This is a genomic window from Ruegeria sp. AL3, assembly GCF_056536065.1.
Genome location: NZ_JBQFJG010000002.1, coordinates 745,500 through 803,170, shown reverse-complemented (window position 1 = coordinate 803,170; position 57,671 = coordinate 745,500). Strand labels below are relative to the sequence as shown.

Sequence of the window (57,671 nt, the reverse complement as noted above, 5' to 3'; positions counted from 1 at the left end):
GCTGGACATGCTGGTCAACCATGTGATCGGCATGGCGCAGGAAACCCCGACCCTGTTGCTGTTTGAAGATGCACATTGGATCGATCCAACGACAAAGACTCTGCTTGATCAGCTTGTAACCCGGATAGAGGACGCGCGCCTGCTGATGGTCATGAGCTATCGGACAGGCTTTGATCCGGGTTGGCCACAATCACGCAACCTGATGCACGTCGCGCTTCAACAACTGGATTTCGCGCAGGTCAAAGAGATCGTGAACGATGTTGCCAAGGGCAAGACCGTCCCGGACGAAGTTCACCATCTGATTGCCGCCAGATCCAACGGTGTCCCGCTGTTCGTAGAAGAGGTGACGAAGGATCTGCTGGAATCCGATCTTCTGACCGAACGCGCCGACGCCTATACGATCGACCGGTCCACGCCATCAGCCACTGTGCCGAAGACACTGCATGATGCCTTGATGGCTCGTCTTGATCGACTGAGCTCGGCCAAGGAAGTGGCACAGATCGGCGCTGTCATTGGCCCGCAATTCTCTTATCCGATGATTGCAAGCGTGTCCCGTTTTGATGAACGGGCGTTGCGTTCCGGTCTGGATTTGCTGGTGGATGCCGGGATCGTGTTCGTTTCAGACTCAGAGCCCGAGGAAACGTTCAGTTATCGTCACGCTCTCATTCGCGACACCGCTTACAACAGCCTGCTGAAACGCGAGAGGCGAACGCTGCATGCGCGTGTGGTCCAAGCACTGAACTCTGCCTCGTTGCACGAAAATTCTGCCGGTCCGGAAATTCTGGCTCATCACTACACGATGGCAGATATGCCGGACGAAGCGATAGAACACTGGTATCTGGCCGGGCAACGTGCCGTTGAACGCTCGGCCGGGATTGAAGCAGCCACTCAGCTGGGGCGTGCGTTGGCGTTGCTTGAACAGCAGGAAGACTCAGTTGACCGCGACCGCATGGAAACCAAGATCCAGACCTTGCGGGCCGGCGTTCTGCGCTCGACCGCTGGCATCGCGGCCGATGAAACGGGGGCGGTGTATGCCCGGATCCGCGACCTGTGCAATCGGCTGGGCGAAACCGAACAATTATTCCCTGTGCTCAATGGTCTCTATGCGTATCATCTGGTCCGCGGCGAATACGACCTTGCCAAGGACGTCGCGGCGCAGTTGCTGGACCTGTCCAAGCTGACCGACGAAACGCATCACATAATGATTGCCCATCGGGCCATGGGTGCCGTCTTGTTGCATATCGGGCAGCAGGACGCCGCCTATGCACATCTGCGACAAGCGTTGCACTTGTATGATCCTCAGCAGCACAGCCGTCTTGCCTATGTCTACGGCACGGATCATGCTGCCATTACATCCTGCTTCCTGAGCATGACGGTCTGGTTGCGCGGAGAACCCGACCGCGCGCTCGAGATCCAGCATCAGGCGATCTCGGCGGCGCAGAAACTCAATCACGCTCATAGCCTGGCACAGACGCTGACATATCTGTGTATGTTGCACCTGTTGCGGCGTGAACCTGAACAGGTTTACGACGTTGCCGCGCGCCTTGAGGAACTGGCAACCAAACACACCTTCCCCTTCATGACACTGACGGCGAATGTCTGGCGGTGTTGGGCGGACGCGCAGATCAAGCCAGGCCCGGAAACGATCCGAGCAATGCGCGACGCGTCCGAAGCCTGGTGGGCCAGCGGGGCCGGAAACTACAAACCGGTGTTCCTGACGGCCCTTGCCGAAGCGTCATTGAAGGCGAACGACCCGAAGGCGGCTCAGCGCCTGCTGGATGAAGCCCGTGAACAGCAGGTTCTGACCAATGAAGCCTGGGCTCAGCCCGAGACGGATCGGATACAGGCGTTGGTGCGCTCCATGGGCACTGCCGCAGATGATCTGTTCACGGAGGCTCTGGAAACCGCACGCAAACAGCAGGCAAGAATGTTCGAACTGCGCACAGCGGTGGATTACGTGCAAACCTGCGACCGCTTTGGCTGCACGCCGGCCTCGCCGCCGGATCTTGGAAAGATTCTGGCTATGATCGTTGGCGGCGCGCAGACCCGCGATGTCGCGCGGGCCTTGTCTTTGCTCAATCAATCGAAAGTGTCGTAGAGTACTTACCCGGCCAGTTCTGCGGGCAACACCTTTCCGTTCATCCTGTCGCCCCGCAGGACCAAAGGCGAAATGCTGCGCTGTTTCAACTCGGTTGCAACTCGTCCTGGTATCCGAACAACGCAGGTTGACCACCCGTGTGCAGCAGAACAACTTTCTGACCTTTTTTGATGATGCCTTGTTCAAGCAGTCCAAGAAGCCCCGCAAAGGTTTTGGCAGAATAAACAGGGTCAAGAAAGATGCCTTCGGAGCGCGCCATCAGGGTCAACGCCTCGCGGGTTGCTCGACCGACCCGCCCATATCCGGGTGCCAAAGCGCCGTCCCAGGTACAGATGTCTTCCATGACCAAAGCAGGGTCGAAACCCATCATGGTCGCCAATCGCCTCAGGACCTTTTGCAGACGCGCGTGCTGCTGGTTCTGATCGCGACGCACGCATATGCCGTAGACCGGCGCAGACTGCCCGACTAAACGCAATCCGGCCAGGAACCCGCCATGGGTTGCCCCGCTTCCAGACGGCACCACTGCGGCGTCGAAATCGCTGATCTGAGTATGCAACTCGGCCGCCCCCGCCACATAGCCCAATGCCCCCAGCGGAGGGTGATCGATGCCCAGATGGATCACGTATGGTTTTCGACCCATAGCAACTAGATCCTCGGCACGTTCGTGAAGAGCGCCGTCAGCGCCCGCCTCGTCCTCACCCCTGGGATAGCCAATATGTTCCGCCCCCAGAAGCTGTGCCAGAAGAACATTTCCGGATCGATGGTAGTATTCGCCCATATTCGTCACGCGGTCCTCCAATTGAAGAACGGATGACATTCCCAGCTTTGCCGCCGCAACTGCCGCAGTGCGCACGAAATTGGATTGCACGGCACCTGTGATCAGGATGGTGTCCGCCCGCTGCCTCAGCGCCTCGCCCATATAAAATTCCAGCTGGCGGGTCTTGTTTCCGCCGAAGCTGAGCCCGGTCAGGTCGTCGCGCTTGATCCACAGGTCCAGCCCCAGTTGGTCAGAAAGACGCTCAAGCCGTTCGACCGGTGTGACCGATGTCATCAACCTTGCGCGGGGATAGTTTGAAAGCGCTGCGTCTATCATGGACCAGGTGCCCTTCATTTTCATGCAAAAGACTCGTGCCGATGGATGGCACTGCTGATCAGGATAGTGAGGTTTTGGAAAGCGTGGAAGACAGCCGGTCACGCGCAAAAGCGTCCGACTGGAGCCCCCGTTGAAGCGGGCCAGTTTCGGATCACGGGTTTTCCGTGAATTTGCAACGTCAAAGTGTCCGGTCGACGGTGATCAATCACCTCTCGCTGGTGTCGCTTTCGGCGTAGTTGCGCAAATCGTCCATGTCGGCGATATCCGCGTGGTTCCTGTTGATCTTGACGCCAACGGGTTTCAACCGCGAAAACGCGCGGCTCAGGCTTTCGGGCTTCATCCCCAGACGTCCGGCGATCAGCATCTTGTCGTAAGGCAGTTCCACCTCGCAGTGACCGGACTCGCGATCGCACAGGTTCAACAGAAACTCTGCAACGCGTTGCGCCCCGGTTTGCGCCTTCAATTGCTCCAGCTGCGCCACCAGAGCATGCAGATGCGTGAACGTCGCAGCCAGAATTGAAACGCCGATTTCCGGGTCTTCCTTCATCAGGGACAGCAGCACCGGGCTGGGAATGTGCATCACTTCACAGGCTGAGACGGCTTCGGCGGACACGGGATACGGCACGTTGCGCAGCGCAACGGCCTCACCAAAGCTTTCTCCGCGGGTGAAAACGCTCACCACCGCTTCCGCCCCGGTCGGAGAGATACGGAACAGCTTGACCCAACCCGCCAGCACGACGTGCACGGCCTTGGCTTCTTCCTCTTGCAGAAAGATCGTCTCGCCACGGTCATATTGCCGCCAAATCGCTTGCCGCAGCAATGTATCCACATGCTGATCCGGCAAGCTGCGCAGAAGCAGAGACTGCCGCGCAATCGCCTTTTGTGCCTCGTGTGACATGAAGGCACTCCCTTCTTCATCCAGTCCGGGCGATGGCCCGGGATATCATCCCCAATGCCCTGCTATGCCAAAGCCGGCGTGGCAGTGCCAGCCTTTTTCTTGAAGATCAACTTGACAATTGTCATGTCACAGAGCCCGTCGCTGTCCTAGGTTTGGTTCACAGCCAGTTATCCGGGGAGCATGTCAGATGGATTTCGAGCGATTTTTCAGCCAGAGCCTCGACGCTTTGAAAGATGAAGGGAACTATCGGGTTTTCATCGACTTGCAGCGACGTTGCGGAGCCTTCCCGAACGCTCGCCAGACCGATGGTTCGATCCAGCGGGATGTGCGTATCTGGTGCTCGAATGACTACCTTGGAATGGGGCAACACCCTGCGGTCATCAACGCCATGCACGATGCGCTGGAGCGTTGTGGCGCCGGTGCGGGCGGAACGCGCAACATTTCGGGCACGACGCATGACCACGTTCTGCTTGAGGCAGAATTGGCAGATCTCCATGGCAAAGAGGCCGCTTTGCTGTTCACCTCGGGCTATGTATCAAACTGGGCCGCTCTGGGAACGCTGGCTGCGAAGATCCCCGGTCTGATCGTTTTCTCTGATGCGCTGAACCATGCCTCGATGATCGAAGGCATCCGCCACTCACGGGCGCAGAAGGTGATATGGAAACATAACGACCTTGCGGATCTGGAGGCCAAACTGGCCGCCGCCGACCCCGACGCGCCCAAGATGATCGCCTTTGAATCCGTCTATTCCATGGATGGTGATATCGCGCCGATCAAGGAAATCTGCGACCTGGCCGAGAAATACGGCGCGATGACCTATCTGGACGAAGTTCACGCCGTCGGCCTCTATGGCCCGCGCGGTGGTGGCATTGCCGAGCGTGAGGGCCTGATGGATCGCCTGACCGTGATCGAAGGCACGCTGGGCAAGGCCTTCGGCGTGGTTGGCGGCTACATCGCAGCCTCCGCAGCGCTGTGCGATTTCGTTCGCAGTTTTGCTAGCGGCTTCATCTTTACCACGGCCCTGCCGCCTTCGATCGCGGCCGGTGCTGCCGCATCTATCCGGCATCTGAAGCAGTCAAGCGCCGAGCGTGATCTGCAAAAAGCCCGTGTGGATCAGGTGCGCGCCCGTCTGGATGCGGAAGGGATACCGCATCTGCCGAACCCCAGCCATATCATCCCGGTGATGGTGGGCGACCCGCTGAAGTGCAAGTTCATCTCGGATACGCTTCTTGAAGAATTCGGCATCTATATCCAGCCGATCAACTATCCCACTGTCCCCAAAGGCACCGAACGTTTGCGGATCACGCCGTCCCCGGTCCACACAGATGAGGATATCGATCATCTGGTCGGTGCTTTGTCGGCGCTCTGGCAGCGTTGTCAGATCGCGCGGATCCCACTGGCCGCTCAGTAATCAAGGCCCCCCTTTGCTTGACTTATGCCGCCTCTCGGGGCGGCATTTTTTTGCCTCAGATCAGGTAGAGCGCAAAGATCACTACTGAAAATCCCGTCAACACCATGGTGAACCCACGCAGCCAGCTTTGGCTGTTCTCCAAATCCAGATAGTGTTTCAGGATCACGCGGGCCTTGATCAGCGCCAACAACAGGATACCGCCAGCAATGATCGCGGTCGGTGCCCCAATCAAGGTCAGCAGCGCGGATCCCACGCTGAGTGCCAAGAGCCCAAGCCACGCCTGGGTCAGAGAGTTCGGCGACCTCTGACGTGAACTGTTCGTCAAAGATGAAGGTTGGGCCATCCGACTATCCCAGCAGATAGATCACTGGAAACAGCATGATCCAGACCAGGTCCACCATGTGCCAGAACTGCGCGCCCGCTTCGACGTTACTGGGGTCGTCGCGCCAGGACACCAGCAACAGAATTCCAACCCCGGCGAGGACATGCGCGGCATGAAAGCCGGTCAGCATATAGTAGAACAGAAAGAATGGATGCGTTTCGTATCCTATCCCCTGAGACGCCTTGTCGGCGTATTCCGTACCCTTGATGATCAGGAACACGACACCCAGAAGCGCGGCAAAGATCAACGCCAAACGGGCCCGCAAACGTTGCATGCTCCGCCGCCAATGCAACGCCTGTGCGGCCAGATAGCCGGATGTCACCAATACCGCCGTGTTCAAGGCCGCACCCGTGCGATGCAGATGCGACTGCGCCTCGGCAAAGCCCGCCGGATCGGTCAGACGTACCCCCATGAAGGCGATCATCCCCGCGCCAAAGACCAGCAGTTCCGAAATGATCAGAACCCACATCAGGAACTCGCCCGGCAGTTCGTTGATCAGAGGGGCATCACTCATCCGCCGACCAACTGGCGATAGATCTGCGGCAGGGCCATGGTCAGGCGATGCGGATCTGGAATGACGGCGAAACCGCCCTGCCCGAACATGCGCGGAAACCAGCTTTTGCCGGTTTTATCGATGGTAACGCCGAACACCGACTGTCCGGCCCGGCGCGCCTCGCGTATGGCCATGCAGGTATCTTCGATGCCGTGGCGCCCCTCGTAGTGATCCAGGTCGTTTGGCTTTCCGTCGGTAATGACCAGCAGCAATCGGCGCTTGCGGGACTGGCTGGCCAGATCTGCTGAACAGTGTCGGATTGCCGCGCCCAACCTTGTATAATGTCCGGGGCGCAGCGACGCGATGCGCTGTTCAACTTTGGTTCCCATCGGTTCGTCAAACCGTTTGCAACGCTGCACATAGACGCGCTGACGCTTGAGGGAGCTGAACGCATGAATGGCGAAATCGTCACCGCAAGCATTCAGGCCCCAGGCCAAGGCCGCCAGCGCCTCGCGTTCGATATCGATCACGGCGCGGCCTGTGACCGCGCTTTCGGTGGATCGGCTGACATCCAGAAGGATCGACACCGCCAGATCGCGGGCCTCGGGGCGGGATTGCATCCAGACGCGTTCCGTCCCTTCACCATTTGCGCAGCGGTCAACCTGCGCCCGAACTGCGGCTTCCATATCCAGCTGGTCCCCGTCCAGATGGCCCCGGGTCATCACGCGCCCCGGGCGCAGTGCCTCGAATTGGCGCTTGACGGCACGAATGCGCCGCGCAGTGGCCGGATCCTTGCCGAACTCGGCAGCATCGTCGCGGATATCGGCATCCGAAAGCAGAACGTTCACATGATCCGGCAGGTATTGACCCGTCCGCACGTCCCATTCGGGATATAGAATACGGCCTGACAGGCGTTCGCGGTTGACGTCTTCGGGCGCCAGATCAAGGTGAAGCTTCAACCTGGTAGGCGGCGCCTTTGAGATCTGACCAAGACCGATCTCTTCCTGATCGTCAGCCGCCTTCTTGGCGTTGTCGGGATCGTCGTCATCGATGCGACGGTTGATATTCAGAAACTCGGCCCAACTGAGGATGGCTTCGAACTTGTGCAGAATGAAACTGTCGCTGCGCTCGGCCTGATCCGATTTGCGGCGCCGGGCACGGTGTGTCTTTTCGCCGGATTCCTCTGGCGGGCCTTCGGTATCGGGGTTTTCAACCTCGTTGTGTTCCGAGAACCCAACTGCGCGCAACTCCGGCCACAGGGGAACCGGGCGCAACGGCTGATAGCCGCGCGGGGCGATCAGGTCGTCGTCAAGTGCCAGAAGGTGCTCGGCCTGATCCGACAGGGGCTTGGGATCGCCCAGCATATGACGGATCAGTTCTTCGACCGCGGCCTCGGCAGGCGGCAGGCTGGGGATGTCGCGCTGATACAGCACACCCTTGCACAGCTCGGTATACAGCGGACGCAAGCCTGGCGCATCGTCCAGAGTCGCCTCGACCATATGCCGGGCGGCGATCAAGGCACGCAGGTCGGCACGCAGAGGATCTTCTTCGTCAATTCGGGTTCCGGCATGGGCCGCGGCGGCGGCCAACCAGACATAGAGCGCGCCGTTTGCCTCGCGCGCGGGGAATACTGCCAGACGGTCGGGCAGACGCAAAATCTCTCCGTCGAACGAGGCGCGCGGCATCAATTCCACTTCGGTTGCAAGTTTGCGGCGCCAACTCAGGCGGTGGCGCGAAACCTCGGGTGAGACCGGGCGCAATTCAACGCCCGGACTACCCCCAAGCCCCCGAAAGAGGACTGCCAGCCGCCCCGCGACCTCGGAAAGGTCGACCGCGGCTCCAACATGCACCTGGGGTGCATCGAGGCGGCTGGCAAGGGTGTGCCACAGTTTCCCGATGGTTTCTTCGGGTTCCCATGGCTCAAAGTCGATCCTGACCATCGCCGGCCTCACCCAAAGACGGCGGTGACAAGATCGAGGAGCCCGCGTTTGATATCCTCGTCATCGGTCAGAGGTTCGATCATGGCGGCAAGGATGGCGCGGTCGGTGGACATGCCCTGCGCGATCAGCGTCGCAGCATAGACGACCAGCCGGGTGGACACGCCTTCCTCGAGGTCCTGACCCTTGAGCCCGCGCAGCTTGCCCGCCAACCGCACCAGCGGCTTACAGCGTTCCAGCGGCAGGCCGCTTTCCTGCGCGACCACTTCGGCTTCCATCTGAGGCGAGGGAAAGTCGAACTCCAACGAGATGAACCGTTGGCGGGTCGAAGGTTTCAGGGTTTTCAGGATGTTCTGATAGCCGGGGTTGTAGGACGCCACCAGCATGAAACCGGGCGCGGCCTCAAGCTCTTCCCCGGTGCGGTCGATCGGCAGGATGCGCCGATCGTCGGTCAGCGGGTGCAGCACCACGGTCACGTCCTTGCGGGCCTCGACCACCTCGTCGAGATAGCAGATCGCACCTTCGCGCACCGCGCGGGTCAGGGGGCCATCGACCCAGACGGTTTCGCCGCCCTTCAGCAGATAGCGCCCGATCAGGTCGGCGGCAGCGAGATCGTCGTGGCAGGCCACTGTGTAAAGCGGGCGGCCAAGCTTCGCGGCCATATGGGCGACAAACCGGGTCTTGCCGCAACCCGTCGGGCCTTTCAGCAGAACCGGCAGGTCGTTTTTGTAAGCGGCGTTGAAGACGTCGCACTCATCGCCCTGGGGCAGGTAGAAGGGGGCGTTTGCCGCCCCCTCTTTCAGGTTCATGGAGCCATCCATATCCATCACTCCGCAGGGGTTTCAGCCGCGCCGGGTTCGATGACCTCTTTGCGGGGAACCCAGATCGAATAGATGAACAGCAGCGCCCCGAGGACAACGACCAGACCAGAGCCAAGACGCATCCAGTAGAAGATCGCGATCTGGTCCTGTACGTCCATGAAGTAGTCTCCGACCACGCGCTGCATATGTGTCTGCACGGTGCCGCCGAAGGTCAACACGAAGGTCATGAAGACCATGCCGCTGGTCATCAGCCAGAACGAGCCCATGTTCAGAACCTGATTGTAGGGATCACGGTTCTTCAGGATCGGCATCGCATAGCTGAAGATCGCCAGGTTGAGGCAGACATAGGCGCCGTAGAAGGCCAGGTGACCGTGGGCTGCGGTGATCTGCGTGCCGTGGGTGTAGTAGTTAACCCCGTGCAGCGTGTGCAGGAAGCCCCAGACACCGGCACCGAAGAAGGCCAGCGTGGCACAGCCCAGCGACCACAGCAGCGCGGCCTTGTTGGGGTGGTCCCGGCGGCCCTTCCAGACCATGACGAAGGCAAAGGCCATCATCGCGAAGAAGGGGATCACCTCGAGGCTCGAGAAGATCGAACCGATCCACTGCCAGTATGCCGGCGTGCCGATCCAGTAATAGTGGTGGCCGGTGCCGAGGATGCCCGAGAACAGCGCGGCGGCGACGATGACGTATAGCCATTTTTCGACTACCTCACGGTCAACACCGGTCAGCTTGAGCATCAGATAGGCCAGGATCGAGGCCATGATCAGCTCCCACACGCCTTCGACCCACAGGTGGACGACATACCACCAGTATTGCTTGTCCAGCGACAGGTTGCCCGGGTTGTAGAAGGCGAACAGGAACAGCAGCGCCAGACCCCAAAGGCCCAGAAGCAGGATGTTGGTAATGGCTGTCTTCTTGCCTTTCAGAACGGTCATCGACACGTTGTAAAGGAAGATCAATGCAGCCACGACGATACCGGCCTTGACCCATTTGGGCTGTTCCAGGAACTCACGCCCTTCTTTGCCCAGCAGCCAGTTGCCTTCGAACAGGTTGAAGACATAGGTGACGACCACGCCCAACGTACCGACAACAAGGATGATCAGTTGCAGATAGGCCAGCTTGGGCGAGTGGATCTCGCGCTCGGCTTCTTCCGGGATCAGGAAGTAGGCCGCACCGAAAAAGCCTAGGATCAGCCAGACGATCAGAGAGTTGGTGTGCAGCATCCGCACGATGTTGAACGGCAGAAGCTCACTCAGGAAATTGGGGAATACATAGATGAAACCGGCCAGAAGGCCGCCAATCACCTGTATCGCGAACAACGCCATGGCTACCGCAAAGTAGGCATAGGCGATTTTTTGGGATTCGTATTTCATTGTTTCGTTCCCTTTCTCAGCCTGCCTCGTTGGGCGGCCAGCCCTGCGCGTCGATATTGTCCGTCCAGATCAGGAAGTTGGTCAGGTCACGGAGTTCTTCGTCGCTGAGGTTGAAATTGGGCATCTGCCGACGACCGGGAATGCCGGTCGGTTGTGCTTCCATCCAGCCCTTGAGGGATTCAAAGGCTGATTCCGGGTCGTCCAGCACGCCCCAGCGGGTCATCACGTTGCCGACTTCGGGGGCAAAGTAGGCCCCTTCACCCAGAATCGAATGACAGTTCACACAGGCGTGTTTTTCCCAGACATGTTTACCCCGAACCACACTGTCATCGAGTTTCGCGGCATTTTCAGAATTGACGATATACCAGTGGGAATGGGCCGAAAGGGCCAGAAAGATGAGAATGAAGAACAGTGACCCGCCATAAAAAATATTGCGGGCCATGCTCTTTGTCATGACGTCTCGCATTGCGCTCTCCTTTGCGCAGATTAGCTAGTGTCAGCAACATGACGGGCGGGACGCGGTAGTGCCTTAACGAAAGTCAAGACCTGTCACGAGATCAACCGGACGGTTCAGAATTGAACGATTTGGACCGGCTGATCGTCAGGGGAAGAAGAGCTGCCAGTCAATTTGCGAACAGCATTTCCGTATTGAGTGTTCTCTCCATTGAATGGCCATTGAATTGACGCAAGTATTTGCCAAGCAGTATGGAAGGAAGGAAAGTCAGCGCACTTTCCTTGCTGTGTCAAGATTTCCGGTGCCTCGGTAGCGCCAATGGTTAAAAGGTAAGAATATGGCAAACTATTCCTATATTGGTTACGCCCCCGGGGTCATTACGGTCGATTTCAACTTCGGCCCCGATTTCATTACGCTTGACCCCAATTACGACCCCGCAACAGACCGTCGTGTATTTGATGTAACCGATGCAGCTGGCGGAACGATCCTGAACGGGGCGAACCCTCTGCCCGATACCGGCACTGTGTTCAATGGTGACCGATTCAACAACGAAAACGGTGACGACGCCACGCAAACAGGTGTGGTGACCAACCTGGACGGATCGACCACTTTTGCCAACGGAGACATCTACCTTGAAGAATCCTATTCCCTGACCAATCCATCGGGCGGAACGATCGATGTGTTTCGGGTCGAAGTCGAGGGCACATTGGTTGGCTACATCACGTCCGAGCCCCTGGTTCCGGGCCTGACCTATACGTTCCAGGTTTCGAACGTTACCCCGACCAACGCCCCTGACACGACGGACCCAACCACGATTGTCGATGTACCTTGCTTTGTTGCCGGAACACGGATCATGACCCCAACCGGTCCAACTCCGATCGAGGATCTGAAAGTTGGCGATGTCGTTTTGACCGCGGACAATGGGCCGCAACACATACGCTGGATTGGCACGCGACATCTGGACCAAGCGGCGCTTCGCGCCCGTCCCAGGCTGAAGCCCATCCGGATCGAGGCCGGTTCACTGGGCGATCAGTTGCCCGAGCGTGATCTGTTCGTGTCACCGCAACACCGCATGCTGGTCCGGTCGCCGATTGCGGTCAGAATGTTCGACGCCGAAGAAGTTCTTGTTCCTGCTCACATTCTTGTCGGCGTGCCCGGCATTTCATTCGCTGATGACACCCGTGCGGTGACCTATGTCCATCTTTTGTTCGACCGTCACGAAATCATCTATGCGGAAGGCGCACCCTCCGAAAGCCTGCTTACCGGCGCGCAGGCCTTGTCCAGTGTTCACCCGGACGCACGGGCGGAAATTCTTGAATTGTTCCCTGAATTGGATCAGTGCAATTACGTTCCGCTGGCCGCACGACGGATACCGGAAAAAGGGAAACGCGCTCGTGCCTTGGTCCATCGTCATATCAAGAACGCGCGGCCGCTGATCGCTGAACGATAAGCGCCGCCCGAACAGACTTCAGGACTGTTGCACGGCGCGGGGGCCGGTCAGGGCAGGCCACATGGCAAACAGATACAGCCCCATTGCCGCGATCCAAAATCCATCCGCAGTCAGCATCGCCGCTATGTACCCTCCCGCCATGTCGGATCCCAGCCAACGCACAAGCGCTGCAACCGCCATCAAGCCATAGGCAATCGCCATGGGCTTTGGCGCGACAAGGGGGCGACCGCTGTGGCCTAAGGCGGCGCGGCTCATTACGGCAAGGGTCATGCCGCCAACGCAACCAATACCCAGAACGTGGAGCGCGCCGATCTCATTTCCCATTCCAATGGCAGCCATCCCCCAGAGAACCAGACCCAGGGCCAGCATCCCGAGGCCCAGATGCAGGGCGATCAGGATCGGTTGACGCAAAGCCCAGCCTGTTCTCCAACGCGCCATGCGTAGCAGTTGAACAAAGCCCATCACCAAAGCAACAGCTCCCGCAACAGGCCCGACATCAAGTGCAAGCACAAGCAGGGGCAGCAGCAGCGCCAGAATCATCGTCGCCCTGTCCAGCCAGGCCACGGTTACCGGCCACGATGCTTCGGGTTGACCCGCTCTTTTCATGGCATTGCGAGTAAAAGCGGGCGTAATCCGGCCGCCCAGGATCGCGATCATCGAACACAATGTCAAAAGCCCGGCCCGGATGCCGGTGTTCAACGTATCCACCGTGACCCCCATCCATTCCAAATGGACCATTACATTCGAGGCCAGCATCAGAACCAGAAGATACAGAAACACCATATTCTGGGGCTTGGGTCGACGAACCAGTTGACTGGCAATCTTCAGCGCCAGAATGGGGACAAAGCTCAGGTCCACAACAGCGACGAACAAGGGTGGCAACACTCCGGAAAACCAGACCGCCAGACGCCCGGCCATCCAGATCAATGCGACAAGCGTGATAAAACGGGCCCGCGCCTCGGGCGCACCGGTCCAGTTCGGCACGGCGGTCAGAAAAAATCCCCCCAAGGCGGCCGTTGCATATCCAAAAATCATCTCATGCGCATGCCACATCACCGGGGGCATCGCATAGCTTTGGTCCATATAGGGCATCAGTCCGTCGAGCGACGCCAACCATACGCCCCACGCGACCCCTGCAAACATACCGTAAAGACCCGCCGAAAGAAAAAAGACCCGGAACCCTTCACTGAAAACACGCGCGATTACAGCTGTCATGCCTGCTCTCCATAGCTTTTTCCGCCGTTGAACAATGTGTATTGCCCACAAGACCCGGCGCCCTTAACCAAAATCAAGACCGGGCTTAAACATGTGTGAAAAACACAAGTTTTATTGGGGGTTTTGATCCGTGTTTTCTGTCCAAAGTGCCTGGTCTGCGCCCTTCCCGTTGACTTTGGTCAAGGATGACATCCACGTGATGTTTCACTCTCGACACCGCCTCACCACGCATATGGAGAGTGATCATGTCACTTGGAATCAGCTACAACAAACCCGGCCGCGCCTTCGGGGTCGGATTGGCAATGTTGTTGGGCAGCGTCGCTGCTCCGACTTTCGCCGAAGAGCCAACTTTGAGCGAAGAAGCCTTTGAATCGTCTAAACAGCTCTATTTCGAACAATGCGCAGGCTGCCACGGCGTCTTGCGCAAAGGTGCCACGGGTAAAAACCTGGAACCGCATTGGAAAAAGACCGCCGCCGACGGCACAGTAACAGAAGGCGGCACCCTCCAACTGGGGCAGGAACGTCTTGAAAAGATTATCGCCTGGGGTACCGAAGGCGGCATGAACAACTTCTCGGACATCATGACCGAGCAGGAAATCAAGGATATGGCGACCTACATCATGATGGAGCCGCCAAAACCACCTGAAATGTCGCTGGAACAGATGATGGCGACGCGTAAGGTCTATGTCGAAGAAGAGGACTATCCGACCGAGCCGCTGCACGGCCGCAACTGGGAAAACTTCTTTGTCGTCATCGAACGTGACGTCGGCAAGGTGGCCGTGATCGACGGCGACACCAAAGAAGTGCTGACGCACATCCCCACCGGCTATGCAGTGCACGTTCTGAAAGCATCCGAGCACCACTCGCTGGAAGAGCCTGAACAGCCTGGCCGGTTCTGGTACACCATGGGTCGCGACGGCAAGATGACCAAGATCGACCTTTGGCAGACGCCGGACAAGATGTTGGTATCCGAAGTCAAGATTGCATATGACGCCCGTGACGTCGCCGTTTCCGGCGATGGTAAATACGTCATCGGTGGTGGCTACTGGCCGCCGCACTTTGCAATCGTTGATGCCCAGACCATGGAACCGGTCAAGGTCGTATCGACCCGCGGCGTGAACGTTGACGGCGAGTATGTGGAAGAAGCCCGGGTGGCTGCCATCTACACCACTCCGAACGAACCCACCTGGATCGTTGCAGTGAAAGAACTGGGACAGCTGTGGCAGGTCGATTATACCGATCTGGACAACCTGCGGATCGACAAGATCGACAGCGCCAAGTTCCTGCATGACGGGTTCTTTGACCCGACAGGCCGTTACTTCCAGATCGCTGCAAACGCGTCGAACAAGATGGTGGTTGTCGATACCGAAACCCACAAGCTTGAGGCGATGATCGACACAGCCGCGCTGCCGCACCCTGGTCCGGGCGCCAACTGGGTCGACCCGAACTGTGGCCCTGTCGCTGGTACAACCCACCTTGGCGTTGGCACCGTGACTGTCTGGGGGAACGATCCGGAAAACCGTCCGGATGATGCCTGGAAGATCTGCTACGAAGTGGAAACCGACGGCCCCGGCCTGTTTGTCCGCACCCACCCGAATTCGGACTACATCTGGGCTGACCAGACCAAGCACCCGGAGCCTGAGATTCAGCAATCTGTGCAGGTCATCTCGAAAGAGACCGGTGAGATCGTGAAAACCATCCAGATCACCGAAGACGAAGGCAGCGCCGCTGTTCACTTCGAATTCAACGCGGATGGCACCGAGGTCTGGGTCTCTAAGTGGAACCTGTCGGACTCGAAGGAACCCAACGGTCAGATCGTGATCTTCGACGCGAAGACGCTGGAAGAAATCGGTCGGATTGAGGGGCTTTACGCCCCGACCGGCAAGTTCAACGTCTACAACCGGTCGAACCACGTCACCTGACGAGGTCAGGACGACTACAGGAAAGGGCGGGCCCCTCGCCCGCCCTTTCCTTGTTTGAGTCATCAGCCAAACTCACCGGCCTGCCACCAAGGGCCAGACAATACAGCCAAAACGGAGCCCGGATATGACCTCCGAACCGGAAAAGAAAAAACCGATCTGGCGCCGGTATTTCCTATGGGGAATGCCTGTGGCCGGTATCGCCGGGGCCTTTGCCGCCGGCATCATCTTCTGGGGCGGGTTCAACACCGCAATGGAAGCCACAAACACCAAGGAATTCTGTATCTCATGTCACGAGATGCGAGATTTTGTTTACGAAGAATACACCGGCACGATCCATGACGTGAACCGGTCGGGCGTGGGGGCTGTCTGTTCCGACTGCCACGTGCCCAAAGACTGGACCCATAAGATGATCCGTAAGATCAAGGCGTCCAAAGAGCTGTATGGCAAGATGGTCGGTACCATCAACACCCGTGAAAAGTTCGAGGCCAAACGTGTACATCTGGCCATGAACGAATGGGAGCGGATGAAGGCCACAGACTCGCGCGAATGCCGCAACTGTCACGATTTCGAATCGATGATGCCCGAATTCCAGAAACCACGCGCCCGTCAGCAGCACCTCAATGCGATGACTGTCGGACAGACCTGTATCGACTGCCACAAGGGGATTGCACACTCGGATGCACGCGAACGGGCGGACGAAGAGTATCTGGAAAAGCTTGAAGCACCGAACCCGGACTTCATCCGGCCCATCCCTCCGGAATATCTGGCCAGTCTCGAAAAGATCGAAGCCAAAGAGGCCGCTGAAGCAGAAGCAGAAAAAGCCGCCAAAAAGGCTCAGCAAGAGGCCGTTCAAGCCCAGATCGCAGCGGCTGTTGACGCTGCTTTAGACGAAGAACGCGCAAAAACCTCCGGTGAAGACGCCGCGGCGCCCTCTGGCGGCGCAAGCGACGTTGGGTCCAACATCGACTGGAACGCAGTGGCCGCGGCGGATCTGAAACTCTTCTACCCTGGTCAGGCCTCGTTTGAATGGGTCCAGAATGGCAAGTTCCATGGTGGCGCGCGCCCCCTGACCAAAGGCGGGGATCAGTGCACCACCTGTCACGCCAAGGAACTGGACACCATCGGCAACAAGATCGTTGCGGGTGGAGATCTTGAGCCAACCCCGATTCCGGGCAAACGCGGTGTCATCGATGCAACCGTTCAGGCGGCGCATGACGACGAAAACCTGTACATTCGCCTGCAATGGCCGGACGCGGGTCACAACCCTGCCCCGTTCGTCGATGGCGGCAAGATGGACCCGGACAACCAGATAAAGGTTGCCATGATGATTACCGGCACTGGTATCGAGCTTGGCGATCAGGTGGGATGCTGGGCTTCGTGCCACGCCGACAACACCTATATGCCTTTTGCGCCCGAAGTGGATGCGATCGCCTCCAATGCGGATGTTGCCGGTCGCCTCAATGCCACGGACACCGTTACCAAGTACATCAGCGAAAGCCGCACGGATGTTGAGATCAAAGGTCGCCGCGGCAAGACCCTGGGGGGCTGGGACAAGCTGAAGGCCGAGGAACAGATCGAGCAGTATCTGGCCGACGGCACCTATCTTGACCTGATGCGTGTCTACGCCGACGGAAGCGCCACCAATGGCTATCTGTTGGAGCAGCGCGTGGTCAATGATGGTGAAATCGCCGCATCGGCCGAACTGTCCGGTGGCATGTGGACCGTGGTGTTTACACGCCCCCTGAATTCGGGCGCGCCCGGTGATGTGCCATTGGAGGCGGGCAAAACCTATACCGTTGGCTTTGCCATCCACGACGATTTTACCGCCGCACGGTTCCACCACGTGACGCTGAATACCAGCCTGGCGCTGGATGATGACAGCGCGTTCATCAACGTAGTCAAACAATGACGGATCGGGGCCGGGTAATCCGGCCCCGGCCACTTTTGGAAAGGAGACATGGACCATGAAACCCCTTCGCCTTCTTCCCGCGCTGCTGCTTCTGGCCGCGCCCGCCTGGGCGGACGAAACCGCCGAAATCTGTGCCGAGGCCGAAGAGCGCTATGTCGAGTTGTTCGGTCAGCCTTCGTCGGCCGTCGAAGACGCCGAAGTGGTGCTGATGTACAAATACAATTTTTGCCCATCCGAATTGACGGTGAAGGCAGGCACAACTGTCCGATGGGTGAATGTCGACAAACGCACCAGCCATTCCGTTCTGTTGAAGGATGGCAGCCAACCTGAAAGTGATCGGCTGTTCCCCGAGGAATCGGTTGAACTGACCTTTCTCACGCCCGGCCCACAGGACTATCTGTGCGGCCCGCATTGGGAGACACAGAACATGATCGGAATGATCACCGTCGAACCCTGAAACAAGGCACAATACAGGCAAGATGAAGGAGCGCGGGCGCAAATCCCGCGCTCCTTAACTTATGTCAAGGAGGTTGGTTTTCGATTGGGCCAATCTTCCCCCATGACACGCCCGGTCCACCCAGCAACGTCTTGCAAACGCAACGGATCTGCATGGGATCCCGGGTCTCGAAGACTTTCAGACCAAGCGAGTTTGCACATGAGCGGTAAGGTTTTTCTGATTGGCGCAGGCCCCGGCGACCCCGAGCTAATGACCCTGCGCGCACTGCGGATGCTGCAAGAAGCGGACGTCGTGGTTTATGACCGGCTGGTGTCCGCCGACATTCTGAACTTGCACGCGGAAGGCGCCCGGCTGATCCCTGTCGGCAAGGCCCCCAAATGCCACACCGTTCCGCAGGACCGCATCAACGAAATACTGCTTGAAGAAGCCAGCGCAGGTCACACGGTTGCCCGGCTGAAAGGCGGCGACCCCATGATCTTTGGTCGCGGCTCGGAAGAGGCTGCCTATCTGATGGCCCGCGGTGTCGCTGTCCAATACGCACCGGGCATCACGGCAGCCCAGGGGGCGTCTTGTTCGACGGGTGTGCCGCTGACCCATCGCGGGCTGGCGACCTCGGTTCAATATGTCACCGGACATCGGCAGGCCGACAAAGTACTGGATCTGGACTGGAAACGTCTTGCCGATCCGGACTCGACACTGGTGGTCTACATGGGCGTCGCCAATATCGGTCAGATCGCCATGGGGTTGATGACCGAAAACCTGCCGGGCTCGACGCCGGTTCTGGCGGTGGGCAAGGCCACGACACCTGATGAGCGTCGTCTTGTGTCACGGCTTGACCAGCTGGCCACGGATGTTCGCGCGGCCGACCTGAAGGCGCCGACGCTGTTTATCATTGGCAAGGTGGTTTCGCTTTATGCCGAACGGCCTGTGGCCGAGCTTCTGGAACAGGCCCATGGCTAAGCTGGGAAGACGAGATCAGGGGATTGTCCAAACATGCACCGACAGATCGCCGGGGCGCTCGGGGTGGGCGGCGCGAACCTGTCTGACCATTGCCGTTCTGGCCGCGACCTCTGCTTTCGCGGCGGATGTCATCGATCCCGATACCCTGAAAAGACTTGTGCATCAGGATTGCGGTTCCTGTCACGGCCTGTCCCTGAAAGGCGGTCTTGGTCCCGATCTGCGCAGTGAGACACTTGAACATTACGACGCGGATGTTTTGACCAGCGTCATCCTTGACGGCATCCCCGACACCGCGATGCCCCCATGGCGGCCCCTGATCAGTGAAGAAGAGGCCGAATGGATCGCCCGTTACCTGCTGGAACAGGAGGCACAATGAAACATTTCATTCTTGGCCTTGCAGCCACATTGATGATCACCACAGCGCAGGCTGAACCGACCGCGACAGGCGACCTTGGTCTGGTCATCGAACGCGCCAAGGGCTCGGTGCTTCTTGTGGATCAATCCGACCGTGCAGCTCTGGCCCGGATCGAGGGATTGGGTGATCTGTCGCATGCGTCTTTGGTCTATTCGCCTGATGAACGGTTTGCCTATGTGTTTGGCCGCGACGGCGGGCTGACCAAGATCGACATCGTGACCCGCCATATCGTGAACCGCGTCGTGCAGGCCGGCAACGCCATCGGCGGGGCGATTTCGGACGATGGCAAGCTTGTGGCCGTGTCGAATTACGAACCCGGCGGCGTGCGTGTGTTTAATGCGGACACGCTTGAGATGGTCGCTGACATCCCGACCGACAGCAAAACCATCGGCCTGGTCGATGCGCCGGGTCGGCGGTTCGTTTTCACGATGTGGGACACTGGGGAAACCTGGATTGCCGATTTCGCAAAAGGCACACCAGAGATCACCAAGATCCCAGACATGGGCAAGAACCCCTATGACGCGCTGATCACTGCCAATGGCCGCACCTATATCACCGGTCTGTTTGGCGAGGACGGCCTGACCGCGCTGGATCTGTGGGCCGAAACACCCGAACCGATCCGGGTTCTTCCCGATTACGGGCGTGGTCAGGAAGAAATGCCGGTCTACAAGATGCCTCATCTGGAAGGCTGGGCGCTGACGGGCCGAGAGTTCGTTTTGCCCGCTGTCGGCCATCACGAGGTTCTGTGGATCGACGCCGACACTCTGACCGAAACGGGACGGACCAAAACCCACGGGCAACCGGTCTTTGCCATGGCCCGCCCCGATGGACGGCAGGTCTGGGTGAATTTCGCCCACCCGCTGAATGACACTATTCAGGTGATCGACAGTGTCAGCAAACAGATCATCCACGAATTCAAGCCCGGCCCCGCAGTCTTGCACATGGAGTTCACGCCGCGCGGGCATGAAGTCTGGATCAGCGTGCGCGACGCCAACAAGGTCATGGTCTACGACACGCACAGTTTTGAAAAACTGCGCGAGATCGACGCCGACAGCCCGTCTGGCATCTTCTTCACCGCCCGTGCGCACAGAACGGGGCTGTAAACGATGCGACATATCACGGACCCGATCGACCGTCGCCTGCTGGACGAATTTCAGCGCGACTTCCCGATCACCGAGAGACCGTTCCAGATGCTGGGTAACGCACTCGGGCTGGACGAAGCAGAAGTCATTCATCGCTTGTCCCGGATGCGCGCCACGGGCCGTATTACACGGGTTGGCGCCACCATCACACCCGGCGCGGTGACGGCCAGCACGCTGGCTGCCGTGGCGGCTCCGGAAGATCGGTTGGAGGAGGTTGCCGCCCTGATCGATGCCGAACCCGGCGTGAATCACAATTATCAACGCGAAGACGCGTGGAACCTGTGGTTTGTTGCGACCGGACCGGACCGCACGCATGTCAACGATACTCTGGCGCGGATCAGTCGATCCACCGGATTGCAGGTGCTGGACCTGCGGCTGGTACGCCCTTTCAACGTGGATCTTGGTTTTCGCATGACTGGCGGAGTCAAAAACGTACCTACGGCGCGAAAGGTCGATGCATCCGTCATGCGCGAGGGCGATCGCTGCCTGCTACAGTCTCTGAGTTCCGGGCTGTCTTTGGTCTCAGAACCCTATGCCGCTCTGGCTCGTTCGCTGAAACGGGATGTGACCGACGTGATGGAGCGGGTCGAAGCCCTGCATGCCGCCGGAATAATCTCGCGACTCGGCGTCATTGTGCGTCACCGGGCGCTTGGCTGGTCGGCCAATGCGATGGTGGTCTGGGACCTGCCGGCAGAACAGATTGAAACCGCCGGTCCGGCTTTGGCCGCCTTCCCGGGGGTGACCCTGTGTTATGAGCGTAATCCGGTTCCCGATGTCTGGCCATATCGCCTGTATTCCATGATCCACGCCCGTACACGCAATGAGGCTTTGGATGTTCTGGCGGGTGCGATTGCATTGCCCGAATTGGCCGGCGCACGGAACAAGGTCCTGTTCTCAACCCGCTGTTTCAAACAGACCGGCGCGCTGATTCAGGCAAAGGAGGTCGCCGCATGACGCTGGACCAAACGGATCGAGCGATCCTGAATCGTATGCAAGAGGATCTGCCGCTTACTTCGCGCCCTTACGCAACCGTCGCCACAGAGCTTGGCCTGTCCGAGGCGGAATTGCTGTCGCGTCTGAGCCGCATGAAAAATGACCGCGTCATCACGCGGTTCGGTCCGTTTTTCGACGCCGCGGCCATGGGTGGGGCTTTCTGCCTTTGCGCAATGGCCGTTCCAGACGAAGAATTCGAAACCGTCCTGACCAAAGTCAATGCACATCCCGAGGTGGCACATAATTATGAACGCACGCATCGGCTGAACATGTGGTTCGTGCTGGCCACCGAAACGCCCGAGGGGATCGAGGCCACCGCCGATGCCATCGAACGGGAAACGGGGATCCGTGTTCTCCGTTTCCCCAAACTTCAGGAATTTTTCATCGGCTTCCGGGTGGCGGCATGATCGACGCAACAGACAGACAGATTATCGAGTCGCTCCAGGGTGGACTGCCCTTGGTGGTCGCGCCCTATGCGCAGGTCGCTGCCGATCTGGGCCTGAGCGAGGCCACCCTGCTGGACCGGCTGGCCGCGCTGAAGGCGCGCGGGGTGATCCGACGGATCGCGGCAGCCCCCAACCATTACAAGCTGGGCATGACGTCGAACGGCATGACCGTCTGGGACGTGCAGGATGACCTGATCACCGAACTGGGCGCTCATATCGGGGCACTGCCTTTCGTCACCCATTGCTATGAACGGCCCCGCGCCCTGCCCGACTGGCCCTACAACCTGTTCGCCATGGTCCACGGCAGCTCGCGCGATGAGGTCGAAGACAAACGCGGGCAGATTGCCGCGATTCTGGGATCGGCCTGCTGCGGCAGCGACATCCTCTATTCCACGCGCATCCTGAAAAAGACCGGGCTGCGCCTGAAACAGAAAGGCTGAAACATGTTCCGCCTGACCGAATACATGCATCAGCTGGTCAAGCCGACTCCGGTGCGCAAACGGCGCCCCGGTCCGGTAAAGCCGGTTGTGATCTGGAACCTGACGCGGCGCTGCAACCTGAGGTGCCGCCATTGCTACACCGTCTCGGCGGATGTCGCGTTCCCAGGTGAGCTCAGCCATGAGCAAGCCATGGTAACCCTTGAGGATCTGGGCCAGTTTCGCGTCCCGGCCCTGATCCTCTCGGGTGGGGAACCGCTGGACCGGTTCGATTTCTTCGACATCGCAAAACGCGCCCGTGATCTGGTGCCAATGCTGGCCTTGTCGACCAACGGGACCCGGATTTACGACGAAACCGCCGATATGATCGCGGATGTGGGCTTCAACTATGTCGGCATTTCGCTGGACGGGATCGGAGCGACGAATGACTGGTTTCGCGGCGTCGAGGGCGCTTTTGCGGACGCCCTGCGCGGCGTGCGAGAGTGTAAAAAGCGCGGCATCAAGGTTGGCCTGCGGTTCTGCCTGACCGAAGGCACGCAACATCACTTGCCTGACTTGCTGAGCCTTTGTGATGATGAAGGTGTCGACAAATTCTACCTGTCGCATCTTGTCTATGCGGGGCGCGGCGACAAGAACCGGGGCGAAGATGCCGCGCATCAGCGCACGCGCAAAGGCCTGGATCTGTTGCTGGAACGCGCCTGGGAAGCCGCATCGGGCGGCCGTCCGCTGGATATCGTGACCGGGAACAACGACGCTGATGCCGGATATTTCCTGAACTGGATTCGCACGCATTTCGACGCCGAAAAGGCTGCACATGTGCGCGCGCACCTGGCTGCGTGGGGTGGAAACTCAAGTGGCTTGGGCGTTGCCAATATCGACAATCTCGGCCGGGTCCATCCGGACACTTACTGGTCTGACTACACGGTGGGCAACGTAAAGACCAAATCGTTTTCCGAACTCTGGACCGGCGATGATCCGATGCTTGCCATGCTCCGCACCCGCCCACGCCCGCTGAAGGGGCGCTGCGGAGCCTGCGAACTCAAGGACGTGTGCGGCGGCAATACCCGCATCCGCGCCCTGCAATTGACCGGTGATCCGTGGGCCGAGGATCCGGCCTGTTACCTGTCCAACCAGGAAATCGGTGTGGATGACGCAGGGGAACGCCTTCAGGTCACACCGTTTCGGGGGAAAAGCCATGATCCGGCGCATCAGTTCTTTTAAGACACTCACATTCGGTACGTTGTGCTCGGTGTTGCTGGCGGGCACCGCCTGGGCGGATGCCCAATCGGATTACGCTGAACATTGCGCCTCATGCCACGGCGAGAACCGTCTGGGCGGGGTTGGCCCCGCGCTGATCCCTGAAACGCTCAAACGCATGCGGGGTCCCCGGGTCGCTGCGGTAATCGCGGAAGGGCGCGCGGCGACACAAATGCCGGCCTTCTCGCACGAGCTGGATGCTCTGCAAATCGAAGAGCTGGCCGGTTGGTTGAAATCGCCGTTGGAATCCGACCCCGAATGGGGCGAGGCCCAGATATTGGCCAGCCGGACGCTGGACGAGGAATATGTGCCGGTGGATGCGCCCGTCTGGGACAGCGACCCGATGAACATCACCTTGGTTGTGGAAACCGGCGATCACCATGTCAGCGTTCTGGACGGCGACACGTTCGAGGTTTTGGACCGGTTCGAAACCCCCTTCGCCGTGCATGGCGGCCCCAAGTTCAGCCCGGATGGGCGGTATGTCTTCATCATGTCGCGCGATGGCTGGGTCCAGAAGTACGACATTTGGGCGCTGAAACAGGTGGGCCGCGTGCGTGCCGGCCTGAACAGCCGCAACATCGCCATGTCGGGCGATGGCAAATGGGTGGCCGTGGCGAACTACCTGCCCAACAGCCTGACGGTGTTGTCCACCGAAGACCTTTCCGTCGCAAAGGTCATCGAGGTCAAAAGCAAGAAGGGCCTGCCCAGCCGCGTCTCTGCGGTCTACCAGGCCCCTCCGCGGGAAAGCTTTGTTCTGGCGCTGAAGGATGTGCCCGAGATTTGGGAAGTGTTCTACGGCGCCAATCCCCCGCAATCCGGGCTTGGTCATGATTTCCGCATCGAAGGCCAGTTCAAGAACCCTGATCCATTCCCTGTGCGCAAGATCACCACAGCTGATTATCTGGACGACTTCTTTTTCGACCAGAGTTATGAATATGTCATGGGGGCGTCCCGCGATGGCAAGGGCGGGCAAGTGATTGATCTGGTGATCGGGCACAAGGTGGCCGATCTGGATTTGCCCGGAATGCCGCATCTGGGCTCGGGGATCACATGGAAACACGGCGATACGACCGTGATGGCCACGCCGCACCTGACAGACGGCGCCGTGTCGGTGATCGACATGGAAAGCTGGGAAACCGTCAAACGGATCAAGACCGAAGGGCCCGGGTTCTTCATGCGCAGCCATGAGAATTCGCCTTATGTCTGGGCCGATGTTTTCTTTGGCCCCAACAAGGACGCGATGCACGTCATCGACAAGCAAAGCCTTGAAATCGTAAAGACCCTGCGCCCTGCACCGGGCAAGACCGTGGCCCATGTCGAGTTCACCAGAGATGGCAGCCACGCGCTGGTTTCAATCTGGGAAGATGACGGCGCGGTGATCGTCTATGACGCGCAGACGCTGGAGGAAATCCGCCGCCTGCCGATGCGCAAACCTTCGGGGAAATACAATGTCTGGAACAAGATCACCTTCTCGGAAGGAACCAGCCACTGAGGGGAAATGGCCAGTTTGGAAACTGGCCATTCTGCTGTATCCGGCCACGGCGTTGACCGTGGCCATCAACCTGTTTTTGCTCGGGCTTATCCTGCACAGCGTCGGGTTCGGCGCAATCGAACCGGTGCCTGCAATCCTCTGGTCGATTCCACTGGGTATTCCTGCGGCATGGCTGGCCGGTCGGTGGCTGCGTGGATTGATGGATGAGGCCGACGGGTAGGTGCAAATTTTCAGGCACCTGACCTAAGTCAAGTTTCTGCCTGAAAGAATCCCCTAAGTTTCAGAAAAGAACGCCGAGCTGGATTCTCAATGCCTACCGTCCGCCCCCCGCATAGCCTGTTTGATCGCGTGTCCCGCGCGGTGTGCGGTTTGGTGGGTATTTTCCTGTTGCTTTTGCAGATGCTTGGCCCGGTGCTGGCGAGTCCCGGGGACAGCATGTGGATCGAGATCTGCTCGGAGGCAGGGGCGGTCTGGGTTGAAGTGGACCTTGAGGAAGGCACTGATGACCCGACCGCGCCTTGCCCGAAATGCGCCGATTGCGCGCTGTGCGCGGTGACAACGGCAGCCCCGCTGCCGGATCTGCCGCTGCTGATGCAATCCGAAAATGTACGGACAGTACCCGCTGCAATCGGGGATCTGTGCATTTTGTACAACTCAAGGCGACTGTGGCCCGAAACCCGAGGCCCCCCGTTCGCGACCCAAGAAGAATCTGAACGCGCCCTGCGCGCGTCCGTGGCGTCCACCCTAGCAACCGGAGGTGCGCCGTGGTCGTAAGTCGCGCAATCCATTTCCTGCTGGCTTTCACTCTGTCCTGCCTGATGGCGATCAGCGCCCATGCCGACAGCCTGGCCAGTTTCCTGCCCGACATCGAACCTGCCGATCTGGCCCCCGGCGCCGATGCCTTTGGCCCGGTGCGCGATGACGTCAAGGTCGCCCCCGTCCTGAAGGGCGGCGAGATCATTGCCTGGGCATTCCTGACCTCGGACTTTGTTGGCACGACGGGTTATTCCGGCAAACCGATCCACGTCGTTGCCGCCATCGACAACGACGCGGTGTTGACCGGAGTGCAACTGGTCAAGCACTCGGAACCCATCGTGCTGATCGGCATCCCCAATTCCCGCATGGTTGAATTGACCGAAGGCTATGCGGGCCTTGACCTTAAGGTTGAAGCCGAAACCGGGGGTGAGGGGCACGACCTCGACATCATCTCGGGCGCGACGGTCACGATCATGGTGATCGACGACAGCCTTGTGCGTGGCGGTATCAAGGTGGCGCGTGCATTGGGTCTGGGCGGCCTGTCACCGTTGCAGGCCGACGGGCCAAAGCGCGAAGTCGATATGGCGCAGAATGCGGTCCATGACTGGTCAACCCTTTCGGGCGACGGCTCGATCCGTCGGCTGACGCTGGATGTCGGGCAGGTCAATGCCGCCTTCGAGGCCACCGGAGACCAGCGCGCGATCAAGCGGCCCGAACCGGGTGAACCGGATGACACGTTCATCGACATGCATATGGCGCTTGTCTCGGTTCCGTCGATCGGCAAGTCACTGCTGGGCGACGCCGAGTACCAGAACCTTGTGAACTGGTTGGACGAGGGCGAACAGGCCATTCTGGTGCTGGGGCGCGGTGCCTACAGTTTCAAGGGGTCAGGCTATGTACGCGGCGGAATTTTCGATCGGATCCAGTTGATCCAGGGCGACATCTCGGTCCGGTTCTTCGACAAACAGCAAGTACGCCTTGGCAAGGTTGCAGCCCCGGATGCGCCCAGTTTCACAGAGCTGGACATCTTCAAGATCCCCGCCGATGCCGAGTTCGACCCGACCGAGCCGTTCCGCCTGCAACTGCTGGTACAGCGTGCCGTGGGTGCCGTTGAGAAAACCTTTCTGACATTCGATCTGGGTTACAAACTGCCCGACCGTTACCTGCTGCCCGTCGCAGCCTCTAAGGTTGTCGAGGATGCGACCGGCGAAGCCGCCGCCAAGGCTGCCCTGTGGCAGCGCATCTGGAAGGATCGCACTGTTGAAATCGCCGTTCTCGGCGTCATGCTGCTGGTCCTGACCGCGACGTTCTTCTTCCAGTTCCACGCGACGATGAATGCGCGGGTCTTCTACTGGTTCCGCATCGGTTACCTGACAATGACCCTGTTCTTCATCGGCTGGTACGCCAACGCGCAGCTGAGCGTGGTGAACCTGATGGCACTGGCAGGCAGCCTGCGCACAGGATTCTCGTGGGATGCGTTCCTGCTGGACCCGCTGGTGTTCATTCAATGGTTCGCCGTCGCCGCCGCGCTGTTGTTCTGGGGTCGCGGGGCCTATTGCGGATGGCTGTGTCCGTTCGGCGCGTTGCAGGAATTGACCAACAAGATCGCGCGGGCGTTCAAAGTGCCGCAATGGACTTTGCCCTGGGGTCTGAACGAACGCTTGTGGCCCGCGAAATACATGATCTTTCTGGGTCTTTTTGGCCTGAGTTTCGTATCGATCCCGCTGGCCGAGAAATATGCCGAGGTCGAGCCGTTCAAAACGGCGATCATTCTGAAATTCATGCGCGATTGGCCTTTCGTGGTCTTTGCGCTGGCCCTGCTGGGGATCGGGCTGTTTATTGAACGGTTCTATTGCCGCTATCTCTGCCCGCTGGGCGGCGCACTGGCGATCCCTGCCCGAATTCGCATGTTCGACTGGCTGCGCCGCTACAAGGATTGCGGCACGCCCTGTCAGACCTGCGCCAATGAATGCCCCGTTCAGGCGATCCACCCCACCGGTGAGATAAATCCGAACGAGTGCGTCACCTGCCTGCATTGTCAGGTGCTCTACCAGTCCGAGGACAAATGTCCTGTCGTTATCCGCCAGCTGAAACGGCGGGCCAAGACAGGGTCGGTCCAGATGAAGACCCCACTCGGACAACCACCGGCGAACCATCCGAACGCCAAACCGCAATCCGTTTCCTAAAAGGAGGAACGAACATGTCGGAACATGACAACAAACTAACCGTCACACGCCGTGGGATGCTGGGTGCAACAGCAACCGGTGCCGTGCTGGCCGGGACCGGTCTGGGCTCGACCCTGATGACCGCGAAGCAGGCGAGCGCCGCGGCCAATGCCAATCTCGAACCGGGCGAACTGGACGAGTATTACGGTTTCTGGTCCTCGGGTCAGACCGGCGAGCTGCGCATTCTGGGCTTCCCATCCATGCGCGAGCTGATGCGGGTGCCGGTGTTCAACCGCTGCTCGGCCACGGGCTGGGGTCAGACCAACGAGTCACTGAAGATCATGACCGAAGGGTTGCTGCCTGAAACCAAGGAGTTTCTCGCCAAGCGCGGCATGAAAACCTATGACAACGGCGACCTTCACCACCCGCACATGTCGTTCACCGACGGCACCTATGACGGCCGCTATCTGTTCATGAACGACAAGGCCAACACCCGCGTCGCGCGTGTCCGCTGTGACGTGATGAAATGCGACAAGATCACCGAGATCCCGAACGCCAAGGCGATCCACGGTCTGCGTCCGCAGAAATTCCCGCGCACCGGCTATGTCTTTGCCAATGGTGAAGATGAAACACCGCTGGTCAACGATGGCAGCGTGCTGGACGATCCGTCGCAATACGTGAACATCTTCACCGCGCTGGACGGCGATACCATGGAAGTGGCGTGGCAGGTGATCGTGTCGGGCAACCTCGACAACACCGACTGCGACTATCAGGGCAAATACGCCTTCTCGACCTCGTACAACTCGGAAATGGGAATGAACCTGGCCGAGATGACCGAGAACGAGCTGGACCACGTCGTCGTCTTCAACATCGCCGAGATCGAAAAAGGTATCGAAGCCGGCGATTATCAGGAGTTGAAAGGCGTCAAGGTTCTGGACGGGCGCAAAGGGCAGAACAAGAAATACACCCGTTACATCCCGATCCCGAACTCTCCGCACGGCATCAACACCGCGCCAGACGGCAAGCACGTCTGCATCAACGGGAAGCTGTCGCCAACCGTCTCGATCATGGACGTCACCAAGCTGGACGCCCTGTTCGAAAGCGACGCCGACCCGCGGTCCTGCATCGTAGGTGAACCGCAGTTGGGCCTTGGCCCGCTTCACACCGCCTATGATGGTCAGGGCAACGCCTTCACCACGCTGTTCCTGGACAGCCAGATCGTGAAGTGGAACATCGACAAGGCCATCCGCGCCTACAATGGCGAGGACGTGGACCCGATCATCTCGAAGGTTGACGTGCATTATCAGCCGGGTCACAACTCGACTTCCATGGGTGAGACCAAGGATGCCGACGGCAAGTGGCTGATTTCGATGAACAAGTTCTCGAAAGACCGCTTCCTGAACGTGGGTCCTCTTAAACCCGAGAACGAACAGCTGATCGACATTTCGTCGGATGAGATGAAAGTGGTGCACGACGGCCCGACCTTTGCCGAGCCGCACGACTCGATCATCGTTCGCAGCGACATCGTGAACCCGGTCAACGTCTGGGATCGCAACGACGTTACCTGGGAAGACGCCCGCAAACAGGCCGAAGCCGATGGTATCGATCTGGAAGAAGGTGCGGAAGAACCGATCCGGGACGGCAACAAGGTGCGGGTCTACATGACCTCGCAGGCGCCGACCTTCAGCCTTGAGAAGTTCACCGTCAAACAGGGCGACGAGGTCACGGTTTACATCACCAACCTGGATGATGTGGACGACGTGACCCACGGCTTCTGCCTGGGCAACTACGGAATCGCGATGGAAGTCGCACCGATGGCAACCGCCTCGGTCACCTTCACCGCCGACCGTCCGGGCGTGCACTGGTTCTATTGCCAGTGGTTCTGCCATGCGCTGCACATGGAAATGCGCGGCCGGATGCTGGTCGAACCGCAAGGAGCCTGACCCATGCGCTGGCCCCTGCTCATACCGCTCCTGCTCGGCTCGCCCCTTTGGGCGGCGGACTGGGATGTGCCCAACCGGGCGGGGGCCATCAATGAAATACTGGCTCAGGCGGCGGACGGAGATACCCTCCGCCTGAGCCCCGGTTTTTATGCCGAGCATCTGGTTCTGGACCGGCCCGTCACCATCGACGGGCTGGGACAGGCCACCATTGACGGGCAAGGCACCGGCAGCGTCATCACCGTAACCGGCCCGGGCGTGACCGTGCGCGGCCTGACAGTGATCGGCTCGGGCTCAAGCCATGACGGGATCGACAGTGGCATCCAGCTGACCAAGACGGCCCGCGCGCCGGTGATCGAAGGCAATGTACTGCTGGGCAATCTTTACGGCATCGACATTCATGGTGCCAAGGACAGCATCGTGCGTGGCAACCGGATCGAAGGGCGTCAGGACCAGCGGATGAATGACCGTGGCAATGGCGTTTATGTCTGGAATGCACCCGGTGCGCGGGTTGAGGACAATGATATCCGCTATGGGCGCGACGGAATCTTTGTGAACTCGTCCAAGAAGAATACCTTTACCGGCAACCTGTTCCGCGATCTGCGCTTTGCCGTGCATTACATGTATGCCGATAATTCGGTGGTCAGCGACAATGTCTCGATCGGCAACGATCTGGGCTATGCGGTGATGTTCACGACCAATGTGAAGGTCGCAGACAACGTTTCGATCGGTGACCGTGAACATGGCGTGATGCTGAACTATGCCAACAAGAGTCAGATCACCGGTAACGTGGTGATCGGTGCCAAGGAAAAGTGCACCTTCCTTTATAACTCCAACAAGAACGAATTCACCTACAACTGGTTCCAGGGATGCGGCATCGGCATCCACTTTACCGCCGGTAGCGAACGCAACCGCATCGTTGGCAATTCCTTCATCGGGAACCGGACACAGGTGAAATACGTCTCGACCAAATGGGTCGAGTGGTCCGAAGACGGGCGCGGCAACTACTGGTCCGATTTTGCCGCCTATGACGTGGATGGCAACGGCATCGCCGATGCCCCGTATCGGCCAAACGACTCGATGGACCATGTGCTGTGGACCCAACCCGCAGCCAAATTACTGCTCGGCTCCCCCGCCGTGCAACTGGTGCGCTGGTCGCAATCCGCCTTCCCGGCCCTGTTGCCGGGCGGCGTGATGGACAGCAACCCATTGATGCAAGCCCCTGAACCCCCAGCTATGAAAAAGGTGCCTCATGACGGATAAGGCCCTGTCAATCGACCATGTTCTCAAGGACCGAGGAAAAACCCGCGTTCTTGACGATATCACCCTGTCTCTTGCCCCCGGCCAGCGCGTTGCGCTGCTGGGCCATAACGGCGCGGGCAAGTCGACCCTGATCAAATCCATCCTCGGCCTGACGCCGATCCATGGCGGAGCCATTCGGATCGGAGACGCCACCCCCGGTAGTGCTCAGGCCCGGCGCGAAACAGCGTATCTGCCCGAAGCGGTGTCGTTTCATCCCGCGCTAACCGGGCGTGAGCAGTTGACCCTGTTTGCGCAGCTTTCAGGCGCAAAAGCCGATGTGTCCGGCCTGCTGAATCGTGTCGGCCTGAGTGACGCTTTGGACCGTCGGATCGGAACCTATTCCAAAGGCATGCGGCAACGTCTGGGACTGGCGCAGGTGTTGCTGGGCCAACCGAAAGTAGCCTTGCTGGATGAGCCGACGAGCGGATTGGACCCGATTTCTCGGCAGGACCTGTACGCCATCATCGACGAACTGGCTGCCCAAGGCACCGCCGTTCTGATTGCCTCACACGCGCTGACCGAGGTCGAGGCCCGCACCGACCGGATCGCCATCATGCGCAAGGGTCGGATGGTCGCCGACGACACCCTGAACAATCTGTCGGCTCTGGCCGGTCTACCGATCCACCTGAAGGTACGCGCCAGCGCCAATCCAGATGTGCTGGCCGCTGAACTGGGCGGCAGCCGGATCAATGGGGCATCTGTTGAATTGCTCTGCTCACCCGAAGACAAAATGGAGGCCCTGCGCCGGATCGCCGGGTTGGGCGATGCGGTGGCGGATGTGGAAATGACCCCGCCCAAGCTGGAAGACCTCTATCGCCACTACGCACAGGAGGATTTGCAATGACCCGCTTCCTCGCCATCACCCGCACAGAAATGCTGATCTTGCGCCGCAACCGCTGGCTGCTGGTCGCCACGCTGATCATGGTGCTGTTCGCCTTGGCGCTGACCTTTGCAGGCAGTGCGCCAACCGGAACGCTGGGCGTTGACATGCTGACCGTTTCGGTTGCGTCGATGACCACGCTGTCGGTTTACCTCGCGCCCCTTCTGGCGCTGATGATCTCGTTCGACGCCATCGCCGGAGACGTGGACCGGGGCAGCCTGTCGCTGTTGCTGTCTTATCCGGCCGGACGCGGAGAAATCCTGTTGGGCAAGTTCACTGCCCATCTGGCCGCTCTCGCTTTTGCCATGACGGTCGGTTTCGGCACCGCGGGCGCGGTGGCCGCGTTCTTTGGCGGGGCCGGACCGGAAAGCCTGATGGCACTGGTGCGCCTGATCCTCACCTCGATCCTGTTGGGCGCCGTGTTTCTGGCGCTGGGATACCTGCTGTCCGCTTTGGCAAAGGGGGCCACGGCGGCGGCGGGGATGTCGGCCGGGCTCTGGCTGGTTTTTGTCGTCCTCTATGATCTGGGCCTGTTGGGGGCCGTCGTCATGGACAAGGGCGGCAGCTTCACCCAATCCGTCTTTCCCTGGGTGATGGTCGCCAACCCGGCCGACGCATTCCGTCTGTGGAACATCGCCGCGACGGAAGGCGTGGCCATGGCATCCGGCATGAGCGGGGCGGCACAGGCCTTGCCCGTCTGGGCCGCGCCTGCATCGCTGCTGATCTGGCCGGTGATCGGCTTTGCCCTGGCGCGGCTGGCATTCCGGAGGGTCGAGCCATGAAGCGTCTCGCCTTGATCGCGCTGGTCGCGTTGGCAGCCTGCAAGGAAGACCTGGCCGAGGCCCCCGATCCGGTGGATCTGACCCCGGACGCGCTGAGCTATTTCTGCCAGATGAACATCGCCGAACATGGCGGCCCCAAGGGGCAGATCCATCTGGAAGGATATCCCGCACCGTTGTTTTTTGCGCAAGTGCGCGACATGGTGGCATACCTCAAAAGCCCTGAACGTGATGCCGACATCACAGCCGTCTATGTCAGCGACATGGGTATTGCGCCAAGCTGGCGGCAGCCGGGTATCTCGAACTGGATCGCCGCGGATGGCGCAACCTTTGTTGTCGGCGCCAATGTGGCAGGTGGCATGGGTGCGCGCGAAGTGGTGCCTTTTGCCGATCCTGCCGATGCACAGGCATTCATTGAGATTTACGGCGGAACGGCACTGGGCCTGCCGGACATTCCGGACACCGAAGTGCTTGGCCCTGTCGATCTTGAACTGTCGTTGGAGACCCCCGTATGACCGCCTTGTCGCGCCGCCGATTTCTGATCATCTCAGCCGCTTGTGCTGCGGCCACACCACTTGCGGCCTCGGACGCGCGCTGGCACGGGACCGCGCTGGGTGCCACCGCCAGCCTGCGCCTTGTGGGTCTGACGGACGCCGAAGCTGCACCCATCATGGCCGCCATGGAGACCGAGATTGCCCGGCTGGAAGACATCTTCAGCCTGTATCGTCCGCAATCGCAGCTCAGCCGGTTGAACCGCGATGGTGTGCTGACGGCGCCCGCTCCTGAATTGTTGAAGGTGCTAAGCCTCAGCACAGCGCTGCATCAGGCATCGGGTGGCGCATTTGATCCAAGCATTCAACCCGTGTGGGCGGCATTGGCTGCGGGCGCGCGCCCGGACGATCTAATTGAAGTTCAACAGGCAATAGGCTGGGAAAAGGTAATTTTCGACGCCTCGGCCATTCGCCTTCCGCTGCCCGGAAAATCGGCGCTGACGTTGAACGGTATAGCGCAGGGCGCGATCACCGACCGGATCGCCGACCTGCTGCGTGCTTATGGTCTGCGTGATGTTCTGGTCAATATGGGAGAGGTTGCCGCCCTGGGTGCGCCTGGTGACGGTGCGCCATGGAAAGTTGGATTGGCGGCGCCGGACCAAACGGTTCTGAAGCGGATTGAATTGAGCGATCGGGCAGTGGCGACATCTTCAACGCTGGCGACTCAGCTCGGCCAAGGCGTCGGGCACATCATTACCTTGGATGGGCCTTCAAACCACGACAGGACCGTTTCGGTTTCTTCCCCGAAAGCGGCAATTGCGGATGGGTTGTCCACTGCGCTTTGCGCGGCATCCGCCGACAGAGCCAAAGAGATCCTAGCGTTCTTCCCCGACGCCCGTATCGAATTAAACGTTTAATGAAGAATTACAAATCTCAGACTGAACAAAAAAAATCCGAAAAAGTATGATATAGGTCAATTCGTGCGCTGCTGAAGGCAGCTAGGAAGTAAGGACGCGAACCTATCAATCCAATTTCGAGTCGCCAGCTATGAGCCAGATGACCAGCAGACGCGCTTTTCTAAGCGCGCGTGTCCTGCGGGAGGACCCAGATACGATCCGTCCGCCGGGGGCAGTAGCAACTGGCTTCAGCGATCTATGCACACGTTGCGAAGACTGCGCCGCGGCTTGTCCTGAAGACATCATCACATTCGACGATGCCGGTTTCCCCGTTCTGGACCTGTCCGCAGGCGGTTGCACCTTGTGTGGTGACTGCGCCGACGTTTGTCCGACCCCGGCGTTGCTGACCGAACGTGTTGCCGAATGGCCATGGCGCGCACGAATCGATGACACAAGCTGCCTGTCGACCAACGGCGTAAGCTGCCGCCTGTGTCAGGACAATTGTGAACAGGATGCCATCCGCTTTCGCCTGCAACTGGGCGGACGCGCGGAACCGGCGCTTGAAACAGAAACCTGCATCGGTTGCGGTAGTTGTTCCGCCGCCTGCCCCGCCGGGGCGATCGTGATGCACCGCCCCGTCCCACACCACCCGGAGGTGACCCAATGAACATCTGTGGCTGTCTGGTCCACATCGCCCCCGATTACACCGATGCCGCACGCGCGGCGATGGCCGAAACTCAGGGCGTCGAGCTTCATGCCGAAGCCGAGGACGGCCGTTTTGTAGTTGTTGTCGAGGATACGGCCGACAGGCTGGCCTCGGACACCATCATGGATCTGCACCAGATCCCCGGAGTGATCTCACTGTCACTGACTTATCACCATTTCGAAGATCTCGCGGAGACGGCTCCGCGTCCTGATGCTCCAAGCCAACCGTCCAGCAGGAGGCCCATGCAATGACCATCTCTGAATCCCGTCGTACATTTCTGAAAGCGTCCGCAGCGGCAGCCACTGCCTCGGCTGCGGGCATTCCCATGGCCGCAGGTCAGGCCAACGCTCAGGTCGGCGCGCCCGATATTCGCTGGGACAAGGCTGCCTGCCGGTTCTGCGGTACAGGCTGTTCGGTTCTGGTGGGCACCAAAGAGGGTCGAGTGGTGGCCACGCAAGGTGACCCCGACGCACCGGTGAACAGGGGCCTGAACTGTATCAAGGGCTATTTCCTGTCCAAGATCATGTACGGCAAAGACCGCCTGACCACACCGCTTTTGCGCAAGACCAACGGTCAGTATGACAAGAATGGCGAGTTTGAACCGGTCAGCTGGGATGAAGCCTTTGATGTGATGGCCGCTAAATGGAAAGAGGCCCTTGCCAAGAAGGGCCCGACCAGCGTGGGGATGTTTGGTTCGGGGCAGTGGACGGTCTGGGAAGGCTATGCCGCCGCGAAGATGATGAAGGCCGGGTTCCGGTCGAACAACATTGATCCCAATGCGCGTCACTGCATGGCCTCGGCCGTGGTTGGTTTCATGCGCACTTTCGGCATTGATGAACCGATGGGGTGCTATGACGACCTTGAGCACGCCGATACCTTCGTGCTGTGGGGATCGAACATGGCCGAGATGCACCCGATCCTGTGGTCGCGCCTGACCGACACCCGCCTGACGAAGCCGGGTTGCGAAGTGCATGTGCTGTCGACTTTCGAGCACCGCTCGTTCGAGCTGGCCGATAATGGCATGGTCTTTGCACCGCAAACCGATCTGGCGATCCTGAACTATATTGCGAACTACATCATCCAGAATGGCGCGGTGAACGAAGAGTTCGTCAAGAACCACGTCAACATCACCAAGACCGCCACCGATATCGGTTACGGCCTGCGGGACAACAACCCCCTGCAACAAGAGGCTGAAAACCCGAACTCGGGCAAGTTGGAGCCGATCAGCTTCGAGGAATATGCCGAAGCCGTTTCGAAATACACGCTGGAATACACCTCGGAACTGTCCGGTGTTCCGGCGGACAAGCTGGAGCGTCTGGCCCAGCAATATGCCGATCCGAACCGCAAGGTGATGAGCCTGTGGACCATGGGCTTCAACCAGCATACCCGTGGGTCGTGGGTGAACTCGCTGATGTATAACGTGCACCTGCTGGTGGGCAAGATTTCGGAACCCGGCAACTCGCCCTTCTCGCTGACCGGTCAACCGTCGGCCTGCGGTACGGCGCGCGAGGTTGGTACCTTTGCCCACCGCTTGCCCGCCGACATGGTGGTGATGAACGACAAGCACCGCGAGATCTGCGAAACCGCATGGAACGTGCCCGCTGGCACCATTCCTGACAAGCCCGGTTTCCACGCCGTGCTGCAACACCGCAAGCTGAAGGATGGTGATCTGAACGCCTATTGGGTTCAGTGCACCAACAACATGCAGGCTGCGCCAAACATTAATGAGGAAGGCTATCCCGGCTATCGCAACCCGGAAAACTTCATCACTGTTTCAGACCCCTACCCGACGGTCACTGCGGTTTCCGCCGACCTGATCCTGCCCACCGCCATGTGGGTCGAGAAGGAAGGCGCCTATGGCAACGCCGAACGCCGCACCCAGTTCTGGCGGCAGCAGGTCAAGGCACCGGGCGAGGCCAAATCGGACCTGTGGCAGGTGATGGAGTTCTCGAAACGCTTCACCGTCGAAGAGGTCTGGGGCGAAGAATTGCTGGCCGCCATGCCCGAGCATCGTGGCAAGACCATGTATGACGTCCTGTTTGCCAATGGCAGCGTCGACAAGTTTCCGCTGTCGGAAACTGCCGAGGGCTTTGACAATGACGAATCCGAGCATTTCGGCTTTTACGTGCAGAAAGGTCTGTTCGAAGAGTACGCCAACTTCGGGCGCGGCCATGCGCATGATCTGGCACCATTCGAAACCTACCACCAGGCCCGCGGTCTGCGCTGGCCGGTCGTGGATGGCAAGGAAACGCTTTATCGTTTCCGCGAAGGCTATGACCCCTACGTGTCCGAAGGTGCTGGCGTGGAATTCTATGGCCACAAGGATGGCAAGGCCAAAATCATCTTTGCGCCCTATGAACCTGCCGCAGAAGAGCCGGATGCGGAATTCGATCTTTGGCTGTGCACCGGTCGCGTGCTGGAACACTGGCATTCAGGGTCGATGACACGCCGGGTACCGGAACTGCACCGCGCCTATCCAAACGCTGTCGTCTACATGCACCCGCAGGACGCCAAGGATCGGGGTCTGCGCCGGGGTCAGGAGATTGTTCTGTCGACCCGCCGGGGCGAGGTCACCAGCCGTGTTGAAACACGGGGTCGGAACAAGGTGCCGCGCGGTCTGGTCTTTATGCCGTGGTTCGATGAGCACCAGCTGACCAACAAGCTGACGCTGGACGCAACCTGCCCGCTGTCGAAAGAGACCGACTTCAAGAAGTGCGCCTGCAAGGTTGAGCGCGCGTAACCAGCAAGGATCATACGGGTCGTTCCCATGTCTCTTGTCGATAAACCCCTTTCGCCGCAGCGGCGCCGGTTCCTGCAGGACTCGGCGCGGGCGGCGGGCGGCTGCGTGGTCGCCGGATCGTTGCTGGCCTATCTGGCCCGCGACGCCCGCGCCCTGCCCGCCGATGCATTGCGCCCGCCCGGCGCATTGCCCGAGAAGGAGTTCCTGTCGGCCTGCATCCGTTGCGGTTTATGCGTGCGGGACTGCCCGTACGATACCCTGAAACTGGCCGAGCTTGGCTCGGATGCGGTGGCGACGGGAACACCATTCTTCATCGCCCGGGATGTTCCCTGCGAAATGTGCGACGACATTCCGTGTGTCGCCGCATGTCCAACAGGGGCGCTGGACCCCGGGCTGGAGAATATCGACGATGCCGAGATGGGTGTTGCCGTTCTGGTCGATCAGGAAAACTGCCTGAATTTCCTCGGTCTGCGCTGCGACGTCTGCTATCGCGTCTGCCCCGTCATTGACGAGGCGATCACGTTGGAGACGGCGCATAATACCCGGTCGGGTCATCATGCTTTGTTCATTCCCACCGTTCATGCCGACCGCTGCACCGGCTGCGGCATGTGCGAGAAAAGCTGTGTTCTGCCCGAGGCCGCCATCAAGGTGCTGCCTGCCCGACTGGCGCGCGGCAGTTCGGCCGAGCATTACCGCAAGGGTTGGGAGGAAAAAGCCGCCAAAGGCGCGCCGGTGGTCGAGGGGATCATCGATCTGCCGGACCGTTTGCCCGGACCGGGAACCGACAATCTTGCCGCGCCCGGCGGTTTTGCGCCTCAATATGATCTGCCGGGGGTGGGGCAATGAGTACTCGCACGCACATGCCCGTCGGTCAGGAGGCCGTTGAAAGCAAAGGGTGGATCGGGGCGCATCGCTTTTTGCTGATGCGCCGCGCAAGCCAGCTGTTCTTTCTGGTTCTGTTTCTGCTGGGCCCGTGGTTTGGCATCTGGATTGTCGAGGGCAATTTGGCAGGATCACTGACGCTGGGCGTGCTGCCTTTGACCGATCCGTTCATCCTGATGCAAAGCTTGGTTGCAGGTCATTGGCCCGAAGTGACTGCGCTGATCGGCGGGCTGATCGTTCTGGTGGTCTATGCCCTGATTGGTGGCCGTGTCTATTGTTCCTGGGTTTGCCCCATAAACCCGGTGACAGACGCGGCCAACTGGGTGCACCGCAAACTGGACCTGCCGAAAGGCTGGCAACCCAAGCGCGGCACCCGGCTGTGGATTCTGGCAACCGTGCTGCTGGTCTCGGGCCTGAGTGGTGTGATCGCGTGGGAGCTGGTCAACCCGATCACCATGCTGCATCGCGGGCTGGTATTCGGCATGGGCTTTGTCTGGGCCATGATCGCGGCCATCTTCGTGTTTGACGTCTTCGTCTCACGCCATGGCTGGTGCGGCCATCTGTGCCCGGTGGGCGCGTTCTACGGGTTGATCGGGTCGAAAAGCCTGCTGCGGGTCAGTGCCGCCAATCGCACGGCCTGTGATGACTGTATGGATTGCTATGCGGTCTGTCCTGAAAATCAGGTGATCTCACCCGCGCTGAAAGGCAAACCGGGAAGCTCGCCCCTGATGCTGTCACCCGACTGCACAAACTGCGGACGCTGCATCGATGTCTGCGCAGTCGACGTCTTCAACTTTACTCACCGGTTCGACGACCATGTCGTTCAACCTTCCGATCCAGTTGCCGCGCCTGAGCCGCGCGCTGCCAGACCTATCTAGGGGAGTGCCAAGATGAAAAGATCAATCGTTACAGGCGGAATTGCCCTTCTACCCGTAGTTTTGCTGAGCGGATGGGCCTTTGCCCAGTCCGCTCAAGTCGAAACGCTGCGGGGCGCGGACGTAGACGAGCCGATCCCTTTGGATCAGATTCACAAAAATGTCGAAGGACGGATGCAACGTAATTATCGCCAGCAGCCACCGCTGATTCCGCATTCGATCGAGCAATATCAGATTGATGTGCGCACCAATCAGTGCCTGTCCTGCCATGACTGGTCCAAGGCAGGTGAGCGTAACGCGCCGACCCTTTCAATGACACACTATCTGGATCGCGAAGGCCGCGAATTGGATCGCGTCGCCGGGACCCGTTATTTCTGCAACCAATGTCACGTTCCGCAGGCGGACGCGCCGCCGCTTGTTGAAAACGTGTTCCAGCCCTCGACCGGCAACTGATTCAACACAAGATTGAAAGGAGCACCGACATGGCAGACTCCCCCGAAAAACGCGGCTTTCTGGGTCGCCTTTGGAACGCGATCTGGACGCCGGCGGTAATGTTCAGCTCGGGCTTTCTGATCCTTGCCGGATTTCTGGCCGGTATCCTGTTCTGGGGCGGATTTCACTGGACCCTGGAACTGACCAACACCGAAGAGTTCTGCGTCTCGTGTCACACGATGGAAACGAACCTGGGTGAGTATCGCGAGACGATCCACTACAACAACCACTCCGGCGTGCGTGCGATCTGCTCAGACTGCCACGTTCCGGATGAGTGGAACCACAAGATCAAAGCCAAGATCATGGCCGTGAAGGACGTCTATCATGAACTGGTGGGCACCATCAGCACACCCGAGAAATACGAGGATCACCGCCTGGCGATGGCCTCGGCCGTCTGGAAGAAAATGAAAGCGTCTGACAGCCGCGAGTGCCGCAACTGTCACAACTTTGACTACATGGACTTCACCATTCAGGAAACCCGCGCTGCCTCGGAACACCAACGCGCCATCGACAACGGTATGACCTGTATCGATTGCCACCAGGGTATCGCCCACAGCCTGCCACCCAACTATCTGGAAACATACGAAAAGGTTACTGCTGGATTGGAAGATGAAGTTGTGCAGGAGCACGCTGCCGCGGGTGACGACATCCGCGATTTCCTGAACAACAGTTCGAATTGATGTGGGGGCAGAGATGTTAGAGTTACTTGGAACCATCGGTGGCAACGTCCTGAGCTTGCCCGGCATACTCGGTCTGGCGCTAGGCATGATGACCCGCAAGCTGTGGCTGGGCGCGGCATTGGGCGGCGCAGTCGGCGTATTCGAAACGCTGGTTTTCGCAGGCTTCCGGTTTGCGCATGTAGAGCCACTGGAACTGATCATCGCTATTGTGGTCGGCGTCTGTGCAGGCAGCCTCGGCACTGCCATTCGCATCAAGGGCGCAACAGCCTGAAACACAGCCGGTTTCACCGTTTCGGTGGAACCGGCTAGTTACGTCGGGCCGGGCAGTGTCGTCACCAAGTCAATGACTGTCTTCTTGTGATTTCACGCCCGCTATCACCAATTCCGCATCTCCGGGCAAGGACTGGAAGGATGCGGGCAATGTGCGATCGGTGATGAGCACGTCTTTTTCTGTCAACCCGGGCAGGCGCAAAGCCGGGCTGGTCTGGGCCTCGTTGAATTTTGTGGAATCAACCGCCATGAAGGTTTGGTCCGCAATATCAGACATCGCGCGGGCCATATCAGCTTCGCATTGATCATAGACCATGAAGCCCTTGCTGGGATGCGCCAGTGACGCCGACAATATGGCAGTCCGGGCCGAGAACCCTGCAATTACGTCATAGGCGACCCGGTCGAAAGCGGCGCCGTCGTGGTTGCGCAACTGCGTTCCCGCCATGAAGACCCTGTTGCCCTCTTCCATCGACAACGTGGCGGCGATGAAGGCCGAGTTTGTCACCACAGTGAGGTTTTTGCGCGCGCGAAGTGCCTGAGCGATGAAGCCCGAGGTCGACCCCGTGTCGATGGCAATGGCCGAACCGTCCGGTATCCGCGCCGCAACGGCGTCGGCAATCGCGACTTTGGCGGCACGGTTCTGCGCCATGCGGGCCAGAAACGGAGGATCCAGCACATTTTGAGTGCTGACCAATGCACCATGCACCTTGGACAGGCTGCCCTTGGCGACCATCGGCTTCACGATTCGCCTTACGGTCTGGTCCGACACTTTGAGAATGCGCGCCAGCTCCATGACCGAAATTCGCCCATGCAGGTTTACCGTGCTAAGGATGTCTTGCTCGTATTTCGACATGAAGCGCCGCGATATTTGTTGATTTCATCAGGTTACTTGCAAGGTTGACGCTGTTCAAGCGACCCACTTCAACATTTTTCAAACATATTTGTTGCTTTTTGTTGTTTTGCGACTTTTGATGACAACATATCATTTGAAGTGGGTGGGCGCATGACAACGCATTCGGTCAGACATCTCATCATTGGCGGGGGCATCATCGGATGCTCTATCGCGTATCACCTCGCACGGTCCGGTGAAACGGATGTTGTTCTTCTGGAAAGGGCATCCCTGACCGAGGGGGCCACCTGGCATGCGGCGGGGCTTGTCGGGCAGTTGCGGTCATCTCGCAACACGACGCGGATGCTGAAACGGTCCGTGGCGCTGTATGATCGTCTGGCCGAAGAAACCGGGATGGAATTCGACTGGAAGAAAGTCGGAAGCCTGCGCCTGGCGGCAACCAAGGAACGGCTTCTGGAAGCAAAGCGCCTGGCGACAATGGCCCGCAGCTTTGATCTGGAGATGGAAATAATCTCGGCCGCCGAGGCCAAGGCGCTTTTCCCCTATGTCGACGCGCAAGGTCTGGAAGGCGCGGCCTTCATCCCGTCGGACGGTCATGTCGATCCCGCAGGCTTGTGTCAGGCAATTGCGTCCGGTGCCCGGATGCACGGTGCCCGGATCCGCCAATCCGTAGAGGTCACCGATTTTGAGATCCATAACGATCGCATCACCAAAGTGATGACATCGGAAGGGGACTATGAAGCGGACATTGTCGTTCTGGCCGCCGGAATGTGGAGCCGCGACCTGGCCGCGAAACTCGGTGTCGTTGTTCCGGCCTGTGCCGTCGAGCATCAATACATCGTAACTGAACCCCTGCCCGACGCCGATCTTGTAAAACGCCTGCCAACCCTACGGGATCCCGAACGGCTGGTGTATTACAAACCGGATGCAGGCGGGAGGCTTGTGATCGGCGGGTATGAGGACAACACGCTGCCATTCGGCGACAGGGGTATTCCGGGCGCGTTTGTCCGGCAGCTTTTGCCCGACAACCTGGAGCGGTTTGCCCCCCTTGCCGAACTGGCAGGTCAGGTTACGCCGGTCGTCAACACGGTTGGAATCCGGCAGGTGATCAACGGCCCCATCCCTTATTCCGCGGATGGCGATTTTGTCATGGGATGGGCGCCTGAACTTCGAAACCTGATGCTGGCGACCGGATTTCTGTACGGCATCGCGGCAGGTGGTGGCGCAGGAGAGATGATCGCGGAGTGGATTGTCGAAGGCCGCCCGAGCCTTGATCTGTGGCCTCTGGACGTTCGCCGGTTCAGTCCTCATCACGCCACGCGCGCCTTCATGTATCCTCGCGCGGTCGAGCATTACGCGCATCACTACAAGATGCGATATCCGGGGCAGGAGGCGGAAGCGGCCAGAGACCTACGCCTGTCGCCCCTGCATGAGCGGCTGAAACAACATGGCGCGGTGTTCGGGTCCAAGAATGGCTGGGAGCGGCCGCTCTGGTTCGCTCCGGCCGGTGTAGAGCCGGTGGATCAGTTGGATTTCCTGTCGCCGGGTTGGAAAACCTATGCCGAACAGGAACACAAGGCCGCGCGCGAAGACGTGGTTCTGATCGATCAAACCAGCTTCTCAAAGTTCGAACTGATCGGCCCCTGCGCACTGGAGGCCCTTCAAAACCTTGCCGTTTCAAATATGGACAAGCCGGATGGCACGGTGATCTACACCCAATTGTGCAATAATCGCGGCGGGGTTGAAGCCGATATCACCGTCACCCGATTGGGGCGGGACCATTTTTACATCGTCACCGGGTCCGGATTCGGCGTGCATGACGCGGATTGGATCCGACGTCACCTGCCCCGCGACGGGTGCGCGCAGCTGATCGAAATGACGTCGGCACGCGCCGTCATCAATATCTGCGGCCCCAAGGCGCGGGATGTGATGCAGGCTGTCGCGGAAGAAGACGTCTCGAACCATGCGTTTCCCTTTGCAACGGCCAGAGAGATCACCCTGGGAACGGCAAAGGTCCGCGCGATCCGCATAGGTTACGTCGGAGAGCTGGGATGGGAGCTGCATATCCCGACCGAGTTCGCCCTGCATGTTTATGACCTGCTTTGGCAAGCCGGCCAAAGCCATGGCATCCGCGACATCGGTTACCGCACCATCGAGTCCTTGCGGCTGGAAAAAGGCTATCTCTACTGGAGCGCCGACATCACCCCCGACTATTCGCCAATCGAAGCGGGCCTTGGCGCGCGGGTCCATCTGAAATCCAAACAGGGCTTCATCGGGCGACCGGTGCTGGAGGCGCAGATAGCGACCGGCCCCGAGCGGCAGCTCTGCACGTTCATCACCGATGAGCGGCTGCCGATCACCGGAGGAGAGACCATACTGCATTCCGGCAAGACAGTCTCGCTGGCGTGCAGTGGTGGCTATGGGTTTACCGTCGGCAAGACCGTCCTCTACGGTTATCTGCCTGCGGGATTGGCTGGTGGGTCAGAATTCGAAGTGGAAGTGTTCGGAGAGCGTCACCCTATCCAGCATGTGGACGGACCGCTTTACGACCCGGCAAACAGCCGTTTGAAAGCCTGAGGGAGAGAGCGATGCAAACCGAGCCGAAACTTGAGATCATGCAGGCCCTTCGCAATGTGGCGGGGTTTGACAACCTTGCCGAGTCGGGCCTTCGCACCAACCGGCTGGGCGGGTTGACCAATCTGGTCTACCGCGTCGAAGGCGGGCCAAGGCCGGTGATCGTGCGCATCCCCGGCGAGGGCACCGAAGCCTATATCGACCGCGCGGTTGAAATCCACAACGCGCAGGTGGCCGCAAAAGCCGGGGTCGGCCCCGAAGTTCTGTGGGCAGACGCATCATCCGGCGTGATGATCAGTGATTGCGTGCCCGACATCGTGACGATGACACCCGAGATGTTTGCGACGCGCCCCGGGTCTGCCGCCCGCGCGGGAAAGGCGCTGAGGCAGTTGCACGATGCCCCCGAGCCGTTCAAGTTTCGGTTCGAGCTGTTTTCGATGATCAACGACTACATGAAGGTGGTTGCGGACAAAAACGCGACCCTGCCGGACGGGTACGCGGACGTCGTGGCCGAGGCGGCCCCGATCCGCGAGGTGCTGCGGGACAAACCCGGGACATTGGTCCCGAGCCATTGCGACCCGCTGTGCGAGAATTTTCTGGATGACGGCCAGCGCATGTGGATCGTGGATTACGAGTATTCAGGCATGAACGATGCCCTTTGGGATCTGGGTGATCTGTCGGTCGAAGCCGGGCTGAACCACGAACAGGAACTGGAAATGCTAACCGCCTATTTCGACGGCCCGCCGAACGAGGCTCAGATCGGGCGCATGGTGATATACAAAGCCATGTGCGACCTGCTGTGGACGCTATGGGGATTGATTCAGCATGCGGATGAAAACCCCGCCGAAGATTTCTGGGCCTATGCCACGAACCGGTTCGAGCGGTGCAAGTCCCTGATGCTGGCCCCGTCTTTTGCGGCCCATGTAAGAGCCGTGGCCGAGGAATAGGGTTTCATCCACAGCCAGATCCGCCCTGGATACCGGATGTTTCCTAGCTTATCTCAGATCTTTGAGCCGCTTTCCCTGATACCTGTATCCCATTGAAGAACGGGCGGGCAAAATACGGGATGCGCCGGAGCGTAAGTGTATCTGCTCGTAGCGCGCTTCGGCTTCTTGCTGGTGCCGGGGTCGAGTCTGCTATTCTGCCCGGTATCTCATGTCGGCGACGGCACTTTTGAACCTCATTCAGCCGTGACGTGGCGTCAGGGCAGACCGGCATATCCGGTCCCCCTAAAACCTTGCCAGTGAAGTCAACTTGAGACTTGAACCTTATGATATTCAAGGAAAAGCGCGTGACGGTGTGGTAATTATGAAGTAAATCGGTCAATCAATGTAACAAGTTAACAGTGCCATCTGTTCCTGCTATGGATTCAGCATGAATTCCTCTCTATTTTTGGATTATACATATACATTATGTTTATGTACTAAGGGGAAAACAGGGGGACAGTTATGGAAGGAGTCGCAAGCCAATGACGCGAGTCCTTGAGGCATCACCACGCATTTCAAAAGTCCTTCATCTGGCAGATCTGAATGACTATGCCACTCTGTTTCAGAGAGAGGGCGTGGACGACGACATTCTGGACGAATTGACTGATCCGGAACTGCGTGATCTCGGGTTGACGGTTGGTGAAAGGAAGCGCTTTCGAAAGGCGCAGGCCAGGCTGAAATCGCAGGAAGCGTCGAAGCGGCCCGAAGTCCAGTCCAAGGCCGAGCGTCGGCAACTGACTTTGGTTTTCTGCGATCTTGTGGGGTCGACACGGCTGGCTCAGCGATATGATCCGGAAGACCTGATGCAGATCATGAACCTGTATCTGGATACGGCGATCGGCACCTTGAAACAGCACGGCTGCCATCTGGCCTATCGGCAGGGCGATGGCATAATGGTGTATTTCGGATACCCGAAGGCCATGGAAGATGATGCCGAACGGGCCGTACGAGCCGTTTTGGAGACTATCGAGGCCGTTCAGAACCTTGAAAACGAGTTTGGAGAAAAGCTTGACCTGCGGGCAGGCATTGCGACCGGAATGGTTGTCGTGGGCGTTGTTTCTTCGAAAAGCTTGGGATCTCAGGACTTTCTGGTGGGTGAAACGGCGAATCTTGCATCCCGCTTGCAAGGGCTGGCCGAACCGGGTGAAGTGATCATTTCATCAGAGACCCGGAGGCTGACCCAGGGTGCCTTTGAATTCGAGCCACGCGGCAGCCACGAGCTGAAAGGCTTTGACAATCAGCGCAAAGTGTATCGCGTGGTGTCGGAAATCATGTCCACCAGCCGGTTCGACGCGCGGGTGGGTCAATCCGCGGTCGATCTTGTCGCCCGGCATGATGATCTTTCAACCCTGACCCGGCTTTGGAGCGAAGCGCAGGAAGGCTCGGGCCGGCTGGCGCTTGTCGGGGGGGCTGCGGGAATCGGCAAGTCGAGGCTGATCAAGTCACTGTCTGAAACAATCGGGGTCAAACCCTTTACATTGCAGTGCATCCCGCACCTGACCAGTCTTCCGCTGCACCCCATTGTCGGAGAATTGAGGCGCGTTTCCGGCGACAAATCAAATGACAGTATCCGGGCGGCGATTTCGGACTTCGTGCAATCGGCCTCACGGCTGAGTGACGCAGACTTGCCCGTTCTTCTGGATCTGGCAGGTATCGAGACCGGCGCCCCGTCAGAATCCGACCCGTTGAAGAAGGCGCGCAAATCCCTTGACGTGATGCTGCGCAGTCTGGGCAGCCTGTGTGACAGGCGCGGCACGTTGTTGTTGGTGGTCGAAGACGTTCATTGGGCCGATGCGACCACGTTGGATGTACTGGATGCGCTTGCATCCGCCTTGAGCAACTTTCCGGTACTGGTGGTTCTGTCGCACCGACCTGAATACGAACCTCCGGAACATTTCGAAAGCAGAGCCGCGCGCATTGATCTGTCTCCGCTTGGCAATACCGAGGCATCCGAACTGGTCCGGCGCGTGGCCGAGCCGTACAGCCTGCCTGTCATCCTGATCAGGCAGATCATCGAAAAGGCGGATGGCGTGCCGCTGTATATCGAAGAAATGACAAAGGCGGTTCTGGACCAGCTGCCCCAGGATGCCCCGATCAACGCCGAGGTTCTGGATGCGCTGAGCGTCCCGGCCACCCTTCAGGACTCGCTGATGTCGCGTCTTGACCGTATGGAACATGCTAAACCAGTCGCCCAGCTCGGATCGGTCATCGGGCGCAGTTTCACCGCTCAGATGATCCACGCGGTGGCGCATGAAGACATGGATGTGGAAAGCGCCCTCATGCAGCTTATGGCGGCTGGCGTCGTGCTGATCACCAGCGATTCAGGGTCGGCCACATACACGTTCAACCACGCGCTGGTTCAGGATACGGCCTATAATTCGTTACTGCGGGAAGACCGGCAGAAGGTGCATCTGAAAATCGCCCAAGCATTGCTGGACGGTCACAAAGCATTCGGCAGCCCGGCTCCTGATACTGTCGCGCATCATTGCGATCTTGGCGGATTGAAGGATGAGGCTGTCACGAATTGGGTCACGGCAGGTGAACTGGCGTTGTCCCGACTGGCAAACCTGCCCGCGATTTCCGCTTTCCGGGCCGCCCTGCGCAACATCGGAACTATGAAGGTCAACGCGGATCGCGATGGCTTCGAACTTCGGGTTCAAATGAACATTCTGCCCGCCTATATGGCGATTTACGGATGGTCGTCCGATCAGGTCGGCGAGACTGCCGCCCGGGCGATGGAACTGGCCCAGTCTTTGGGCGACGGCGAGACGCTTTTTGCCGCAACCTTCTGCCGTTGGACCCATTTCTTTGTTGCCGGTCAGATGAACCGAGCGATGGAAATGGGACAAGCGCTGGATATGATGGCCGGCATGTCCGACGACCCCGTCGCCAATGTGCTGGCGGCACGGGCGCTGAGCTTTACTCATTACTTCCGCGGGGAATTTTCGGAATGCGAACAACAGCTGGAACGCGCATTCGCCCTGATCACACCCGAGCTGGATATGGCCATGATGCCCATGACCCAGTCTTCCACTGCCGCGTCATTGCTGGCCATTCAGGGATGCCTGCTGTGGCAACAAGGAAAGTTCGAAAAAGCCGAGGCCGCGCGTCTGGAATCCATCGAGGTCAGCAGAGCGCTGAACCACGCACCCAACCTTGTCTACGTGATGGGCGCTTGCAGCATGTTCCTGCCCTATGCGGGGGAATGGGACCGGCTTGACGTAACGATGAAAGAAGCCAGAAAAGTCGCGGATGAGGAAGGGTTTCTTTACCTTCACGCGATGCAGGACATCTATATGGGTCTCGCGCAGGCCGGAAAGGGCGATATCGCAGGTGTTCCGGAACGCATCGAGACATGCATGAACCTGATTTCCAAATCTGGTGGAAACTTTACTTTTCCTCAGAATCAGATTGTTCTGTCTGAGTTGATGATTGATCACGGAGATGTTGATCAGGCTTTGGACCGGCTGGAAACCGTTTGCATTCCCGGCTGGGAGCGCGGCGAGACGTTGAACAAACCTGAATATCACCGTGTGCGAGCAAAGGCTTTTGCCGCAAAGGGGGACTTGGACGCTGCAATCAGCGAGGCGGAAAAAGCGCTTTCGCTTGCGCGGGATTGCCGTGGAGTTGTTCAGGAGCAGCGGGCCCGCGATCTGCTGGGCAGATTGAAAGAAGAAAAATGAACAAGATTGACTGCCCCGCCAAATTGGGCAGCAGCACCGAGAGGGATTTGCAATGACCGATGCATTGGATTGGAATGAAGATCAGTGGAGCGCCGTGAAAAAGGCCGTCCATGATGAGGCGCTTCGCGCCCGAGTGGCCGCCAGTTTCCTGCCCCTGTACGGACCGCTGCCCGCTGACACGCAGTCCGTCCCGCTGAACAAGCTGGATCTGGTCGAGAACTCATCTGGTGCATCCAAAGAACGTCTTGACGTGAACGACTATGACACGCTGCGCCTTACCACCGTATCGGTGAACGTGTACCTGAAAGGCGCACAGGTGGCTGATCCGGAACTGACGGCGGCTCAGATCATGTTCCGCCGAGCGGCCGCCGTTGTGGCACGGGTAGAGGATGACATCATTTTCAACGGTCAACCCGGCACCGGACAGGCCCCCAAACACGCCGGCGGCGCGCACGCCTCATTGCCGCAGATCTATACGATCAGCGGCGGTGGCAAATATCCGGGATTGCTTGAAGCGGGCGAAGGCAAAACCAAATCCACGACCAAAAAGAACTACAGCGGAACCGATGTTTTCGAGGCCGTCGTCGAGGGCATCAGCACGCTAGAAACGCATGGCTATCTGGGCCCCTATGCCTGTGTGATGGGCAACGGTCTGTTCCGTGCGGTCACGACCCCGCTGCCGAATTCGATGGTACTGCCACGTGACAGCATTCTCCCGTTCCTGGACGGGCCGTTGCTGCGTTCCAGCACCCTGCCCCAGGACAAGGCAGTCCTTGTGTCCCTGCTGGGTGCACCGGTTGAAATCGTCGTGCCCTCGGATATCGCCGTGAAGTATCTGCAAACCTCTGCCGAGGGCGAGCACGTCTTCCGCGTGCAGCAGAAGTTCCATCTCAGGATCAAGGAAGCTGAGGCCGTCCGCACCATAACCTGTTGACCGGAGATCGGGTCGTGCGCGAGTTTTCAGATCGGGGCGTGACGCTGCGTTGGTCCGAGGCGATCAACGCAGACGGTCTCAGTCGGGTGTTGGTGGAAGCCGGTCCATCCGTGTCGTCGCATGACACGCTACGTCTGATCTGTTCGGAAGATGGCGGCGCCGAGCGTGCCATTCGCGGGTGGCCCTTGTTGCGGGACCCGCAAACCGGGTTTCAACAATTCGCAGCCATTCTGCCGTCGGTCAAACAGGAAAAAACTTTTTCCTGGCGTCCGGTGCTGACGTCGGGAGGGCGCGAGTTTGACCCCGGGCCCGAAAAAGAAATTGAACCTGCCGCGCCAGAACCGGCAAAAACCACAGTGACGTCGCCGGTATTGGAACATGTTGCCAAATTTCTGGTGCCGTTCGATAGCAGCTTTCATCCCTCGGGCGAGACGCCGGATGGGGTTTGGCTGCATTTCGCCATCAAAGAAGGGGGCACCGTCGAAGGCCCACATCTAAAGGGGACGATCGAGCCGATCGGAGGAGACTGGATGCGCGTGCGGCCCGATGGTGTGGGGCTGCTTCATGCAAAGGCGCTTATCAGACCGTCCATCGGACAAGCCCCGATCCTATTCGAAGATACGGGTGTGTGTGACTTCGGCCCGGACGGATATGCGGCATTGTCCAAGGGCAATCTGCCCGCTTCGGCTCCGGTACGGCTTGCACCGCGTTACCTGACCTCGAATCCGCATTACAGCTGGATGAATCGGGTGCAGGGTTTTGGCATTGGCGAAGCCAGCCTGTCAGACATCACCCTGCGCTTTGACGTCTATTCCGCGAAAGGAATTTCCGATGCCTGACAAGGTTGTCATTCTTGGGGGAGGCGTGGCTGGCATGAGCGCCGCGCACGAACTGATTGAACGCGGCTTCGAGGTAGAAATCCACGAACGCCAGCTGATCCCCGGCGGCAAGGCCCGAAGCATCCCCGTGATGAAGGGTGAAGGGGATCATGGCTCGAAAGCGAAACACATCAAGGCACTGGAAAAATGGGCCGAGATGGATGGAGCCAATTATCCGCCCGGCGTGAAACGGCCCTGGCTGCCCGGTGAACATGGGTTCAGGTTCTTTCCGAACTTTTATCGGCATATCACCGACACGATGGCCCGAACGCCGTATTACGACAAGGGCACATGCTTTGACAATCTTGTCCCGACCACGCAAGTTCTGGTCAGCCAGTTTGACAAGCCCGGCATCATTGTCCCGGAACGGTTCCCCCGCACGCTCAAGGATGTTGCGGATGCCTTCAAGACCATTGCCTTCGCGCTTTCGCCGAGGGACCAGATTGCGTATGAGGATGTCGAGCATTTTGTCGCCTGCATGTGGCGGATCGCGAGCTCTTGCAAGGAACGCCGGTTCGACGAATATGAACGGATCGGTTGGTGGGATTTCATCGGTGCGCAGGACCGCTCGGAAGCCTATCAGAAGTTCCTTGCCATCGGCCTGACCCGTTCGTTGGTGGCCGCCAAGGCCACGACGGCAAGCACGAAGACAGTGGGGGACATTGCGGTTCAGCTTCAGCTGGGCATTGCCACGCCCGAACCCCACTGCAACAGGCTGCTGAACGGGCCCACCAATCTTGTCTGGATTCAACCGTGGCTGGATTACCTGACAAGCAAGGGGGTCGTGTACAATTTTGACTCCAAAGTCACCGGAATCGAGTGCCGGAACGGTAAGATCATTGGCGCAACGGTCGAACAGGATGGTGAAGAAAAGCAGGTCACGGGGGATTGGTTCATCAGCGCCATGCCGATTGAACGCATGGCACCGCTTGTGACCCCGGAAATGATGGCGGTTGACCCTGCACTTGCCAAACTGCCTTTGCTGGCCGATGACGTGCAATGGATGAACGGCATTCAGTTCTATCTGACCAAGGATGTCGAGCTGACCCATGGCCACGTCATTTTCATCGACAGCCCATGGGCTTTGACGGCTGTGTCGCAAAAACAGTTCTGGCCGGGGATCAATTTCGAAAACTGGGCCGAAGGAAAGACCAAAGGCCTGCTGTCAATCGATATCTCCGAATGGGACAAGCCGGGGCTGAACGGAAAAACCGCGCGCGATTGCACCCGGGAAGAGATCGCAAAAGAGGTTTGGGAACAGCTCAAGCGCAGCATCAACGTGGATGGCCAAACCATTCTGCGGGACGAGGATATGCACTACTGGTTCCTCGATCCTGATATCGTTCAAGACCCGAACGACCCCAAGCGTCAAAGCAATGTCGAACCCTTGTTGGTCAACCGTATCAACAGCTGGCGCTTGCGCCCGGATGCGGCCACATTGATCCCGAATTTCTTCCTGGCATCGGATTACGTCCGCACTTTTACCGACCTTGCCACGATGGAAGGGGCGAACGAGGCCGCGCGTCGGGCCGTCAACGCCATTCTTCAACGCAGTGGATCGGATGCCGAGCCCTGCCAGATCTGGGACCTGCACGAGCCCGACATCCTGAAACCGCTGCGCGCTTATGATTACGCCCGCTATCAGGCTGGCCTTCCGTGGGACAACCGGTTCGCGGTTGCGGTCGAAGCCGCGCTGAAAATGGGTCAGGACACGGCAGGAGTTGATCGTGGCGGTGATGGCCCTCTTGCCGCCATAGGGGAACCGGCGGCGGAATATTCAAAACCCGGCGGCATCACCGAGGAGCCAGCCATTGCCGAAGCGCTTCGAATGATCTGCCCCCCGAAAGAGCTGTTCGACCTCATCGCGAACTACGAGCCCACCGCGGATCTGCCGATCCCGGGGGATGAGCTGGCGGAAGATGTCGCGTATGATCTGGGTCGGGACAGTGGTCAATCAGGTGCCTTGTCCAGGGCGTTGCCAATTTCTGACGAACCGCTTTCTGCGCTTGGCGCCGGTCCGGAACGATCCGGCGCGCGGGAAAACAAAAGCCGCGTGATCATCATCCAGAAGGGCTGAGCCTGTGAAATCCGGAACCGCGCATTTGGATCCTGCGGCGAAACAGGATTTTCTAAAAACCCTGACCTTCTACGGGGATCAGGCGCGCGAAACGCTTTTGGGCCTGTTGCCGACGGGTGAGCCTCAGGCCTATCTGTATGGCCCGATGCGCGATTACATCGAAACCTCGGGCAAGGGCCTGAGGCCTGCCCTGCTGTTGGCGACATGCGAAGCCTTCGGCGGAAACAGCGAGAATGCAAGGGTCTCGGCTGCGGTTCTTGAGCTGTTGCACAACGCTTTTCTGATCCACGACGACATCGAAGATCAAAGCGATTTCCGGCGCGGGCGCGAATGTATGCACAAGCGGCTTGGGGTTCCCCTGGCGATCAATACCGGCGATGGGATGCAATCGCTTGCCCTGCGTCTGCTGCGTCAGAACCTGGGGCCGTTGGGCCTGGAAACCGGTATGCGCGTGGTGGATGAGTTCGACCATCTGTTGCAGCAATCCATCGAAGGTCAGGCGCTGGAGCTTGGCTGGATCCGCGACAATCGTTTGAACGTCGATGCATCAGATTATCTGAGGATGTGTCTGAAAAAGACCTGCTGGTACAGTTTCATTCACCCGATGCGCATCGGGGCCCTGATTGCGCGGCCACATGATGTCGCGTCCGGTGCGCTGAATCTGGATGATTTCAACGCCTTCGGCTTTTTCCTGGGTGCGGCGTTTCAGATTCAGGACGACGTCTTGAATCTCGTCGGCTCACAGGACAATTACGGCAAGGAAATCGGCGGCGACATCTATGAAGGCAAACGCACGCTGATGCTGGGCCAGCTTGGCCTGAAAGCGGAAGAGCCTGAACAGGCACGGTTGGCCGAGATGTTGTCAAACCCGCGTGATGCCCGGTCGACGCAAGATGTCGCCTGGGTGCTGGAGCGCATGAACCATTACGGCAGCATCCGCTATGCGCAGGACGCAGCGAATGATCTGCTGGCTGCGGCCCGGAATGAGTTCGCGCGGGTGTTCGCGGGCACAGAAGACGCGCCGCGCGCATTTCTGGGACAGTTCATGGACTATCTGGTGACCCGTCAGGTCTGAGCGCCCGCCACCTCGAAAATCACCACAACCGAGGTTTGGTCCGTTCCTGTACAGGCGATCCGACCGTGATATTCTCCGGGTTTGGAGAGGTCGGGTATGGTCACCGCAACAGCAACATCCGTTGCTTCCCCCGGTTCAAGCTGGATTTGTGGCGGGATCACACTGATGCGGTTGGCCGGCAGAATGTCGCCGTTCGGATTGGTCAGATCACCCGGTTCGAACTGCATCTGAACAGGTGCCGCGCCTTCGGGTGCTTCAAAGGACAGCAGAATGGTGGCGGTGCTGCCGGGGTGACAGGATTTGCGACACCTGAACGGACCGTCCAGATGTTGCCGCGGGCCCCGCTCTGTTTCGAGCACGCGGCGCGCTATATCGGAAATCGGTTGATTGTCGGGCTGCGGCGCAATCGGGCTGACCGCCCGAGATGCACTAACATATGGTTTTCGTTCGAAATACGGCATGCCTAACTGTGCACGTGCCGTGCGGATCAGTAAATGGTAAATTCACGCTCTGCTATCACGGTAAACGTCTGCCTATTTTCCTTTCCAGACCGGGTCTCTTTTCTCGGCAAAGGCGCGCGCGCCTTCCAGCTGATCTTCGCTGGCATAGAGAACGTCCACGGTTCTGAGCTGACGCTTGGTGATGCGGTTCATGGCATCCTGAAACTTGGCATCTTCGGCATCGCGTACGATTTCCTTGATCGCAGCATAAACCAGGGGCGGTCCTGAGGCCAACAACCGGGCCAGTTCCCAGGCGCGATCCATCAGTTGATCCAAGGCGACGATCTCGTTCACTAGACCCCAGCGATTGGCTTCCTTTGCGTCGAACCACCGGCCGGTAAGCAGCAACTCCATCGCGATGTGGTAAGGGATGCGCTTGGGCAGTTTGACGCTGGCCGCATCCGCGACAGTCCCCGAGCGGATTTCCGGCAGGGCGAACGTGGCGTGGTCGGCGGCAAGGATCATGTCGGCTGACAAGGCCAGCTCCAGCCCGCCGCCACAGGCGATGCCGTTGACGGCCGCGATCACAGGTTTGTTCAGGTCGCGCAGCTCTTGCAAGCCGCCGAACCCTCCGACGCCATAATCCCCGTCTACCGCATCCCCGTCGGCCGCTGCTTTCAGGTCCCAGCCCGGGCAAAAGAACTTCTCTCCGCCGCCCGTCAGAATGGCCACGCGCAGCTCTGGATCGTCGCGAAACGCGGCGAATACCTCACCCATCCTGCGGCTGGTGACAAGATCGATGGCGTTGGCCTTGGGCCGGTCCAGAGTCACCTCAAGGATCGCTCCGTCGCGGCGGGTTTTGATCGGGTCCATATCTCAGGCCTTTCTTATCAGAGCATCCACGGCAACGGCCTTGTCCGGCGTGCACAGGAGCGGGTTAATCTCGACCTCGCCAAGCGTGTCGGCATTTTGCATGACATAGGCCTGAACTGCCTCGACTGCGGCGATGATTGCATCCATATCAGCCGCCCGTTGGCCGCGATAGCCCGCCAAAAGCGGGGCAATTTTCAATTTGCCAAGCGCGGCACGGATGTCCTCGGGCGTGCTTGGCACCAGCACCGACGCCGTATCGCGCAGGATTTCGGTCAGTACGCCCCCCGCCCCCAATGTCAGGACAAACCCATGCGCCGGGTCACGAACGACACCGACCAGCAATTCGGCAACGGTTCCGGTGATCATCTCTTCGATCAGGATGCTATCTGTGCCAATTTCGGCTGCGACATCGGCCACATCCTCGGCCTTGATGCCCAGCCGAACAGCGCCGTGTTCGGATTTATGCGCAAGCCCAACACCTTTCACGGCAAAGGGGGCTTCCATGTCCTGCGCGGCCGAATGGACCTCTGCCGGGCCGCAAACCGTGCGGCTTTGCGGAACTCGCAGGCCGCATTCGGCCAGCGCCCGTTTCGATTCGCCTTCGGTCAGGGTTTGGGTCGCCTCAGCCGTTCTAGGCAACCAGACAGGATGCGCGGACGGGGGCGAAATCTGACCTGCGGCGCGCGTGGCCGCCAGTGCTTCGCGCAATCCCATGAATGGAACGACACCACCGGCCATCAGGTCTTGCGCGACGTCTTCAGACAGAAGTTCAGGCAGCGTCGCAACAATCGCAAACCGGGCGCCGGTTTCGGCACGCACTCTCAACGCAGCTCGGGTCGCGCAACTCCAGTCGGTCGGATCCGTCGTCGGATAGTCTACGATCGAGAACGTCAGGTCGATGTCGTCACCCGTCATGCCCGACCAGGCCTGTGCCATCGCCTCTTCATCGCGCCAGATATACGTGTGATAATCCAGCGGATTGTTCAACGCGACCATAGGGCCAAGCGCGTCACGCAAGCGCGCCCTTTTGTCATCGCTCAACTGCGGAAAACTCAGGCCGGTGCCGACGGCCATGTCTGCGATCAGGCTCGCCTCACCCCCCGAACAGCTGATCGACGCGATGTTACCCCCGGGGAGCGGCCCGTAGCAGTGCAGCAGTTTCAACGTTTCTAGGAAATCCGGCAACGTCGAAAGACGCGGGATGCCCAATCGGTCCAGCAGCGCCTGCGCGCCTGCATCGCTGCCCGCGAGAGACGCGGTATGAGAGACGGTTGCGGCCTGTGCCTGTTCGGATGCACCGACTTTGAGGGCGACCAGCGGGATGCCCTTTTCGTGGGCCTTCGCGGCCAGCGCCTCCCATTCCCGGATGTCCTTGAACCCTTCGATATGCAGACCCGCGGCGGTTACGCGCGGATCATCGATCAAGGCCGAGGCGAGGTCGGCCTGGCTGGTTTGGGCCATGTTTCCGCATGCCATCATGTAGGCAATTGGCAACCCACGTTTCTGCATGGTCAGGTTGATCGAGATGTTCGAACTTTGCGTCAGGATCGCCACGCCCTTGTCCACAGGGGTGGCCCCGTGCTGGTCCGGCCACAACAGCGCCCCATCCAGCGCGTTGATGAAGCCATAGCAGTTCGGGCCAAGAATGGGCATGTCACCGGCTGCGGCAATCAGTTGATCCTGCAAGTCCCCGCCGGTGTCATCTTCGGCAACGGCCTCGGAAAAGCCCGATGCAAAGCACACCGCCCCACCTGCGCCCATACTGGACAGGACACGAGCGGCCTCGATGGTGGCGTGGCGGTTGATCCCGATGAAAACCGCATCCGGGGCTTCGGGCAGGTCTTCGATGTGGGCATAAACCTTGTGTCCTGCAATTTCAGACGCTTTGGGATGCACCGGCCAGATTTGACCGGCATAGCCCATGCGTTCGGATTGCAGAACAACCTGCTGACACCACGCGCCGCCACCGATGACGGCGATGGATTTCGGGCGCAGCAGCCGGGTCAGGTCTTCGTTCATGGTCAGGCGCCCAAGGGACGCAGAAGATCGCGGCTGATGATGTGGCGCTGAATTTCGCTGGTGCCGTCCCAGATGCGCTCGACCCGGGCATCGCGCCAGAACCGTTCGATCGGGAAATCGTCCATCAAACCCATACCCCCGAAGATTTGCAGTGTGGTATCCGTCACCCGCGCCAGCGTTTCCGAGGCATAGAGCTTGGCCGAGGCAATCTCGCGGTTTGATGGCAGATTTTGGTCCAGACGCCACGCGGCCGCGAGTGTCAGCCAATCGGCGGCATCGATCTCGGTAATCATGTCGGCGATCTGGAAACCGACGCCCTGAAACTTACCAATAGGCTGGCCGAACTGCTTGCGCTCGGCCGCATAGTTCAGCG

The 57,671-nt window shown here is 59.3% G+C and carries 52 protein-coding genes (2 of these 52 cut by a window edge); 38 read left to right on the top strand and 14 right to left on the bottom strand.

Going from position 1 to position 57,671, the window contains the following annotated elements; translation table 11 throughout:
• Positions 1–2,098, top strand: partial view of an ATP-binding protein gene (locus ACR3E6_RS20070; RefSeq protein ID WP_480488983.1) — the 3' portion only. Its footprint begins 1,223 nt before the window's first position; 2,098 of the gene's 3,321 nt are visible here — the last part of the coding sequence; its start codon lies beyond the left edge, outside the window; the stop codon is at positions 2,096–2,098.
• A gap of 85 nt (positions 2,099–2,183) precedes the next feature.
• Here the strand turns inward: ACR3E6_RS20070 and ACR3E6_RS20065 are convergent, their stop codons facing one another.
• Together ACR3E6_RS20065 and ACR3E6_RS20060 are read right to left on the bottom strand one after the other, a co-directional pair.
• Positions 2,184–3,215 carry a D-cysteine desulfhydrase family protein gene (locus ACR3E6_RS20065; RefSeq protein ID WP_480488981.1) on the bottom strand — a complete coding sequence of 344 codons (1,032 nt, stop codon included), beginning with the start codon at positions 3,213–3,215 and terminating at the stop codon, positions 2,184–2,186.
• A gap of 181 nt (positions 3,216–3,396) precedes the next feature.
• Positions 3,397–4,089: a Crp/Fnr family transcriptional regulator gene (locus ACR3E6_RS20060; RefSeq protein WP_480488979.1), complete on the bottom strand. Its 693-nt coding sequence runs from the start codon at positions 4,087–4,089 to the stop codon at positions 3,397–3,399.
• Between the two features lie 187 nt (positions 4,090–4,276).
• Here ACR3E6_RS20060 and hemA point away from each other — a divergent pair, with 187 nt between their 5' ends.
• Positions 4,277–5,500, top strand: a complete 1,224-nt coding sequence (gene hemA, locus ACR3E6_RS20055; RefSeq protein ID WP_171723698.1) for a 5-aminolevulinate synthase — start codon at positions 4,277–4,279, stop codon at positions 5,498–5,500.
• 55 nt (positions 5,501–5,555) lie between these two features.
• On the opposite strand, the gene ACR3E6_RS20050 is transcribed toward hemA, so the two are convergent.
• Genes ACR3E6_RS20050 through ACR3E6_RS20025 form a run of 6 tightly spaced genes read right to left on the bottom strand, consistent with a single transcriptional unit; the run spans position 5,556 to position 10,972 of the window.
• Positions 5,556–5,843: a cytochrome C oxidase subunit IV family protein gene (locus tag ACR3E6_RS20050; protein WP_171723697.1), complete on the bottom strand. Its 288-nt coding sequence runs from the start codon at positions 5,841–5,843 to the stop codon at positions 5,556–5,558.
• 4 nt (positions 5,844–5,847) lie between these two features.
• Entirely contained in the window at positions 5,848–6,396 is a 549-nt protein-coding gene (locus ACR3E6_RS20045; RefSeq protein WP_480488977.1) for a cytochrome c oxidase subunit 3, read from the bottom strand.
• A complete protein-coding gene (locus ACR3E6_RS20040; RefSeq protein WP_480488975.1) occupies positions 6,393–8,315 on the bottom strand; it encodes a nitric oxide reductase activation protein NorD in 1,923 nt (640 codons plus the stop codon). The genes ACR3E6_RS20045 and ACR3E6_RS20040 overlap by 4 nt, the downstream gene beginning before the upstream one ends.
• A gap of 8 nt (positions 8,316–8,323) precedes the next feature.
• On the bottom strand, positions 8,324–9,133 hold the full coding sequence (locus ACR3E6_RS20035) for a CbbQ/NirQ/NorQ/GpvN family protein (RefSeq protein ID WP_371732252.1): 810 nt from the start codon (positions 9,131–9,133) through the stop codon (positions 8,324–8,326).
• A 5-nt stretch (positions 9,134–9,138) separates the two neighbouring features.
• Positions 9,139–10,506, bottom strand: a complete 1,368-nt coding sequence (locus ACR3E6_RS20030) for a cbb3-type cytochrome c oxidase subunit I (RefSeq protein WP_152460361.1) — start codon at positions 10,504–10,506, stop codon at positions 9,139–9,141.
• A 16-nt stretch (positions 10,507–10,522) separates the two neighbouring features.
• Positions 10,523–10,972: a c-type cytochrome gene (locus ACR3E6_RS20025; RefSeq protein WP_152460362.1), complete on the bottom strand. Its 450-nt coding sequence runs from the start codon at positions 10,970–10,972 to the stop codon at positions 10,523–10,525.
• A gap of 325 nt (positions 10,973–11,297) precedes the next feature.
• Between ACR3E6_RS20025 and ACR3E6_RS20020 the strand changes: the two genes are divergently transcribed.
• On the top strand, positions 11,298–12,410 hold the full coding sequence (locus ACR3E6_RS20020) for a Hint domain-containing protein (RefSeq protein ID WP_480488972.1): 1,113 nt from the start codon (positions 11,298–11,300) through the stop codon (positions 12,408–12,410).
• A gap of 18 nt (positions 12,411–12,428) precedes the next feature.
• On the opposite strand, the gene ACR3E6_RS20015 is transcribed toward ACR3E6_RS20020, so the two are convergent.
• Entirely contained in the window at positions 12,429–13,625 is a 1,197-nt protein-coding gene (locus tag ACR3E6_RS20015) for an NnrS family protein (protein WP_480488971.1), read from the bottom strand.
• A gap of 245 nt (positions 13,626–13,870) precedes the next feature.
• Between ACR3E6_RS20015 and ACR3E6_RS20010 the strand changes: the two genes are divergently transcribed.
• The 28 genes from ACR3E6_RS20010 to ACR3E6_RS19875 all read left to right on the top strand — a co-directional run bounded on the left by ACR3E6_RS20010 (position 13,871) and on the right by ACR3E6_RS19875 (position 40,910).
• Positions 13,871–15,547 carry a cytochrome D1 domain-containing protein gene (locus ACR3E6_RS20010; RefSeq protein ID WP_171635900.1) on the top strand — a complete coding sequence of 559 codons (1,677 nt, stop codon included), beginning with the start codon at positions 13,871–13,873 and terminating at the stop codon, positions 15,545–15,547.
• A 124-nt stretch (positions 15,548–15,671) separates the two neighbouring features.
• Positions 15,672–17,456, top strand: a complete 1,785-nt coding sequence (locus tag ACR3E6_RS20005; protein WP_480488969.1) for a NapC/NirT family cytochrome c — start codon at positions 15,672–15,674, stop codon at positions 17,454–17,456.
• A gap of 55 nt (positions 17,457–17,511) precedes the next feature.
• Positions 17,512–17,913, top strand: coding sequence for a cupredoxin domain-containing protein (locus ACR3E6_RS20000; protein WP_171635896.1), 402 nt, complete (start codon positions 17,512–17,514; stop codon positions 17,911–17,913).
• 198 nt (positions 17,914–18,111) lie between these two features.
• Positions 18,112–18,873, top strand: a complete 762-nt coding sequence (cobA, locus tag ACR3E6_RS19995; RefSeq protein ID WP_480488967.1) for a uroporphyrinogen-III C-methyltransferase — start codon at positions 18,112–18,114, stop codon at positions 18,871–18,873.
• On the top strand, positions 18,866–19,249 hold the full coding sequence (locus ACR3E6_RS19990; protein WP_171723690.1) for a c-type cytochrome: 384 nt from the start codon (positions 18,866–18,868) through the stop codon (positions 19,247–19,249). The genes cobA and ACR3E6_RS19990 overlap by 8 nt, the downstream gene beginning before the upstream one ends.
• The gene (locus ACR3E6_RS19985) at positions 19,246–20,391 is read left to right on the top strand and encodes a cytochrome D1 domain-containing protein (RefSeq protein WP_480488964.1); all 1,146 of its coding nucleotides are present in this window, start codon (positions 19,246–19,248) and stop codon (positions 20,389–20,391) included. The genes ACR3E6_RS19990 and ACR3E6_RS19985 overlap by 4 nt, the downstream gene beginning before the upstream one ends.
• Before the next feature lie 3 nt (positions 20,392–20,394).
• Positions 20,395–21,384, top strand: a complete 990-nt coding sequence (gene ahbB / locus ACR3E6_RS19980; RefSeq protein WP_171635890.1) for a siroheme decarboxylase subunit beta — start codon at positions 20,395–20,397, stop codon at positions 21,382–21,384.
• Positions 21,381–21,830 (top strand): Lrp/AsnC family transcriptional regulator, encoded by a 450-nt coding sequence (locus tag ACR3E6_RS19975; protein ID WP_171635888.1) that lies wholly within the window; start codon positions 21,381–21,383, stop codon positions 21,828–21,830. Before ahbB (ACR3E6_RS19980) ends, ACR3E6_RS19975 begins: the two co-directional genes overlap by 4 nt.
• The gene (gene ahbB, locus ACR3E6_RS19970; protein ID WP_171723688.1) at positions 21,827–22,309 is read left to right on the top strand and encodes a siroheme decarboxylase subunit beta; all 483 of its coding nucleotides are present in this window, start codon (positions 21,827–21,829) and stop codon (positions 22,307–22,309) included. Before ACR3E6_RS19975 ends, ahbB (ACR3E6_RS19970) begins: the two co-directional genes overlap by 4 nt.
• 3 nt (positions 22,310–22,312) lie before the next feature.
• Positions 22,313–23,527 (top strand): heme d1 biosynthesis radical SAM protein NirJ, encoded by a 1,215-nt coding sequence (gene nirJ / locus ACR3E6_RS19965; RefSeq protein ID WP_480488962.1) that lies wholly within the window; start codon positions 22,313–22,315, stop codon positions 23,525–23,527.
• Positions 23,502–25,055, top strand: a complete 1,554-nt coding sequence (locus tag ACR3E6_RS19960; RefSeq protein WP_171635881.1) for a nitrite reductase — start codon at positions 23,502–23,504, stop codon at positions 25,053–25,055. Before nirJ ends, ACR3E6_RS19960 begins: the two co-directional genes overlap by 26 nt.
• The gene (locus ACR3E6_RS19955; RefSeq protein ID WP_171169778.1) at positions 25,012–25,275 is read left to right on the top strand and encodes a hypothetical protein; all 264 of its coding nucleotides are present in this window, start codon (positions 25,012–25,014) and stop codon (positions 25,273–25,275) included. Before ACR3E6_RS19960 ends, ACR3E6_RS19955 begins: the two co-directional genes overlap by 44 nt.
• 89 nt (positions 25,276–25,364) lie before the next feature.
• On the top strand, positions 25,365–25,829 hold the full coding sequence (locus ACR3E6_RS19950) for a DUF2946 family protein (protein WP_216600140.1): 465 nt from the start codon (positions 25,365–25,367) through the stop codon (positions 25,827–25,829).
• A 44-nt stretch (positions 25,830–25,873) separates the two neighbouring features.
• On the top strand, positions 25,874–27,997 hold the full coding sequence (locus ACR3E6_RS19945) for a 4Fe-4S binding protein (protein WP_480489171.1): 2,124 nt from the start codon (positions 25,874–25,876) through the stop codon (positions 27,995–27,997).
• A gap of 14 nt (positions 27,998–28,011) precedes the next feature.
• A complete protein-coding gene (gene nosZ, locus ACR3E6_RS19940) occupies positions 28,012–29,919 on the top strand; it encodes a TAT-dependent nitrous-oxide reductase (protein ID WP_171723686.1) in 1,908 nt (635 codons plus the stop codon).
• 3 nt (positions 29,920–29,922) lie between these two features.
• The gene (locus tag ACR3E6_RS19935) at positions 29,923–31,179 is read left to right on the top strand and encodes a nitrous oxide reductase family maturation protein NosD (RefSeq protein ID WP_480488960.1); all 1,257 of its coding nucleotides are present in this window, start codon (positions 29,923–29,925) and stop codon (positions 31,177–31,179) included.
• Positions 31,169–32,062, top strand: coding sequence for an ABC transporter ATP-binding protein (locus ACR3E6_RS19930; RefSeq protein WP_480488958.1), 894 nt, complete (start codon positions 31,169–31,171; stop codon positions 32,060–32,062). The genes ACR3E6_RS19935 and ACR3E6_RS19930 overlap by 11 nt, the downstream gene beginning before the upstream one ends.
• Positions 32,059–32,880, top strand: coding sequence for an ABC transporter permease (locus ACR3E6_RS19925; protein ID WP_480488956.1), 822 nt, complete (start codon positions 32,059–32,061; stop codon positions 32,878–32,880). Before ACR3E6_RS19930 ends, ACR3E6_RS19925 begins: the two co-directional genes overlap by 4 nt.
• Positions 32,877–33,392 (top strand): nitrous oxide reductase accessory protein NosL, encoded by a 516-nt coding sequence (locus tag ACR3E6_RS19920; RefSeq protein WP_209834050.1) that lies wholly within the window; start codon positions 32,877–32,879, stop codon positions 33,390–33,392. The genes ACR3E6_RS19925 and ACR3E6_RS19920 overlap by 4 nt, the downstream gene beginning before the upstream one ends.
• Positions 33,389–34,285 (top strand): FAD:protein FMN transferase, encoded by an 897-nt coding sequence (locus tag ACR3E6_RS19915; protein ID WP_480488954.1) that lies wholly within the window; start codon positions 33,389–33,391, stop codon positions 34,283–34,285. The genes ACR3E6_RS19920 and ACR3E6_RS19915 overlap by 4 nt, the downstream gene beginning before the upstream one ends.
• A 130-nt stretch (positions 34,286–34,415) precedes the next feature.
• Positions 34,416–34,931: a ferredoxin-type protein NapF gene (gene napF, locus ACR3E6_RS19910; protein WP_480488952.1), complete on the top strand. Its 516-nt coding sequence runs from the start codon at positions 34,416–34,418 to the stop codon at positions 34,929–34,931.
• Entirely contained in the window at positions 34,928–35,221 is a 294-nt protein-coding gene (locus tag ACR3E6_RS19905) for a chaperone NapD (protein WP_152460384.1), read from the top strand. Before napF ends, ACR3E6_RS19905 begins: the two co-directional genes overlap by 4 nt.
• The gene (napA, locus tag ACR3E6_RS19900) at positions 35,218–37,710 is read left to right on the top strand and encodes a nitrate reductase catalytic subunit NapA (RefSeq protein WP_480488950.1); all 2,493 of its coding nucleotides are present in this window, start codon (positions 35,218–35,220) and stop codon (positions 37,708–37,710) included. The genes ACR3E6_RS19905 and napA overlap by 4 nt, the downstream gene beginning before the upstream one ends.
• A 27-nt stretch (positions 37,711–37,737) precedes the next feature.
• Positions 37,738–38,556, top strand: coding sequence for a ferredoxin-type protein NapG (gene napG / locus ACR3E6_RS19895; RefSeq protein WP_171723679.1), 819 nt, complete (start codon positions 37,738–37,740; stop codon positions 38,554–38,556).
• Entirely contained in the window at positions 38,553–39,470 is a 918-nt protein-coding gene (gene napH, locus ACR3E6_RS19890; protein WP_171723678.1) for a quinol dehydrogenase ferredoxin subunit NapH, read from the top strand. Before napG ends, napH begins: the two co-directional genes overlap by 4 nt.
• Positions 39,471–39,482: 12 nt before the next feature.
• Positions 39,483–39,920, top strand: a complete 438-nt coding sequence (locus ACR3E6_RS19885) for a nitrate reductase cytochrome c-type subunit (RefSeq protein WP_152460388.1) — start codon at positions 39,483–39,485, stop codon at positions 39,918–39,920.
• 29 nt (positions 39,921–39,949) lie between these two features.
• Positions 39,950–40,639, top strand: coding sequence for a NapC/NirT family cytochrome c (locus ACR3E6_RS19880; RefSeq protein ID WP_171635858.1), 690 nt, complete (start codon positions 39,950–39,952; stop codon positions 40,637–40,639).
• Between the two features lie 13 nt (positions 40,640–40,652).
• Positions 40,653–40,910: a hypothetical protein gene (locus ACR3E6_RS19875; RefSeq protein WP_152460390.1), complete on the top strand. Its 258-nt coding sequence runs from the start codon at positions 40,653–40,655 to the stop codon at positions 40,908–40,910.
• 69 nt (positions 40,911–40,979) lie between these two features.
• Here ACR3E6_RS19875 and ACR3E6_RS19870 read toward each other — a convergent pair whose 3' ends face one another.
• The gene (locus tag ACR3E6_RS19870) at positions 40,980–41,762 is read right to left on the bottom strand and encodes a DeoR/GlpR family DNA-binding transcription regulator (RefSeq protein WP_171723676.1); all 783 of its coding nucleotides are present in this window, start codon (positions 41,760–41,762) and stop codon (positions 40,980–40,982) included.
• Positions 41,763–41,912: 150 nt separating this feature from the next.
• Between ACR3E6_RS19870 and ACR3E6_RS19865 the strand changes: the two genes are divergently transcribed.
• The 7 genes from ACR3E6_RS19865 (at position 41,913) to ACR3E6_RS19835 (ending at position 53,966) form a co-directional block, all read left to right on the top strand.
• Complete coding sequence (locus ACR3E6_RS19865) at positions 41,913–44,336, top strand: GcvT family protein (protein WP_480488947.1); 2,424 nt, start codon at positions 41,913–41,915, stop codon at positions 44,334–44,336.
• Between the two features lie 11 nt (positions 44,337–44,347).
• On the top strand, positions 44,348–45,280 hold the full coding sequence (locus ACR3E6_RS19860) for a choline/ethanolamine kinase family protein (protein WP_480488945.1): 933 nt from the start codon (positions 44,348–44,350) through the stop codon (positions 45,278–45,280).
• Between the two features lie 521 nt (positions 45,281–45,801).
• Positions 45,802–49,002: an adenylate/guanylate cyclase domain-containing protein gene (locus ACR3E6_RS19855; protein WP_171635853.1), complete on the top strand. Its 3,201-nt coding sequence runs from the start codon at positions 45,802–45,804 to the stop codon at positions 49,000–49,002.
• A gap of 52 nt (positions 49,003–49,054) precedes the next feature.
• Positions 49,055–49,936 (top strand): encapsulin, encoded by an 882-nt coding sequence (locus tag ACR3E6_RS19850; protein ID WP_480488943.1) that lies wholly within the window; start codon positions 49,055–49,057, stop codon positions 49,934–49,936.
• Between the two features lie 14 nt (positions 49,937–49,950).
• Positions 49,951–50,775 (top strand): DUF3237 domain-containing protein, encoded by an 825-nt coding sequence (locus ACR3E6_RS19845; protein WP_171723671.1) that lies wholly within the window; start codon positions 49,951–49,953, stop codon positions 50,773–50,775.
• The gene (locus ACR3E6_RS19840; protein ID WP_171723670.1) at positions 50,768–52,891 is read left to right on the top strand and encodes a hydroxysqualene dehydroxylase; all 2,124 of its coding nucleotides are present in this window, start codon (positions 50,768–50,770) and stop codon (positions 52,889–52,891) included. Before ACR3E6_RS19845 ends, ACR3E6_RS19840 begins: the two co-directional genes overlap by 8 nt.
• Before the next feature lie 4 nt (positions 52,892–52,895).
• Positions 52,896–53,966: a polyprenyl synthetase family protein gene (locus ACR3E6_RS19835; protein WP_480488941.1), complete on the top strand. Its 1,071-nt coding sequence runs from the start codon at positions 52,896–52,898 to the stop codon at positions 53,964–53,966.
• Here the strand turns inward: ACR3E6_RS19835 and ACR3E6_RS19830 are convergent.
• From ACR3E6_RS19830 to ACR3E6_RS19815, 4 genes are all read right to left on the bottom strand, one after another.
• Positions 53,957–54,325 carry a hypothetical protein gene (locus tag ACR3E6_RS19830; protein WP_171364425.1) on the bottom strand — a complete coding sequence of 123 codons (369 nt, stop codon included), beginning with the start codon at positions 54,323–54,325 and terminating at the stop codon, positions 53,957–53,959. The genes ACR3E6_RS19835 and ACR3E6_RS19830 overlap by 10 nt on opposite strands.
• 174 nt (positions 54,326–54,499) lie before the next feature.
• A complete protein-coding gene (locus ACR3E6_RS19825; RefSeq protein ID WP_480488939.1) occupies positions 54,500–55,279 on the bottom strand; it encodes a carnitinyl-CoA dehydratase in 780 nt (259 codons plus the stop codon).
• Positions 55,280–55,282: 3 nt separating this feature from the next.
• Positions 55,283–57,298, bottom strand: coding sequence for an acetate--CoA ligase family protein (locus ACR3E6_RS19820; RefSeq protein ID WP_480488937.1), 2,016 nt, complete (start codon positions 57,296–57,298; stop codon positions 55,283–55,285).
• A gap of 2 nt (positions 57,299–57,300) precedes the next feature.
• On the bottom strand, positions 57,301–57,671 hold the 3' portion of the coding sequence (locus ACR3E6_RS19815; RefSeq protein WP_152460401.1) for an acyl-CoA dehydrogenase family protein. It continues 790 nt past the right edge of the window; the window shows 371 of its 1,161 coding nt (coding positions 791–1,161); its start codon lies off the right edge, out of view; the stop codon is at positions 57,301–57,303.

Bases quoted from the DNA above. Each gene is read 5' to 3' on its own strand.
- ACR3E6_RS19860 (WP_480488945.1), top strand. From the start codon at position 44,348: ATGCAAACCGAGCCGAAACTTGAGATCATGCAGGCCCTTCGCAATGTG.
- nosZ (WP_171723686.1), top strand. From the start codon at position 28,012: ATGTCGGAACATGACAACAAACTAACCGTCACACGCCGTGGGATGCTG.
- ACR3E6_RS20040 (WP_480488975.1), bottom strand. From the start codon at position 8,315: ATGGTCAGGATCGACTTTGAGCCATGGGAACCCGAAGAAACCATCGGG.
- ACR3E6_RS19935 (WP_480488960.1), top strand. From the start codon at position 29,923: ATGCGCTGGCCCCTGCTCATACCGCTCCTGCTCGGCTCGCCCCTTTGG.
- ACR3E6_RS19945 (WP_480489171.1), top strand. From the start codon at position 25,874: ATGGCGATCAGCGCCCATGCCGACAGCCTGGCCAGTTTCCTGCCCGAC.
- ACR3E6_RS20020 (WP_480488972.1), top strand. From the start codon at position 11,298: ATGGCAAACTATTCCTATATTGGTTACGCCCCCGGGGTCATTACGGTC.
- ACR3E6_RS19915 (WP_480488954.1), top strand. From the start codon at position 33,389: ATGACCGCCTTGTCGCGCCGCCGATTTCTGATCATCTCAGCCGCTTGT.
- napA (WP_480488950.1), top strand. From the start codon at position 35,218: ATGACCATCTCTGAATCCCGTCGTACATTTCTGAAAGCGTCCGCAGCG.
- ACR3E6_RS20005 (WP_480488969.1), top strand. From the start codon at position 15,672: ATGACCTCCGAACCGGAAAAGAAAAAACCGATCTGGCGCCGGTATTTC.
- ACR3E6_RS20025 (WP_152460362.1), bottom strand. From the start codon at position 10,972: ATGCGAGACGTCATGACAAAGAGCATGGCCCGCAATATTTTTTATGGC.
- napG (WP_171723679.1), top strand. From the start codon at position 37,738: ATGTCTCTTGTCGATAAACCCCTTTCGCCGCAGCGGCGCCGGTTCCTG.
- hemA (WP_171723698.1), top strand. From the start codon at position 4,277: ATGGATTTCGAGCGATTTTTCAGCCAGAGCCTCGACGCTTTGAAAGAT.
- ACR3E6_RS19975 (WP_171635888.1), top strand. From the start codon at position 21,381: ATGACGCTGGACCAAACGGATCGAGCGATCCTGAATCGTATGCAAGAG.
- ACR3E6_RS19920 (WP_209834050.1), top strand. From the start codon at position 32,877: ATGAAGCGTCTCGCCTTGATCGCGCTGGTCGCGTTGGCAGCCTGCAAG.
- ACR3E6_RS19880 (WP_171635858.1), top strand. From the start codon at position 39,950: ATGGCAGACTCCCCCGAAAAACGCGGCTTTCTGGGTCGCCTTTGGAAC.
- ACR3E6_RS19840 (WP_171723670.1), top strand. From the start codon at position 50,768: ATGCCTGACAAGGTTGTCATTCTTGGGGGAGGCGTGGCTGGCATGAGC.
- ACR3E6_RS19955 (WP_171169778.1), top strand. From the start codon at position 25,012: ATGTCTGGAACAAGATCACCTTCTCGGAAGGAACCAGCCACTGAGGGG.
- ACR3E6_RS19960 (WP_171635881.1), top strand. From the start codon at position 23,502: ATGATCCGGCGCATCAGTTCTTTTAAGACACTCACATTCGGTACGTTG.
- ACR3E6_RS20010 (WP_171635900.1), top strand. From the start codon at position 13,871: ATGTCACTTGGAATCAGCTACAACAAACCCGGCCGCGCCTTCGGGGTC.
- nirJ (WP_480488962.1), top strand. From the start codon at position 22,313: ATGTTCCGCCTGACCGAATACATGCATCAGCTGGTCAAGCCGACTCCG.
- ACR3E6_RS19990 (WP_171723690.1), top strand. From the start codon at position 18,866: ATGGCTAAGCTGGGAAGACGAGATCAGGGGATTGTCCAAACATGCACC.
- ACR3E6_RS20065 (WP_480488981.1), bottom strand. From the start codon at position 3,215: ATGAAAATGAAGGGCACCTGGTCCATGATAGACGCAGCGCTTTCAAAC.
- ACR3E6_RS19865 (WP_480488947.1), top strand. From the start codon at position 41,913: ATGACAACGCATTCGGTCAGACATCTCATCATTGGCGGGGGCATCATC.
- ACR3E6_RS20050 (WP_171723697.1), bottom strand. From the start codon at position 5,843: ATGGCCCAACCTTCATCTTTGACGAACAGTTCACGTCAGAGGTCGCCG.
- ACR3E6_RS20030 (WP_152460361.1), bottom strand. From the start codon at position 10,506: ATGAAATACGAATCCCAAAAAATCGCCTATGCCTACTTTGCGGTAGCC.
- ACR3E6_RS20000 (WP_171635896.1), top strand. From the start codon at position 17,512: ATGAAACCCCTTCGCCTTCTTCCCGCGCTGCTGCTTCTGGCCGCGCCC.
- ACR3E6_RS19850 (WP_480488943.1), top strand. From the start codon at position 49,055: ATGACCGATGCATTGGATTGGAATGAAGATCAGTGGAGCGCCGTGAAA.
- ACR3E6_RS20045 (WP_480488977.1), bottom strand. From the start codon at position 6,396: ATGAGTGATGCCCCTCTGATCAACGAACTGCCGGGCGAGTTCCTGATG.
- ACR3E6_RS20015 (WP_480488971.1), bottom strand. From the start codon at position 13,625: ATGACAGCTGTAATCGCGCGTGTTTTCAGTGAAGGGTTCCGGGTCTTT.
- cobA (WP_480488967.1), top strand. From the start codon at position 18,112: ATGAGCGGTAAGGTTTTTCTGATTGGCGCAGGCCCCGGCGACCCCGAG.
- ACR3E6_RS19885 (WP_152460388.1), top strand. From the start codon at position 39,483: ATGAAAAGATCAATCGTTACAGGCGGAATTGCCCTTCTACCCGTAGTT.
- ACR3E6_RS19985 (WP_480488964.1), top strand. From the start codon at position 19,246: ATGAAACATTTCATTCTTGGCCTTGCAGCCACATTGATGATCACCACA.
- ahbB (WP_171635890.1), top strand. From the start codon at position 20,395: ATGCGACATATCACGGACCCGATCGACCGTCGCCTGCTGGACGAATTT.
- ACR3E6_RS19875 (WP_152460390.1), top strand. From the start codon at position 40,653: ATGTTAGAGTTACTTGGAACCATCGGTGGCAACGTCCTGAGCTTGCCC.
- ACR3E6_RS19950 (WP_216600140.1), top strand. From the start codon at position 25,365: ATGCCTACCGTCCGCCCCCCGCATAGCCTGTTTGATCGCGTGTCCCGC.
- ACR3E6_RS19905 (WP_152460384.1), top strand. From the start codon at position 34,928: ATGAACATCTGTGGCTGTCTGGTCCACATCGCCCCCGATTACACCGAT.
- ACR3E6_RS20035 (WP_371732252.1), bottom strand. From the start codon at position 9,133: ATGGATGGCTCCATGAACCTGAAAGAGGGGGCGGCAAACGCCCCCTTC.
- ACR3E6_RS19870 (WP_171723676.1), bottom strand. From the start codon at position 41,762: ATGTCGAAATACGAGCAAGACATCCTTAGCACGGTAAACCTGCATGGG.
- ACR3E6_RS19820 (WP_480488937.1), bottom strand. From the start codon at position 57,298: ATGAACGAAGACCTGACCCGGCTGCTGCGCCCGAAATCCATCGCCGTC.
- ACR3E6_RS19925 (WP_480488956.1), top strand. From the start codon at position 32,059: ATGACCCGCTTCCTCGCCATCACCCGCACAGAAATGCTGATCTTGCGC.
- ACR3E6_RS19930 (WP_480488958.1), top strand. From the start codon at position 31,169: ATGACGGATAAGGCCCTGTCAATCGACCATGTTCTCAAGGACCGAGGA.
- ahbB (WP_171723688.1), top strand. From the start codon at position 21,827: ATGATCGACGCAACAGACAGACAGATTATCGAGTCGCTCCAGGGTGGA.
- ACR3E6_RS20060 (WP_480488979.1), bottom strand. From the start codon at position 4,089: ATGTCACACGAGGCACAAAAGGCGATTGCGCGGCAGTCTCTGCTTCTG.
- napH (WP_171723678.1), top strand. From the start codon at position 38,553: ATGAGTACTCGCACGCACATGCCCGTCGGTCAGGAGGCCGTTGAAAGC.
- napF (WP_480488952.1), top strand. From the start codon at position 34,416: ATGAGCCAGATGACCAGCAGACGCGCTTTTCTAAGCGCGCGTGTCCTG.
- ACR3E6_RS19855 (WP_171635853.1), top strand. From the start codon at position 45,802: ATGACGCGAGTCCTTGAGGCATCACCACGCATTTCAAAAGTCCTTCAT.
- ACR3E6_RS19825 (WP_480488939.1), bottom strand. From the start codon at position 55,279: ATGGACCCGATCAAAACCCGCCGCGACGGAGCGATCCTTGAGGTGACT.